The organism is Arthrobacter sp. P1_B11 (assembly GCF_056406715.1).
The window spans coordinates 1-55,932 of the sequence record NZ_JBFTZQ010000012.1 but is presented as its reverse complement, the minus strand read 5'-3'; the positions used below and the strand labels follow the sequence as shown (position 1 = coordinate 55,932).

At 65.6% G+C, this 55,932-nt stretch carries 54 protein-coding genes, 1 tRNA gene, 1 other RNA gene and 1 pseudogene (1 of these 57 only partly in view); 25 read left to right on the top strand and 32 right to left on the bottom strand.

Annotated elements, in window-relative coordinates; all coding sequences use genetic code 11:
- Positions 1-494, bottom strand: the 5' portion of a protein-coding gene (locus AC1D14_RS11985; RefSeq protein WP_230118734.1) for a LytR C-terminal domain-containing protein. Its footprint begins 181 nt before the window's first position; only the first 494 of its 675 coding nucleotides appear in the window; it begins with the start codon at positions 492-494; its stop codon lies off the left edge, out of view.
- Complete coding sequence (locus AC1D14_RS11980) at positions 487-786, bottom strand: type II toxin-antitoxin system VapB family antitoxin (protein WP_230118758.1); 300 nt, start codon at positions 784-786, stop codon at positions 487-489. The genes AC1D14_RS11985 and AC1D14_RS11980 overlap by 8 nt, the downstream gene beginning before the upstream one ends.
- A gap of 148 nt (positions 787-934) precedes the next feature.
- On the opposite strand from AC1D14_RS11980, the gene AC1D14_RS11975 reads away from it, so the two are divergent.
- On the top strand, positions 935-1,867 hold the full coding sequence (locus AC1D14_RS11975; RefSeq protein WP_230118733.1) for a Cof-type HAD-IIB family hydrolase: 933 nt from the start codon (positions 935-937) through the stop codon (positions 1,865-1,867).
- Between the two features lie 78 nt (positions 1,868-1,945).
- Positions 1,946-3,583 carry a stealth family protein gene (locus AC1D14_RS11970; protein ID WP_230118732.1) on the top strand — a complete coding sequence of 546 codons (1,638 nt, stop codon included), beginning with the start codon at positions 1,946-1,948 and terminating at the stop codon, positions 3,581-3,583.
- A gap of 79 nt (positions 3,584-3,662) precedes the next feature.
- Here the strand turns inward: AC1D14_RS11970 and AC1D14_RS11965 are convergent, their stop codons facing one another.
- The 3 genes from AC1D14_RS11965 to AC1D14_RS11955 form a co-directional block, all read right to left on the bottom strand.
- Positions 3,663-4,577, bottom strand: a complete 915-nt coding sequence (locus tag AC1D14_RS11965) for a phosphodiesterase (RefSeq protein ID WP_230118731.1) — start codon at positions 4,575-4,577, stop codon at positions 3,663-3,665.
- A gap of 173 nt (positions 4,578-4,750) precedes the next feature.
- Positions 4,751-5,140 (bottom strand): thioredoxin domain-containing protein, encoded by a 390-nt coding sequence (locus AC1D14_RS11960; RefSeq protein ID WP_230118730.1) that lies wholly within the window; start codon positions 5,138-5,140, stop codon positions 4,751-4,753.
- 51 nt (positions 5,141-5,191) lie between these two features.
- The gene (locus tag AC1D14_RS11955) at positions 5,192-6,694 is read right to left on the bottom strand and encodes a M23 family metallopeptidase (RefSeq protein ID WP_476875065.1); all 1,503 of its coding nucleotides are present in this window, start codon (positions 6,692-6,694) and stop codon (positions 5,192-5,194) included.
- Positions 6,695-6,853: 159 nt separating this feature from the next.
- Between AC1D14_RS11955 and AC1D14_RS11950 the strand changes: the two genes are divergently transcribed.
- The gene (locus AC1D14_RS11950) at positions 6,854-7,762 is read left to right on the top strand and encodes an oxygenase MpaB family protein (protein WP_476875064.1); all 909 of its coding nucleotides are present in this window, start codon (positions 6,854-6,856) and stop codon (positions 7,760-7,762) included.
- A 64-nt stretch (positions 7,763-7,826) separates the two neighbouring features.
- Here AC1D14_RS11950 and AC1D14_RS11945 read toward each other — a convergent pair.
- A tRNA-Ser gene (locus AC1D14_RS11945) sits at positions 7,827-7,914 on the bottom strand.
- A gap of 136 nt (positions 7,915-8,050) precedes the next feature.
- Between AC1D14_RS11945 and AC1D14_RS11940 the strand changes: the two genes are divergently transcribed.
- The 5 genes from AC1D14_RS11940 (at position 8,051) to AC1D14_RS11920 (ending at position 14,062) form a co-directional block, all read left to right on the top strand.
- Entirely contained in the window at positions 8,051-8,374 is a 324-nt protein-coding gene (locus AC1D14_RS11940) for a hypothetical protein (RefSeq protein WP_476875063.1), read from the top strand.
- Positions 8,375-8,434: 60 nt separating this feature from the next.
- Positions 8,435-8,531: signal recognition particle sRNA small type (gene ffs / locus AC1D14_RS11935), an RNA gene on the top strand.
- Positions 8,530-11,880, top strand: coding sequence for a DNA polymerase III subunit gamma and tau (locus AC1D14_RS11930; protein ID WP_476968559.1), 3,351 nt, complete (start codon positions 8,530-8,532; stop codon positions 11,878-11,880). The genes ffs and AC1D14_RS11930 overlap by 2 nt, the downstream gene beginning before the upstream one ends.
- 100 nt (positions 11,881-11,980) lie before the next feature.
- Positions 11,981-12,580: a recombination mediator RecR gene (gene recR, locus AC1D14_RS11925; protein ID WP_476875061.1), complete on the top strand. Its 600-nt coding sequence runs from the start codon at positions 11,981-11,983 to the stop codon at positions 12,578-12,580.
- A gap of 123 nt (positions 12,581-12,703) precedes the next feature.
- Positions 12,704-14,062 (top strand): aspartate kinase, encoded by a 1,359-nt coding sequence (locus AC1D14_RS11920; protein ID WP_476875060.1) that lies wholly within the window; start codon positions 12,704-12,706, stop codon positions 14,060-14,062.
- Positions 14,063-14,193: 131 nt separating this feature from the next.
- Here the strand turns inward: AC1D14_RS11920 and AC1D14_RS11915 are convergent, their stop codons facing one another.
- Positions 14,194-14,436, bottom strand: coding sequence for a hypothetical protein (locus AC1D14_RS11915; protein WP_476875059.1), 243 nt, complete (start codon positions 14,434-14,436; stop codon positions 14,194-14,196).
- 71 nt (positions 14,437-14,507) lie between these two features.
- Positions 14,508-14,702: a hypothetical protein gene (locus tag AC1D14_RS11910; protein ID WP_476875205.1), complete on the bottom strand. Its 195-nt coding sequence runs from the start codon at positions 14,700-14,702 to the stop codon at positions 14,508-14,510.
- A 114-nt stretch (positions 14,703-14,816) separates the two neighbouring features.
- Here AC1D14_RS11910 and AC1D14_RS11905 point away from each other — a divergent pair, with 114 nt between their 5' ends.
- On the top strand, positions 14,817-15,329 hold the full coding sequence (locus tag AC1D14_RS11905) for a MarR family winged helix-turn-helix transcriptional regulator (protein ID WP_230118721.1): 513 nt from the start codon (positions 14,817-14,819) through the stop codon (positions 15,327-15,329).
- A 153-nt stretch (positions 15,330-15,482) separates the two neighbouring features.
- On the opposite strand, the gene AC1D14_RS11900 is transcribed toward AC1D14_RS11905, so the two are convergent.
- Positions 15,483-17,909, bottom strand: a complete 2,427-nt coding sequence (locus AC1D14_RS11900) for a S8 family serine peptidase (RefSeq protein ID WP_230118720.1) — start codon at positions 17,907-17,909, stop codon at positions 15,483-15,485.
- A gap of 243 nt (positions 17,910-18,152) precedes the next feature.
- Here AC1D14_RS11900 and AC1D14_RS11895 point away from each other — a divergent pair, with 243 nt between their 5' ends.
- From AC1D14_RS11895 to AC1D14_RS11885, 3 genes are read left to right on the top strand one after another with little or no spacing between them, the layout of a single operon-like run.
- On the top strand, positions 18,153-18,818 hold the full coding sequence (locus AC1D14_RS11895; protein ID WP_230118719.1) for an SSI family serine proteinase inhibitor: 666 nt from the start codon (positions 18,153-18,155) through the stop codon (positions 18,816-18,818).
- Positions 18,819-18,852: 34 nt separating this feature from the next.
- A complete protein-coding gene (locus tag AC1D14_RS11890) occupies positions 18,853-19,824 on the top strand; it encodes a 3-methyladenine DNA glycosylase (protein WP_230118757.1) in 972 nt (323 codons plus the stop codon).
- The gene (locus AC1D14_RS11885) at positions 19,821-20,195 is read left to right on the top strand and encodes a serine protease inhibitor (RefSeq protein WP_230118718.1); all 375 of its coding nucleotides are present in this window, start codon (positions 19,821-19,823) and stop codon (positions 20,193-20,195) included. The genes AC1D14_RS11890 and AC1D14_RS11885 overlap by 4 nt, the downstream gene beginning before the upstream one ends.
- Before the next feature lie 132 nt (positions 20,196-20,327).
- On the opposite strand, the gene AC1D14_RS11880 is transcribed toward AC1D14_RS11885, so the two are convergent.
- On the bottom strand, positions 20,328-23,483 hold the full coding sequence (locus tag AC1D14_RS11880) for a S8 family serine peptidase (protein WP_476968558.1): 3,156 nt from the start codon (positions 23,481-23,483) through the stop codon (positions 20,328-20,330).
- Between the two features lie 280 nt (positions 23,484-23,763).
- Complete coding sequence (locus tag AC1D14_RS11875) at positions 23,764-23,949, bottom strand: hypothetical protein (RefSeq protein WP_230118716.1); 186 nt, start codon at positions 23,947-23,949, stop codon at positions 23,764-23,766.
- 239 nt (positions 23,950-24,188) lie between these two features.
- On the opposite strand from AC1D14_RS11875, the gene purS reads away from it, so the two are divergent.
- From purS to purL, 3 genes are read left to right on the top strand one after another with little or no spacing between them, the layout of a single operon-like run.
- Positions 24,189-24,440 carry a phosphoribosylformylglycinamidine synthase subunit PurS gene (purS, locus tag AC1D14_RS11870; protein WP_056631212.1) on the top strand — a complete coding sequence of 84 codons (252 nt, stop codon included), beginning with the start codon at positions 24,189-24,191 and terminating at the stop codon, positions 24,438-24,440.
- Position 24,441: 1 nt separating this feature from the next.
- Positions 24,442-25,215 carry a phosphoribosylformylglycinamidine synthase subunit PurQ gene (gene purQ, locus AC1D14_RS11865; RefSeq protein ID WP_476968557.1) on the top strand — a complete coding sequence of 258 codons (774 nt, stop codon included), beginning with the start codon at positions 24,442-24,444 and terminating at the stop codon, positions 25,213-25,215.
- Positions 25,212-27,545: a phosphoribosylformylglycinamidine synthase subunit PurL gene (gene purL / locus AC1D14_RS11860; protein ID WP_230118714.1), complete on the top strand. Its 2,334-nt coding sequence runs from the start codon at positions 25,212-25,214 to the stop codon at positions 27,543-27,545. Before purQ ends, purL begins: the two co-directional genes overlap by 4 nt.
- 75 nt (positions 27,546-27,620) lie before the next feature.
- On the opposite strand, the gene AC1D14_RS11855 is transcribed toward purL, so the two are convergent.
- The 4 genes from AC1D14_RS11855 to AC1D14_RS11840 all read right to left on the bottom strand — a co-directional run bounded on the left by AC1D14_RS11855 (position 27,621) and on the right by AC1D14_RS11840 (position 29,691).
- Entirely contained in the window at positions 27,621-28,562 is a 942-nt protein-coding gene (locus AC1D14_RS11855; protein ID WP_230118713.1) for a hypothetical protein, read from the bottom strand.
- A 119-nt stretch (positions 28,563-28,681) separates the two neighbouring features.
- Positions 28,682-28,975 (bottom strand): DUF503 domain-containing protein, encoded by a 294-nt coding sequence (locus AC1D14_RS11850; RefSeq protein WP_230118712.1) that lies wholly within the window; start codon positions 28,973-28,975, stop codon positions 28,682-28,684.
- 75 nt (positions 28,976-29,050) lie between these two features.
- Positions 29,051-29,368: a putative quinol monooxygenase gene (locus AC1D14_RS11845; RefSeq protein ID WP_230118711.1), complete on the bottom strand. Its 318-nt coding sequence runs from the start codon at positions 29,366-29,368 to the stop codon at positions 29,051-29,053.
- Positions 29,369-29,418: 50 nt separating this feature from the next.
- Complete coding sequence (locus AC1D14_RS11840; RefSeq protein WP_476968556.1) at positions 29,419-29,691, bottom strand: hypothetical protein; 273 nt, start codon at positions 29,689-29,691, stop codon at positions 29,419-29,421.
- Between AC1D14_RS11840 and AC1D14_RS11835 the strand changes: the two genes are divergently transcribed.
- Positions 29,690-29,815 (top strand): hypothetical protein, encoded by a 126-nt coding sequence (locus tag AC1D14_RS11835; protein ID WP_476968555.1) that lies wholly within the window; start codon positions 29,690-29,692, stop codon positions 29,813-29,815. The genes AC1D14_RS11840 and AC1D14_RS11835 overlap by 2 nt on opposite strands.
- 269 nt (positions 29,816-30,084) lie before the next feature.
- On the opposite strand, the gene AC1D14_RS11830 is transcribed toward AC1D14_RS11835, so the two are convergent.
- Both AC1D14_RS11830 and AC1D14_RS11825 read right to left on the bottom strand, forming a co-directional pair.
- Complete coding sequence (locus tag AC1D14_RS11830; protein ID WP_230118709.1) at positions 30,085-30,633, bottom strand: DUF1990 family protein; 549 nt, start codon at positions 30,631-30,633, stop codon at positions 30,085-30,087.
- Complete coding sequence (locus tag AC1D14_RS11825) at positions 30,630-31,109, bottom strand: MmcQ/YjbR family DNA-binding protein (protein WP_476881494.1); 480 nt, start codon at positions 31,107-31,109, stop codon at positions 30,630-30,632. Before AC1D14_RS11825 ends, AC1D14_RS11830 begins: the two co-directional genes overlap by 4 nt.
- A 45-nt stretch (positions 31,110-31,154) precedes the next feature.
- On the opposite strand from AC1D14_RS11825, the gene AC1D14_RS11820 reads away from it, so the two are divergent.
- Complete coding sequence (locus tag AC1D14_RS11820; protein WP_230118708.1) at positions 31,155-32,183, top strand: isopenicillin N synthase family dioxygenase; 1,029 nt, start codon at positions 31,155-31,157, stop codon at positions 32,181-32,183.
- 19 nt (positions 32,184-32,202) lie between these two features.
- Here AC1D14_RS11820 and AC1D14_RS11815 read toward each other — a convergent pair whose 3' ends face one another.
- Positions 32,203-32,628, bottom strand: a complete 426-nt coding sequence (locus AC1D14_RS11815; protein WP_230118707.1) for a CoA-binding protein — start codon at positions 32,626-32,628, stop codon at positions 32,203-32,205.
- Positions 32,629-32,902: 274 nt separating this feature from the next.
- Here AC1D14_RS11815 and acs point away from each other — a divergent pair, with 274 nt between their 5' ends.
- From acs to AC1D14_RS11795, 4 genes are read left to right on the top strand one after another with little or no spacing between them, the layout of a single operon-like run.
- A complete protein-coding gene (acs, locus tag AC1D14_RS11810) occupies positions 32,903-35,128 on the top strand; it encodes an acetate--CoA ligase (RefSeq protein ID WP_476968554.1) in 2,226 nt (741 codons plus the stop codon).
- 10 nt (positions 35,129-35,138) lie between these two features.
- A complete protein-coding gene (gene sfnG / locus AC1D14_RS11805; protein ID WP_476968553.1) occupies positions 35,139-36,332 on the top strand; it encodes a dimethylsulfone monooxygenase SfnG in 1,194 nt (397 codons plus the stop codon).
- Complete coding sequence (locus AC1D14_RS11800; protein ID WP_230118704.1) at positions 36,332-37,693, top strand: O-acetylhomoserine aminocarboxypropyltransferase/cysteine synthase family protein; 1,362 nt, start codon at positions 36,332-36,334, stop codon at positions 37,691-37,693. Before sfnG ends, AC1D14_RS11800 begins: the two co-directional genes overlap by 1 nt.
- The gene (locus tag AC1D14_RS11795; RefSeq protein WP_230118703.1) at positions 37,693-38,187 is read left to right on the top strand and encodes a CoA-binding protein; all 495 of its coding nucleotides are present in this window, start codon (positions 37,693-37,695) and stop codon (positions 38,185-38,187) included. Before AC1D14_RS11800 ends, AC1D14_RS11795 begins: the two co-directional genes overlap by 1 nt.
- Positions 38,188-38,391: 204 nt before the next feature.
- On the opposite strand, the gene AC1D14_RS11790 is transcribed toward AC1D14_RS11795, so the two are convergent.
- From AC1D14_RS11790 to AC1D14_RS11775, 4 genes are all read right to left on the bottom strand, one after another.
- Positions 38,392-39,093, bottom strand: coding sequence for a hypothetical protein (locus AC1D14_RS11790; RefSeq protein ID WP_476968552.1), 702 nt, complete (start codon positions 39,091-39,093; stop codon positions 38,392-38,394).
- Positions 39,090-39,638 (bottom strand): RNA polymerase sigma factor, encoded by a 549-nt coding sequence (locus AC1D14_RS11785; protein ID WP_230118701.1) that lies wholly within the window; start codon positions 39,636-39,638, stop codon positions 39,090-39,092. The genes AC1D14_RS11790 and AC1D14_RS11785 overlap by 4 nt, the downstream gene beginning before the upstream one ends.
- Before the next feature lie 87 nt (positions 39,639-39,725).
- Positions 39,726-40,274, bottom strand: a complete 549-nt coding sequence (locus tag AC1D14_RS11780) for a hypothetical protein (RefSeq protein WP_230118700.1) — start codon at positions 40,272-40,274, stop codon at positions 39,726-39,728.
- A gap of 212 nt (positions 40,275-40,486) precedes the next feature.
- A complete protein-coding gene (locus AC1D14_RS11775; protein ID WP_230118699.1) occupies positions 40,487-41,776 on the bottom strand; it encodes an adenylosuccinate synthase in 1,290 nt (429 codons plus the stop codon).
- 478 nt (positions 41,777-42,254) lie between these two features.
- On the opposite strand from AC1D14_RS11775, the pseudogene AC1D14_RS11770 reads away from it, so the two are divergent.
- The 3 genes and pseudogenes from AC1D14_RS11770 to AC1D14_RS11760 all read left to right on the top strand — a co-directional run bounded on the left by AC1D14_RS11770 (position 42,255) and on the right by AC1D14_RS11760 (position 45,394).
- Positions 42,255-43,239: pseudogene (locus AC1D14_RS11770) on the top strand (cobalamin-independent methionine synthase II family protein).
- A gap of 212 nt (positions 43,240-43,451) precedes the next feature.
- Complete coding sequence (locus AC1D14_RS11765) at positions 43,452-44,087, top strand: uracil-DNA glycosylase family protein (protein ID WP_230118698.1); 636 nt, start codon at positions 43,452-43,454, stop codon at positions 44,085-44,087.
- A 311-nt stretch (positions 44,088-44,398) separates the two neighbouring features.
- Positions 44,399-45,394, top strand: coding sequence for a patatin-like phospholipase family protein (locus AC1D14_RS11760; protein ID WP_230118697.1), 996 nt, complete (start codon positions 44,399-44,401; stop codon positions 45,392-45,394).
- A gap of 130 nt (positions 45,395-45,524) precedes the next feature.
- On the opposite strand, the gene AC1D14_RS11755 is transcribed toward AC1D14_RS11760, so the two are convergent.
- The 3 genes from AC1D14_RS11755 to AC1D14_RS11745 all read right to left on the bottom strand — a co-directional run bounded on the left by AC1D14_RS11755 (position 45,525) and on the right by AC1D14_RS11745 (position 47,845).
- A complete protein-coding gene (locus AC1D14_RS11755; protein ID WP_230118696.1) occupies positions 45,525-45,947 on the bottom strand; it encodes a DUF3151 domain-containing protein in 423 nt (140 codons plus the stop codon).
- Positions 45,948-45,949: 2 nt separating this feature from the next.
- A complete protein-coding gene (gene fbaA / locus AC1D14_RS11750; protein ID WP_230118695.1) occupies positions 45,950-46,969 on the bottom strand; it encodes a class II fructose-bisphosphate aldolase in 1,020 nt (339 codons plus the stop codon).
- Between the two features lie 192 nt (positions 46,970-47,161).
- Positions 47,162-47,845 carry a TrmH family RNA methyltransferase gene (locus AC1D14_RS11745; RefSeq protein ID WP_476968551.1) on the bottom strand — a complete coding sequence of 228 codons (684 nt, stop codon included), beginning with the start codon at positions 47,843-47,845 and terminating at the stop codon, positions 47,162-47,164.
- A 52-nt stretch (positions 47,846-47,897) separates the two neighbouring features.
- On the opposite strand from AC1D14_RS11745, the gene AC1D14_RS11740 reads away from it, so the two are divergent.
- Complete coding sequence (locus tag AC1D14_RS11740) at positions 47,898-48,728, top strand: HAD-IIA family hydrolase (RefSeq protein ID WP_230118694.1); 831 nt, start codon at positions 47,898-47,900, stop codon at positions 48,726-48,728.
- 7 nt (positions 48,729-48,735) lie between these two features.
- Here the strand turns inward: AC1D14_RS11740 and AC1D14_RS11735 are convergent, their stop codons facing one another.
- The 7 genes from AC1D14_RS11735 to AC1D14_RS11705 form a co-directional block, all read right to left on the bottom strand.
- Complete coding sequence (locus tag AC1D14_RS11735) at positions 48,736-49,776, bottom strand: alpha/beta fold hydrolase (RefSeq protein WP_476968550.1); 1,041 nt, start codon at positions 49,774-49,776, stop codon at positions 48,736-48,738.
- Positions 49,777-49,834: 58 nt separating this feature from the next.
- Entirely contained in the window at positions 49,835-50,245 is a 411-nt protein-coding gene (locus AC1D14_RS11730; protein WP_476968549.1) for a hypothetical protein, read from the bottom strand.
- Positions 50,246-50,335: 90 nt separating this feature from the next.
- On the bottom strand, positions 50,336-51,118 hold the full coding sequence (locus tag AC1D14_RS11725) for a GAF and ANTAR domain-containing protein (RefSeq protein ID WP_230118691.1): 783 nt from the start codon (positions 51,116-51,118) through the stop codon (positions 50,336-50,338).
- A gap of 85 nt (positions 51,119-51,203) precedes the next feature.
- Positions 51,204-51,785, bottom strand: a complete 582-nt coding sequence (gene pyrE, locus AC1D14_RS11720) for an orotate phosphoribosyltransferase (protein ID WP_230118690.1) — start codon at positions 51,783-51,785, stop codon at positions 51,204-51,206.
- Between the two features lie 78 nt (positions 51,786-51,863).
- Entirely contained in the window at positions 51,864-53,111 is a 1,248-nt protein-coding gene (locus AC1D14_RS11715; protein ID WP_230118689.1) for an FAD-dependent oxidoreductase, read from the bottom strand.
- 237 nt (positions 53,112-53,348) lie between these two features.
- Positions 53,349-55,622 (bottom strand): gluconokinase, GntK/IdnK-type, encoded by a 2,274-nt coding sequence (locus tag AC1D14_RS11710; RefSeq protein ID WP_476968563.1) that lies wholly within the window; start codon positions 55,620-55,622, stop codon positions 53,349-53,351.
- A 70-nt stretch (positions 55,623-55,692) separates the two neighbouring features.
- The coding region (locus AC1D14_RS11705) for an enolase C-terminal domain-like protein (protein ID WP_476968548.1) at positions 55,693-55,932 on the bottom strand (240 nt) is incomplete at its 5' end.

The window sequence follows — 55,932 nt, the reverse complement described above, 5'->3', positions numbered from 1 at the left end:
TAGTCGGACCCCGGGACGTTCCGCTGGACGGTGAAGGCCGCAGCCTGGCCGGCGGCACCGGACACCACGGCGGCCACGCCCCGGTAACCTGTTTCGGTGTTACCCACCTTGCCGACGCCGAACTTGCGGACCTTGAACTCGTTGGCGGCCGACTTGGCGAGGCCGGCCCGGCTCGTGGCGTTGAAGACGTTGACTTTGACCTTGGCGTTAGGGGTGTAGTCAAACGTTGCGGCGGGGCAGGCCGAAGCCTTCGCCCCGCTTTCCTCGGTTCCAGGAATTTTGATTTGGCCGTTCATGATGCCCAGGGCTGCCAGGATCGCCCCAACGATCAGCGCAAGAAGCAAGATAAGCACCACGCCGTGCAGGATCCGGCGCCGCAGCCTGCCGGGGTGGTCGAGGGTGTCGTCCTGCTCCACGAACGTGGCCCGCAGCTCCGGACCCGTGATGACGCGGTGTCCATGCAGGACCGTGACGTCCTTGCGTTTTCTAGCCATCGATCACCAGCACACGGGCGTGAATGGCGGTGCGCTGGTGCAGTGCCGTCCGGACAGCCCGGTGCAGGCCGTCCTCCAGGTAGAGCGTGCCCTGGTACTGCACAACGTGCGGAAAGAGGTCGCCAAAGAAGGTGGAGTCCTCGGCCAGCAGGGCCTCGAGATCCAGAGTCCGCTTGGTGGTTACAAGTTCATCCAGCCGCACGGGCCGCGGCGGGAGCAATGCCCAGTCCTTGGGCGTGCTGAAACCATGGTCGGGGTACGGGCGTCCCTCGCCCACAGCTTTGAATATCACCATGCAAGCCTAAGCACCTTGCCTGTCCAAGGGAATGTGGAACCGGCCCGCATCGGAGGTTGTAGCCAAACAGTAACCATGTGTCACATCCGGCCCGGATTTGCCTGCCTCGGCGCCCCGGGCAGGCGGTGGCTGTCAGAATGGAGCCATGACTGCACCTCCCGCGAATGCCGCCGCTGCCACCTTAGGCGCCCACACGCCGTCGACTCCTCCCCTTGCCCTCCTCCTGGACGTCGACGGCCCCGTGGCCAGCCCCGTGACCAGGAACGTCAAGCCGGAAATCATCGCGGACCTCGTGGCACTGGCCGCCGCCGGGATCCCCATCATCTTCAACACCGGGCGCTCGGACGCCTTCATCCGCGAGCAGGTCATGGAACCCATGATCGCGGCGGGGATGCCGGCAGGAACGCTGATCCATGCCATCTGTGAAAAGGGCGCCGTCTGGTTCAGTTACACGGCTGCCGGCCCCGGCCCTGTCCATGTGGACCACGAACTGGCTGTCCCCGCCGCCTACGGTGACGATATTCGCCGGATGGTGGCGGAGGACTATTCCTCGCACATGTTCTTTGATGAGACCAAGCGCGCCATGGTGTCCGTGGAACAGCACATCGAGGTGCCCAACAGCGAATACCTGGCCGAGCAGCACCTGTTCGACGAGGAAGCCATGGAACTGATGGCGCGCCACGGCCTCGGTGTCGTGCGGCTGGACCACCACGCACCGAACTCCGACGACGAAGTCGACTACCGGGTGGACCCCACCATCATTTCCACGGACATCGAGTCCGTCCGGCTCGGCAAGGACCTCGGCGCGAGCCGGGCCGTGGAGCTCCTCGCGGCGCAGGGCGTCACGCCCCAGGCCTGGCGGACCGTGGGTGATTCCCGGACGGACTACGCCATGGCAGACTGGCTGCACCACAACGACCACCCGGTCAAGCATGTGGACGTCCGGCCCGCGGACGGAGTGCCGGTCAAGCCCTACGACATCCTCACCGCCACCGACCTGGGCCTGGATGCGACGGTCATCCACGACGACGCCGGAGCGGCTTTCCTTCGCAGCTGGCGTGAGGCGCTGGCGGGCTGAGCCCGCTCCCGCCGCTCGGCCGCACGCGCCACTCTGGGCGGCGGCACTGTTCTCCTGCAGTTTTTTGGCAGGACTATCATGCAAGTAAGAGCCCATCCCCTAGCAGCACGGAGAATCCCCATTACAGACGTAACGGTTCAGGACGACATCTATTACGGCGGACAGACTTCCGAGGATGTCCCGGTGCTTGCGGAAGTAACGTCGCCGGCCGCTGTTGCGCGCCTCAAGCACCGCCCTGACGTGGTCCGTCGCTCTGGCCGGTATGCACTGATCAACCAGAACCGCACGCCCTACCAGGCCATGGTGGAGGACCTGCTCTTCCTGCGGACGGTGCTGGCAGGCGCCAGCCTGGATTACCTGCTGGTCCGGGGCAACAACGACCGCCCTGTGATCGCCCTGGACTGGAAGAACCGCAAGAAGCTGCGGGCCGCCCTGGTTGAGGCGTGCCGCAACGAGCCGTTCTACTCCATGACCGTGGACGCCAAGAAGAAGACCTCCGTGCTCGTGGCGGACGGTGAACTTTCCACCAACCGTCAGGCGAGGATCTTCCGCTTGTACAGGCCCCGGGTGGAGCCGAACGGCGGTTTCGAGTTCGGCGCCTCCGCAGGCGTGCAGGTGGAGCTCTGGAGCTTCGAGGGCGACCAGCTCATCCTGCCGATCGAGAACTCGCTGACGCGCCGCACCATGCTGACGCAGGACGCCGTGCGGGGAACCGTTGAACGCTATGGCCACACCTGGCCCACCATCGAGAACATGTTCGCTGATCACGCGAGCGACATCAGCTTCGACATCGACCTGGTTTTCTCGTGGGTAGACGGCAGTTCTCCGGAGTACATCGCAGCCCGCAGGGCGCGGCAGACCGGCGCTGTCCTCGGTGAGGGTGACGACCACGAAGCGCGGTACCGGCAGATCAACGAGCTGAAGTACGCACTCCGGTCCGTCTACATGTTCGCGCCGTGGATCCGCCGCATCTTCATAGCTACGGACTCCCCCGCGCCCGAATGGCTGGCGGACCACCCGTCCGTGACGATTGTCCGGAGCGAAGAGTTCTTCGCCGATCCGTCCGTGCTCCCTACTCACAATTCCCAGGCCGTGGAATGCCAGCTGCACCACATCGAGGGTCTTTCAGAGCATTTCCTGTACTCCAACGACGACATGTTCTTCGGGCGTCCTGTGGGGCCGGACATGTTCTTCACCCCGGGCGGGATCACCAAGTTCATCGAGGCCGAGACCCGGATCGGGCTCGGGGACAACGCAGCCGAGCGCAGCGGCTTCGAGAATGCCGCCAGGGTGAACCGGAAGCTGTTGTGGAACCGCTTTGGCCGGATCACCACGCGCCACCTGGAGCACTCCGCCGCGCCCCTCAGGCGCAGCGTGGTGGCCCAGATGGAGCAGGAGTTCCCTAATGAATTCGCCAAGACTGCGGCCAGCACCTTCCGCGCGGCGGACAACATCTCCGTGACCAATTCCTTCTACCACTACTACGCGCTGCTCACCGGCCGTGCTGTCACCCAGACAGCGGCCAAGGTCAGGTACGTGGACACGACCCTCCGGGCGGGGTTGAACTATCTGCCCAAGCTGCTGGCTAAGCGCAACATGGACTTCTTCTGCCTCAATGACGGCAGCTTCCCAGAGGTTCCGGCCGAGGAGCGGGCCGAGCTCGTCACCGACTTCCTGGAGAAGTTTTACCCCATCAAGGCACCCTGGGAGAAGTAAGGGCTGGGACAAGTAAGGGCCTGCCGCGGCGATTGCGTCGCCGCGGCAGACCTGCCGCCTCGATGTCAGGCCCCTGGGGCTAGGACTTTGCGGTCAGGACCGGGCGCTTGGCATGCTCGGGGATGCGGACTCCGGCGGCCACGAGGCGCCGCTCGGATTCTTCGGGGCTGACGTATTCCCCCACCGTGGGCGCCGCGCCCAGCGGCACCACCGAATGGACGATGGTGTGCTCGTACACGTGCACCAGGTTAAAGGCCTGCCCGCCGTCACGGCCGCGGGTGCCTCCCACAGGGACGTTCAAGTCCTGGGTGTAACACGTGGCCGAGGCCACCGACACCGGGATACCGGCGAAGGTTGCAGTGGTGGAATAGTGAAGGTGCCCTGCCAGAATGGTCCGCACGTCCGAGTTGCGGACCACGGCAGCCAGGGCGGCCTGGTCGCGAAGCTCCACGAGCACGGACAGGTCAAGCACCGAGGGCACCGGCGGATGATGCAGCGCCAGGATGGTGCCGTCCGGGGCCGGGGTTTCCAGCTGCGCGGCCAGCCAGTCCAGCTGGTCGCCGCTGAGCTCGCCGTGGTGGAATCCCGGCACGGAAGTGTCCATGGTGATGACTCGCAGGCCGTTGACGTAATAGCTGTGGTCCACGGGGTCATCATTCCCCGGCTGGTCCAGCAGACCGGCCCGGAAATTGGCGCGGTTGTCGTGGTTACCCATTGCCCAGATGACCTTGGCGCCCAGATCCCCGCACGCCGGTTCAACGATCGCGCGGAGTTTGGCGTAAGCCTCGGGGTCTCCCTTGTCCGCCAGGTCGCCGGTGAAAATGACGGCTTCCGGACGAGCGCCTGATGCCTGGACCTCGTCGAATAGCTGAATTAGGCGCGCTTCGCTGTCAACTGCGCCGTAAAGGGGGTCCGGACCTCCCAACAGGTGGGGGTCACTCAGGTGGAGTAGAAAATGACGTGGCCTGGGGTGCTCGGCCTCGATGAGCTCCATTGCTGCCTTCGCGGTAGTTAGGAAGCGGGCGCCTCCAGTGTTCCCTCTCAGTACGCTCCATCCAACCAGATAAAAAGCAAACTTTGGGGAAACTGAAGTTGGCATGTTGAAAAATTACGATGCCTGCCGCTTCTTGGCTAACGCTCCTCGCTTTCGTTTCATATTGGCGGTCATCATGCGATGGCCGCTTTCTTGGGTTTGCCGGAGGTCCGGTCACGCCGGATCAACGGCGGGGGCGAGCCGCCCCACATCTCCACCTTCACAGCTTGGTTCATGCGGAACTTCCAGGGGTTCCACCGCGCCGTGCAAGGCAGAATGCTCTTCTTGGATTTGGTCAACTCGCTGTTCGCGGGGTGCTGTTCCTGGCCATCGAGATCTGTCCAGGCGGTCAGCGGGACTGTGACACCGAAGCCAACAGGCACTGTGTTCCCTGTAAAGCGTCCAAAATCAATGACGGTTCCGTCATTGAGTGTCGGCGGAATCGTGGGGAGGGAAGTTACATGGTGCTCTCTGGCCGGTCGCATGGTTGATATTAATGACAACGGTAATTGCAGCCGCTGCATTCCTTCGACCTCCTTACCGGCTGGAGCCGGACGGCGAACCCTGCCGCGCGATTACGGCGCGGCGGTGGGATCCGCCGTCACGGCAGCTTCAGTTCCTGCGGGCGCATCCGCAGGGGCTTCTTTTGTGACAACACTTGGATCAGCCGCGGAATCGACTGCTGCTGACGGCGTCGGGGCCGGCGGCTCCGTCGGCGTCGGAGTTGGCGGCTCGGTCGGCGTTGGAGCCGGCGTAGGCGCTGGTTCCGTCAGGGGTGTGGGCACTGACTCTGCGGGAGGCAGCGGATCCGCGGGAGGCGCCGGATCAGCCGGAGGTGTTTCCGGGGCCGGGTCTACAGGCGGGACCGGAGTCGGTTGCGGTGCCGGTTCAGGCGTCGGTGGGAGCGCCGGTTCCGGCGTCGGGATTGGCACCGGGGTGGGGGTTGGAGTCGGGGTTGGCGGTGGCACAGGCGTTGGGGTTGGAGTCGGCGTTGGTTTTGGTGTCGGCTTGGGCGTCACCGCGGGGGCGGCCGGCCTGGTGACAACATCCGGTTTGGGCGTCACACGGGGGCTCGGCGTTGCGACAACTTCTTGCGATGACGAACTGGTGAGCAGGGAAGGCCGCGAAGACCTCGCGACGGCACTCGGCTTCGGGTCGCTGCCCACCGCCGAAACAGCCGGTGAGGTGCCGCCGTCGTCCGTGCTTCCGTCAAGGAAGGGAATCGTCCAGCCTGCCATGCTCGGCGCGTCGGGGTCGAAGCTGGCCATAACGCCAGGCTTCAGGGACGCGACCTGCCGGATGGGCAGGAAGGTCCACTTCATCGGATCCTCGTGCTGCCCGTCCTTGATGACTTCGAAGTGCAGGTGGCATCCGGTGGAGGATCCGGTGGTACCGACCTCGGCAATCACCTCACCGACGCGGACGTGATCGCCCTTCTCCACGGCGATGCCCCGCAGGTGGTTGTACGTTGTGATCAGGCCATTTCCATGGTCGATCTCAACCCTGTTGCCGCCGCCCCACGGGTGCCAACCGGCCGCCCGGACCACGCCGGAGTCGGCAGCATAGACCCGGGTTCCACAGGCGGCGGCGAAGTCCTGGCCCCAGTGGAATTCTCCGGCCTCCCCGGTCAGGGGATTGTGACGCAGCCCGAACGGTGAGCTCGGAACCAGGTCTTCGAGCGGAGCCATGAGGAAGCCCTTGCCGGGACGCTTCAGAACCGTCGACGCGACTCCGGGTGTCTGCGGTTTGGCGCCGGTTTTTGCCGACGCACCACGGGCAGAACTGCCCCCGGGTGTCCGGCCGGAAGGTATTTTTGCAGCGGAGTCGGCGGCTGCCCCGTCCACTTCATGCCCGTCGGGGACGCTGTCCGGGTCAAGCAGCGCCGGGCCTACTGTGCCCGAGGGAGGCGTCAGTGCGATGGTGGCCGCAGCAGGCTGCGGGACCGGACCGGACGGTCCCTGGAATCCGAAGGCGAAGACGGAGAACCCCACGACCACCGCAGCGGAAAGGCTCCGCAAGGCAATCCGGCCCGGGCCGTTTACCCTCGGTGCGTGTCGGTATCCCCCATGAGCTGCCACAGAATTCTCCTGAAATTGGACCCGTCAAACTCCTGTCTCGACGAGCGCGTCCTCCATTGTGGCCACAGGCACGAGCAGGGGGAAACCCCCTAAAACGGGGGGTAAGCACCGGCCCAATATAGGTTTAGGGGGCCCAGGCCGGGTGCGCGAGAATAGAACATGCGCAACTTCCCCAGGGAATGGCAGGCAGAAGTTAAGCGGACCCTCACGGGAAGCCCTGACGCGCCGCCGGAATGGATGCAGCTGTTCGCCGAGGGCGACGACGCCGGCTATTTCCTGCCGGGATCCGCCGTCTGGGCTGTCCACAGGGGCATGCCCACCCTGGTCGCAGGAATCCGGGCACTGCTCATGCAGTCGCTTCATCCTGGCGTCCTCGCCGGGGTCCACGACCACTCCAGATTCCGCGAGGACGCCCTGGGCCGCCTCGCCCGGACAACCCGCTGGATCCACGCCGTCGCTTACGGGTCCACGGCCGATGCACAGGCTGCGACCAGCTCCGTGCTCCGTATTCACGAGTCAGTTCGCGGAACGTACGTGGACGGGACGGGCGCCGCCCGGGACTATTCGGCCAACGATCCTGAGCTGCTCACCTGGGTGCACGTCACCTTCGTCGATTCGTTTCTGGAGGCACACAAGAGGTGGGGCGGCCCCATTCCGGGCGGACCCGATGCCTACGTCCGTGAGTGGGCGCAGGCAGGCCGGCTGATGGGCATCAATTCTCCACCCCTCAGCGAGACCGAGCTGAAACGGGAGCTGGACGCGTGGTTTGCAACGGGCGCTTTGCGCGCGGACCAGAGGGTTGCCGAGACCGTGGCCTTCATTCGGAATCCGCCGTTGCACCCCTTCCTGAAGCCCGGATACCGGGTGCTTTTCCAAGGAGCGGTGCTCAGCCTGGAACCCCAATACCGCGAGATGCTGGGACTGCGGCAGGCGCGTCTTGGCCCGCTGCCCCTCCCGGTGAAGCTGGCTACCAGCGCGACTCTCGCCGTCGTGCGCCTGGCGCTGGGCCGGATGAGTCCGAGCGAGCGCGCCGCCCGGCAGCGGATCCGAAAGCTGGGAGCTCCGTAATTTGGGAGGGAAGCCCGAATACACGAAACCCCGGTTCCGACAATGTCAGAACCGGGGTTTACGATGGCGGAGAATGGGGGATTTGAACCCCCGAGGGCGTTAACCCAACACGCGTTCCAGGCGTGCGCCATAGGCCGCTAGGCGAATTCTCCAGTTGCTTCTGAATCAAAAGCAGATACTAGAATACCCGAACTTTCCGGCATCGCCCAATTGAGTGGATTAGGCCCTATTTTTCGCCGTGGTTGTTCGGCCGTGACGGGCCGGTACGCGGCTGGCAGGATGGGTGTCATGTCGCAGCTCCGCGCCCTTGTCGTGTATGTTCCCGAGTCACATGCCGAGGCCCTGATGGCCGCCGTCGGGGACGCGGGTGCCGGGCGGCTTGGCCACTATTCGCATTGCTCTTTCACGTCGCCGGGAACGGGGCGGTTCACGCCCCTGAGCGGCTCCCGGCCGTTTCTCGGCACGGAAGGTGTGCAGGAGATGGTGCCTGAACACCGGATCGAGTGCGTGGTGGATGATGCCGTGCTCGACGCCGTCGTACGTGCACTGCGGGCGGCCCACCCCTACGAGGAACCGGCGTTCATGACCTGGCCGGTGAACGGGCATCGGTAGCCGGCGTGGGGGCGCTCCCGGGCCGATTCGGGGCACGCCGAAACTTCGGGTAAACTGTCTGACGGCCCCTCATGTGGCGTCATCCTGTTGAACTCCCCCAGGACCGGAAGGTAGCAAGGGTAGACGGGCTCTGGCGGGTGCATGGGGGGTCTTTTATGTCAGTCCCGATTGGTAGGGTTTTCTCTGTGACTGTTACTACCGCCCTTTACCGTAGGTACCGCCCCGATTCGTTCGCGGACGTTATCGGGCAGGAACATGTCACGGAGCCGCTCATGACGGCCCTGCGCAAAAACCGCGTGAACCACGCCTACCTTTTCTCCGGACCGCGCGGCTGCGGCAAGACCACTTCGGCCCGCATCCTGGCCCGCTGCCTCAACTGCGCGGAAGGTCCCACAGACACCCCCTGCGGCGTGTGCCCCAGCTGCATTGAACTGGCCCGCGGCGGCTCAGGATCACTCGACGTGATCGAGATCGACGCCGCCAGCCACGGCGGTGTTGACGATGCCCGGGACCTCCGGGAGCGGGCTACCTACGCCCCCGTTCGGGATCGCTACAAGATCTTCATCATCGACGAAGCCCACATGGTCACCTCGGCAGGCTTCAACGCCCTGCTGAAAATCGTTGAAGAGCCGCCGGAACACATCAAATTCATCTTTGCCACCACCGAGCCGGACAAGGTCATCGGAACCATCCGGTCCCGCACGCACCACTATCCCTTCCGGCTGGTGCCGCCGGAACCGCTGATGGCGTACCTCGAGCTGCTCTGCAAGCAGGAAAACGTTCCCGTGGCGCCAGGCGTGCTGTCTCTGGTCATCCGCGCGGGCGCAGGCTCTGTCAGGGATTCGCTGTCGGTTCTTGACCAGCTCATGGCCGGAGCCGGACCCGACGGCCTGGACTACGAGCTCGCCGTCGCGCTCCTTGGCTACACCCACGCTTCGCTCTTGGACGATGTGGTTGAGGCCATTGCCGCCTCCGATTCCGCGACCGTTTTCCGGGCGGTGGACCGTGTCATTCAGACCGGGCATGATCCCCGCCGCTTCGTCGAAGACCTCCTGGAACGCTTCCGGGACCTCATCATCGTCCAGGCCATGCCGGAAAGCGCACAGTCCATCCTTCGGGGCACGCCGGCCGACCAGATCGCGCGGATGCAGAACCAGGCGCACAACTTGGGCGCCGCCGAACTGTCGCGGGCAGCCGACGTCACCAACACCGCCCTGACGGAGATGACCGGCGCCACCTCCCCGCGGCTGCACCTCGAGCTGCTTTGCGCCCGCATCCTGCTGCCCAGTTCGGAACAGACCGAACGCGGCATTGCGGCGCGGATCGACCGCGTGGAGCGCAGACTCAATTACGCAGGTAACGACGTCGGCGCTCCGGCGGCCACTGCTCCCCCGGCCACTGCTCCCGCGCCCGCTGCTCCCCCGGCACCGGCCGCTGCTCCCCAACCGGCCGCTGTTCCCCCGGCACCGGCCGCTGCTCCCCAACCGGCCRCTGTTCCCGCGCCCGCTACGACGCCGGCCCCTTCGACCGCCGGGACTGCCACTCAAGCGCCAGGCAGCCACCCACCGGCTGTCCCGCAGGTCGGCACGCCGGCAGAGCGGGAGACCATCGCTGCACCCCGGATCAGCACCAGCGACTGGCCGGTGGAAGAACCGCAGCCAGGCGTCCGCAGGCCGTCCTCCGATTCGGCTGCCGGCACCGGACGCGAGCCCGTTCTGCACGCCCAGCCAAAAGAACCCGCTCAACCCGCGCAGGCTGCCCCGCCCTCCTCCGGCGTCGCGCCTGCGCACGCTGCGGAGTCACGCCCGGAAGCGGCGCCCTCAGCACCTGCTGCAACTCCGGCCACTGCCCCTCGCGCAGCAGCTTCAGCGCCTGCGGGTGCAGCCGCCGACGTCGAAGTGCTGCGGCGTGCATGGCCGGAGATCCTGCAGACGCTCACGAAAATCAAGCGCAGCACCTGGGCGCTTGTGGAGCCCAACGCCCAGGTTGGCCAGTTCGACGGTCAGGTGCTGACGCTGGTCTTCACGACGCCCGGGCTGGCGGGAGCCTTCGGGCGCGCCGACCATTCCGAGAACCTGCGGCAGGCCATCCACAAGACCATCGGCATCGACTGCCAGATCACTGCGACGGCAGGCGGATCCAATAGCGCAGCGAGCTCTGACCCAAACCCAAAAGGGCCTACTAGCCGGGACATCCCGGCTACCACCGCGGATGCGGACTGGGGGCTGACCCCGGCCATGCCTCAATCCGCGCGGGAACCGGAGCGGCAGGTGCAAGCGCCGGCAGCGGCATCGGCCGTTTCGCCCGGTGCGGCTTCCGCGGTGGTTCCGTCGTCGGCTTCAACCCCACCAGCCTCGCCTGCTGGCGGGTCAGGCTGGACGCCGCCCCCTGGTCCGGCACCCGCTCCAACCGCCCCGGATCACGGCACCGGCAGTCAGCCTTCGCCCGCTCCTGCGGCCACCGCTTCGCTGCAGCCCGCCGACGCCGGCCAACCGGACGACGCCGTGTCATCAGACGCCGTGTCATCAGATGGCCTGCCATCAGGCGACGCTGGCCAGCAATCCGGTGCCGGACTTGGCGGCTCCTACTCCTACCCTGACGACGACTGGGGTCCGCCCCTCGACGAGGACGCCCCGCCCCTGGACGAAGAACCGCCCATGGACTGGGAGCCTTCGCCCCAACGTCAGCAGCACAATGCTCCGTCGTCGCAGGATCTGCCGCGCCAGGCTGCCGACGCGGTATCGGCACCGACTGGGCACCCGGCACCAGCTGAACGCGCCGAACAAAAGGACGGACCCGGCCAAACTGACCGCCAGTCAGTGCCCGATAACTCCGGCGACCCCTGGACGCGTGCCGTGGAACAGGCCCCCGGCGTGTGGCTCATTGGCTCCGAAAGCAATGTGGGCAAGTATTCGGGCGAAACCGCGGATGGAAGTGGGCAAACGCCGCCAGCAACAACTGCACCGCGCTATGAACCGGCAACGGCTCAGGTGCCCCCGGCGGAACCGGTCCAGGCGGAACCGGTCCTGGCAGGCGCTTCGGTGTCCACGCCGGCTGCGGTCGACGCCCACGTTCCGACACAGGCTCAATCCACCGAGCCTGAAGCAGGCACGCCAGCGTTCGCTCCTGCCTATGCCATGGCGTCCGCTCCGGTTCCGGCAGCCCACGCCACTGCATTCGCGCCAAGCGCGGCGCCCGCTTCACAGCCCCGCCCTGAGGCAGTCCCGGCTGCGTCGCCCGAGGCGGCACCTGTACTTCCCGCCAGCGGAAAGCTCAGCCTCTACCAGAGGCTGTCGAACAGCCCAGAAGCCGAAGCAGGGCGGGCGAAGGCACCGGCCCGCAAGGCCGACTCCGTGGCGTCCTACGTACAGGACATCCCCAGCGCGGACGACGAAACCATCGAGGAGTCCGGCGTGTTTGGCAGGGCCGCGGTTGAGCGTATTCTGGGCGGAAAGCTGATTGAGGAACGGTCACTGGACGGAAGTCCGCTGGTGCCCCGTTATTAGAACGGACTGCCCGCCCGCTCCGTCCGCTGTCCGTCGCCGGTCGCGCCGTGCCGGCGGCACGGGTTAGCGGCCATCTTCCAACCAAGTAATCGAGGACGTTGTGTACGAGGGTGCAGTTCAAGAGCTGATCGACGAGCTCGGACGCCTGCCCGGCGTCGGGCCAAAGTCGGCCCAGCGGCTGGCCTTCCACATTCTGGAGGCCGATCCCCAGGACATGAAGCGCCTCGCGGATGCCATCACCACGGTCAAGGAACGTGTTAAGTTCTGCACGGCCTGCGGCAACGTGACCGAGCAGGAGCTCTGTAACATCTGCCGGGACCCGCGCCGGGACCCCTCCGTCATCTGTGTAGTGGAAGAATCCAAGGATGTCCTGGCGGTGGAGCGTACCCGCTCTTTCCGGGGCAGATACCATGTGCTGGGCGGCGCGATAAACCCCATCGCCGGTATCGGTCCCGACCAGCTGCGGATCCGCGAACTCCTGACCCGCCTCAACGACGGCGCCATCCAGGAAATCATTATTGCCACCGACCCCAACCTCGAGGGGGAAGCAACGGCCACGTATCTTGCCCGGATGCTCAAGTCGATCGGCATCGCAGTGACACGGCTGGCTTCCGGCCTCCCGGTAGGCGGCGACCTCGAGTACGCCGACGAAGTGACACTCGGCCGGGCCTTCGAGGGCCGCCGCGACGCCCTCAGCTGACCGTCCGGGGTCACAATTCAACGCCCGCCGGGGGCGGCGATAAACTGGTCACATCAGTTACGCCGCCGCGCCGCAAGGCCGCCTGGCCTCCAGAACTCCGATTGATCCAGTGAAGGTGCACGCATGAGTATGCCCAGTACCGATGTGAAGACCGAGCCGCAGCCGCAGGAGCACGCCGTTAAGCCGGCCGCCACCGCCCAGCTCATCGTGCAGAAGTTCGGCGGCTCCTCGGTGGCCGACGCGGAGGGCGTCAAGCGGGTTGCCAAGCGCGTTGTCGACGCGCAGAAAGCCGGCAACGAGGTCGTTGTGGTGGTTTCTGCGATGGGCGACACCACGGACGAACTGCTGGATCTCGCTGCGCAGGTCACCGATTCCGCTCCGGCCCGGGAGATGGACATGCTGCTCTCCGCCGGCGAACGCATTTCCATGGCGCTGCTGGCAATGGCCATCAACAAGTTCGGCGCCTCCGCCCAGTCTTTCACCGGTTCCCAGGCCGGCATGATCACCGACGGCATCCACGGCAAGGCCCGGATCATCGATGTCGATCCGCACCGCATCCGGACGGCCCTCGACAAGGGCCATATTGCCATCGTTGCCGGCTTCCAGGGCATGAGCCGCACCACCAACGAGATCACTACCCTGGGCCGCGGCGGCTCGGACACCACCGCCGTTGCCCTTGCGGCCGCCCTGGACGCCGATGTCTGCGAGATCTACACGGACGTGGACGGAATCTACACCGCCGATCCGCGCGTGGTGCCATCCGCCCAGAAAATCGACCGCATCTCCAGCGAGGAAATGCTGGAACTGGCCGCGTCGGGAGCCAAGATCCTCCACCTGCGGTGCGTCGAGTACGCCCGCCGGTTCGGTGTGCCGCTGCACGTCCGTTCCTCATTCAGCCAGCACGAAGGCACCTGGGTCCTGCCGGGCGCCGACGACAAAATCAAGACTCAAGAGGGAGTTGCCTTGGAGCAGCCAATCATCTCCGGTGTTGCACACGACCGGTCCGAAGCCAAGGTCACCGTCGTGGGTGTTCCGGACATCCCCGGCAAGGCAGCCGCGATTTTCCAGGTGATCGCGGACGCGCACTCGAACATCGACATGATTGTCCAGAACGTGTCCACGCACGGGACCGGCCGCACGGACATTTCCTTTACGCTGCCCATCGTGGAAGGTGCAGACGCCCTCGCGGCCCTCCGGGCGGCCGAGCCGGAGATCGGCTTCGAAAGCATTGAGTACAACGAGCAGATCGGCAAGCTTTCGCTGATCGGCGCGGGCATGCGCTCCCACCCGGGCGTTTCGGCCACGTTCTTCAAGGCCCTGTCCGACGCCGGCATCAACATCAACATGATCTCCACGTCAGAAATCCGCATCTCTGTGGTGACGCACGCCGATCTGCTGGACGACGCCGTCCGGGCCATCCACAAGGCGTTCGACCTGGACAGCGAAGACGAGGCAACGGTCTACGGCGGCACAGGCCGCTAACCAAAGGCTTCAGGCACAAGAAAACGACTGCCGGTCTGGCTCAGCCAGGCCGGCAGTCGCGTTGGTCATGCGCCGTGGAGCGCGCCATGTTCAATGCGTCGTGTTCACTGCGCAAGTTTCAGGATTTCCCCCTACTGGAGATCGCTCTTGCGCACTGCGTAGTGATGGCCTTCGGAATCGGTCTCGACCTCAAACTGCGCCAGATCGTCTTCCGAGGCGTGCTCGAAGTCGTCATGCATGTGAACCACCGGCGCTGAGGAATCGCCTTGGGTGGCAGGGCCGAATACGAACCGGAGCCTGTCGGTCAGGTCCATAAAGCCAGCGAGTACATGTGCCACAAGTCCCACCTCCTTCCCTGAACGAAGGTCGAGCATCTGCTCTTCGTAACTGCCAGTGCCCTCATTTTACGCCGGGACTGCCGAAAAGGCCCCGGCCTCTTCAGCGCCTAGCGGAGGGACTTATCGTCCGGATTGCGCGGCACGACGTAGGTGCTGCCGTCCGGGCGGTGGACCGTTTCCCACTGCTGGGTTTCGGCCTCGCGCTGGGCGAGCAGCCTGCGGTTCTCCTCGGTCATGTCGTGCACCAGGGAACTCCGGTTCGCGGGGCCGAATATCGCCTTCAGCTTGCCGGTTGCCCGCATGAACCGTTGTGAAGCATTCTCTTTTGCCACGGTATCCACTTCTCCATTTCGAAGGCTGCTGCCAGAATCAACGATACACTAATTATTAGTGCACTAACTATTGAAGGAACGCTCATGACAGGGAACCGGAATGCCCCGGCAACGTACCCGGCCGCCGACGAAGCGGTCCACGACGCCGCTGCCGAATCCGTGGAGGACGATCTTCTGCTGGAACGCCAGTTGTGCTTCGCGCTGACGGTCGCCTCACGCGGCGTCGTCGGCGCCTACAAGCCGGTCCTGGAGAGGCTGGGCCTAACCCACCCCCAGTACCTGGTCATGCTGTGCCTGTGGGAATCCAGCCCCCGCTCAGTCCGTGACATCAGCGAGGCACTTGCCCAGGAGCCCGCCACCATCTCCCCCCTCCTCCGTCGTCTGGAATCGGCCGGTTTCATCTCGAGGCGCCGCGTCGAGGGAAACGAACGGACCCTGGCCGTGGCGCTGACCCCCGCCGGAGCAGCACTGCGTCAACAGGCAACCTCGGTTCCCGGCACCATGATGGCCAAGCTGGGCCTCACGCGGGAACAGGTGGAGACGCTGCACCGCGCGATGATGGACCTCATCGCCGCAACCGGCGCCGCCCGGAGCTGAGCTCCGGATTAGGCCGGGCAACGGGATGACCCGCAAGAACGGGACAGCGCACGACGCCGGCACTCACCCCGTGAGGTGAGTGCCGGCGTCGTCCTTGTTAAGTGCCCGCCAGCCAAGTGTCCGGCAGCTGGACAGCGGCTACGGTGACAGCGGCTACGGGGCCACCGGCCGCACCGCCACCGGAGACCGCACGCTGTTATCGGACGATGTCCACGTCAGGGATCCGGTGGCATACGCATTCAGCGGGGCACCGGCGGTGGCGAAGGTGATGGTGAAGGTGGCGCTCTCCCCTTCTTTCAGGGTCACCTCTGCGGGGCTCACGGTTGCCTTGATGCCCGGAACGTCGACTGCGGCACTGTAGGTTCCCCCCTTCACCGCCGTGACCGTGCGCTTGACCGTCTGACTGCCGGCAAGGGCGCCGAGGGCAACCGACGGCACGTTGACGTCCTTTGCGGCCACGGGTGCTACGCCCAAGTCGATGCCCTGACCCTGGAGGAAGCCCATCCAGTCGGCGATCCCGGCGTCGTAAACCAGGCCCGGCGAGGCGAACTTTGACGGATCCACCTCGCCCGCGCCCTGGGCGAAGACGTCGTGAACCTCAGCACCGTCGGCGTTGACCAGGTCGTATGCGGTGGTCATGATGGCGGACTTCACGGCCGCCGGGGACCACTGCGGGTTTTTGCCGAGCAGAAGCGCACCGGATCCTGCGATGTGCGGCGCAGCCATGGAGGTGCCGGACAGGAACCCGAAGTTCTCGCCCTTGAAGCCGATCGGCGACACGGCGGCCAGGACGGCCACACCGGGCGCCGCGACATCCGGCTTCAGCAGGTCGCCGTCGGACGCCAGCGTTGGACCGCGGGAGGAGAACTCAGCGATCTGCGGTACCGGCGGAAGTGCAGCACCTGTCGTGTCGGTGGCCTTGAGGCTGGCGGTCATTCCCGGATTAGCCGCGACCACGTCCTTGATCTTGGGGTCAGCAACGTGCACGGTCGGAACGCTGTGCAGGTCCGTATCCAGCGAGCCCGGCGTCACGTTGACCAGCACCATGCCAACGCCGCCAGCGCGCTTGACCTCATCGCTCTTGGCGGTGCGCGGGAAAATGCCGCGGTCGCAGACCACGATCTTCCCTGCGGCCTTGGCCGGATCCAGTGCGTTCGGGGCACACAGGGCAGCGTCGGCATCAGTGGCGGCGGCCGCTTTTACGGCCAATGCCAGGGCAATCGGCTTCGCTGCCACTTCCTCGCTCATCACACTCGCTCCGGCGAACTTGGCACCGTTGGACAATTCGGCCGTTCCGCGGAGCGAGCTGTCGAACGTGGAGGCGGCGACGCTTGTCAGCCACGGGCCGGCATGGTTCACCGTGCTGGCGATCGGGCCGGAGTTGCCCGCCGAGGCCGCCACGAACACCCCTGCTGCGGCGGCATTGAGGAAGGCGAGTGAAACGGCGTCGACCGTTGAATTGTTGTTGCCGGAGATGGAGTAGTTCAGCACATCCACGCCGTCAAGGACGGCGTCCTGGATGGCATTGAGAATGTCAGATTCGAGGCATCCTGTGGTGTCCGGGGTCGAGCCTTCCCAGCACACCTTGTACACCGCGATCTTCGCCGCCGGCGCAACACCCGAGCTCGTCCCGAAGTCACGTCCACCGGCAGTCTGGGTGACATCGCTGTTTCCGGCGGCGGTGCTGCCTGTGTGCGAGCCGTGGCCGTTTACGTCAATCGGGGAGAACAGCTCAAGCGGAGACCGCAGTTCGGGCGGAACGGCCGCTTTGTAGGCCTTGTCGTAGAACCGGGCGCCGAGCACCTTGCTGTTGCACTCGGTTCCGTCGAATCCGTCACCGCTCACGCAGTCGCCCACGAACGTCCCGCCATTGGCCTTGCGCATGGCGATGACATTGCCCTGCAGATGGTACGGTTCGCCGACGTTGGGAGTTCCGGAGAGCGGCTCGACCGGATCGCCGGTGAAGAACGGGTTGTCCGGGGAGTATCCGGTGTCCAGCATGCCCACTACGACGCCCTTGCCCGCATCCGCCTCGCCACCGAACTGGTCCTGCCATACGCCGTCCCCGCCTGGAAGGCCGAGAAAATCGGTGCTGGAGTAATCCGGCTTGCGCAGGGCATCGGGGACGACGGCCAGCACGCTGGTGTCACCGGCGAGCCCTTTGGCCTGGTCAGCCGAAAGAACGGCGCTGAAGCCGTTGACAGCCAGGGTGAAGCTCTCATCAATCCTCACGCCCTTGGCTGCTGCCGCCTGCCGCTGCTTTGACCGGAGGTGCGCATCGTATTTGCGCGAGTTGGGCCCGGAGGGGTTCAGCTTCTTGCCCTTCGGAACGGCCGTGCCGGGTATCCCGGCCACACCGCCCGAATAGGTGGCCAAGGGCTTGTCCTTGAGCATCACGATGTAGCGGCCGTCGTCAAACGCCGATGTCCGGGAGCCGGCAATTGCCTGGCCCGAGGACGGTCCGGGTGCGGCGGACGTCGGCGCGGTGAGGCCCTGGCCAACAACCATGGCGAGGCCGACGGCAAGGACTGCCGGCAGCCGTTTGCTGAATCTGTGGCGGGAAATTCTTTGCGTGGTCATGGGGAGATGCCTTCCTTTGTTCAGGACCTGTAGACCTTCGGTCCCACGAACTGGACGCTCTGCCCCCCATGGGCGTCATCACTCTTTGGTTGTTGCCGCGCACCCGTCAATGTCAGAAAGATACCGCGGACGCCGCCAAGAATCGATACCCTTCCGTTAGCAATTGCCGGATACCGTTACCGGGCCGTTCCGGACCGCTGCAGACGCCGACGGTAGAATGGGAAAAACTTGAGGAGACCTGGCATGCGCAAGCAATTTATTTCTGTGCTGCTCGCCCTCGGAGCGATGGGCGGACTGGCTGCCTGCACCCCGGACACCGGAACCGGCCAGCCTTCGGCGACCACCGGAACCACCAGCGAATCCCCGGGCACTGGCACGCCTGGTTCGCAATCCCCGGGCGCGACGCCAGGCACCACCGCCCCCGGCACCACCACACCGGGCACGACCGCTCCCGGCACGGCCTCTCCGGGTACGACGGCTCCTGGCACCACGCCGCCCGACGCCGTGACCACAGTCCCCGCCCCGGCGCCGCCTGCCGCCGCTCCGCTGCCCTCCGGACCAGGGACCGGCGACGCCGAACTCGCCATCACGGTAAGGCCCTCGAAAGAGGGAACTGCCGTCAACTACACGCTGGTGTGCAAGGACGGTGCTCCCATGTCCGAAAGCCAGCATCCCAAGGCGGCCGCCGCCTGCGCGGCGTTGAAGAAGAACGCGGCCATCCTAAACCAGCCTGCGCCCCGCAAAGACGTCTCCTGCACCCAGCAGTACGGTGGCCCTCAGGTAGCCACGGTCTCGGGTGTCGTCGGCGGCACTCCGGTGGAGGTCACCTTCACTTTGCGGAACGGCTGCGAAATCGGGGCCTGGAACGCCGCCCGGGACATCCTTGGTACTGCCAGTGGAGCAGTTTAGGTCCGTGCCCGGCGTGACGCTTCCGAGGCGGGATATTCAGCTTCAGGTGCTTCCCGCCGTTGACTGGCTGGAGATTGAGGCCGCGCATGCCAGGCGTGTGCGGCGCTACGCCGACCCCTACCTTGCCCGCCGTTCCGCCGGCCGCAAGCACCCGGTGGAAGACTTCCTGTTCACCTATTACACACAGAAGCCCGGCCAGCTGATGCGCTGGCATCCGGGAGCCGGCGTTGTCCTCTCCGGAGCGGAGGCGGCCCCGCGGAGGGACTGGAAGTATTACCGCGGGCTCGACGACGGCGAACTCTCCTTGTGCGGCCTGCCGCCCGGCAGCACCGCTGTCACGCTGGACCGCGACGCCTTTCTGGCCCGGCGCCGCGAAGCCCTGGTCTTTGCCCAGGTCATCCTGGCAGGCACGGCCGCCCGCCCGGCGCAGTTCGGCTGCTTCGGCCTGCACGAGTGGGCCATGGTCTACCGCCAGGACAAGTTTGAGCTCCGGCACGAGTACCTGAAGCTGCGGCTGGGCGAAGCCGGCACGGACAAGGTGGTAGAAGAAAACAGGATCCGCTGTTCACATTTTGATGCGTTCCGTTTCTACACCCCTGACGCCCTTCCGCTGAACGAACTGTCGCCGAGCAGGGAGAACCAGCTGTCCACGGAGCAGCCCGGCTGCCTCCACGCGAACATGGACCTGTACAAGTGGGCCTACAAGCTCTCACCCGCGTTGCCGGGCGAGCTGGTGATGGACTGCTTCGAACTGTCCTGGCGGGTACGGGCCATGGACATGCAGGCCTCCCCCTACGACCTCGCCGAGTGGGGATATCCCCCGATCAGGATTGAGACGGCGGAGGGTAAGGCCAGCTATGTGGAGCACCAGCGCGCGTTCTCTGCTGAGGCCCAGATCCTGCGCGGCAGGTTGCTGGAGGCACTCAAGCCCCTGTTTGACTCTCTGGGCCCGGAAAGTCTGTCGGAGAGATCCCCGCACGGCTCCCAGTTGAAGGAAGAAAAGTGAACAGCAGCGCTGAGCACCCGGACCTCGACCTCGACCTCACCGTCACCCTGAGCGAGGCGCCCGGCGGCCCGGACCACGTATTCACTCTTGTCCGCCGCGCCGGCGGCCGCCCCGAGACAACGCTGCCTGACCCCGCGGGGGCGATAGCCGCCGTCGAACGCTTCGGGGAGGGGATATTCTTCCCAGTGCCCGGTCCGCCCAAACTCTGTACGCAGCAGTACGGCGGTCCGCAGGTGGCTGTGGTCACCGGAACTTTCGGCGAACGCCAGGTGCATGCGCGCTTTTCCCTGACGGACGGCTGCGAAATCGCCCGCTGGCGCGCGCTTTCCCCGCTGCTGGGCGGTGTATCCGGGTCGACGGGCGCCATCTGAGGCCTAACTGGGCCGGCGGTGGGCACCGGCTTGGGCGGACGGTGCCGGTTAATCGGCAGTGGCCGGCGGTCTGCACCGCCGGCCACTGCTGTCAGGATTCCCCCAGACGGGGAACCAGGTTCCGGGACCTTCCTAGATGGAGTTATCCGGAGCCTTGGTCAGGTCCTCGTTGTGGACCTTCCCTCTTTCCTTCTTCTTCTTCGGATCCTCCGAAGCCGGCGGAACCGCGGTGGTCGCGCCGGGCGTCACCACTACGCTCACGAAGGTCGGTGCGCTGGCGCCGGCGAACGTGACCCGGCCAATGTACGAACCGGGAGCCAGGCTGTTCCAGGCCAGAGCGAGTTTGCCGGACGCGCCGTTGGCAAGGCGAACAGGGTCAGGAGTCACGGTCGCATTGCCCACGTTTGCGCCCAGTACCGCTGCGTCCACGGAAGCCTTGGTGGGCTGGCCCTTGGGGCTGTCGTAGAGATTCACGAACATTGTGTAGGTGCCCGCCGCTGGATTCGGAATGGACACCGATTCGCTGGACGAGGCCGTAGCAACAACGATCGCCTGGTTGTCGGGGGTGATGACAACCATGTCGAAGTCTGCGCTTTCATCCGCGGAGAACACGGACAGCTTGGCCAGCGGTGCACCGGCCGGAACGTCGACGGTCTTGACGAAGTTCGAGGCATCGGCCGCGTACTTGAACGGCCCGGGGACCAGCTCGATGGCGGAGGAATCCGCCTTGGACAGGCCGTCCAGCGTCACGTTGGTGGGCGAGCTTGAACCGGACACGATGCTGATGTTTCCGGAGCCGTTGCCTCCCTGCGACGTGAAGGCGACGTCCTTCGGGGCCACGACTGACTGGGGACGTACCGCAATCGGCGAGGCCACAGTCTTGTTCGACCCCTGCCAAGTGAGCGAGCCCGTGGCGAAGTACCCCAGTTTGGCGCTCTGGTTCTCGAAGGAAACCTTGAACGTGCGCTTTTCACCGGGTGCGTTGAACGACAGGATGGACGGGGTGACCGTCACCTTGACACCAGGCACGCTGGCCTTGGCGCGGTATACGCCCGGCGTCAGCGCCGTCACCGTGCGGGTGACCTCGATCCTGCCCGCCAGGTTTCCGAGCGAGAACGACGGGACGTTCATGTCGCGCGGCTTGGTGGCGCCGAGGCCCGGGATGCCCAGGTCAACACCGGTTCCCTGGATGAACCGCAGGTAATCGTCGCCGTCGGCGTCGTAGACCAGGCCCGGATCCAGCACGCGGGCCGGATCCACCTGCCCGGCGCCGGTGGCCAGGACATCGGTGTTCTTTTTGCCGTCCGCGAGCTTGACGTCACTGGCCGTTGTCATCATGGCCGATTTCACGGCCGCCGGTGACCAGTTCGGGTTCTTGCCCAGGATGAGGGCGCCGAAACCGGCAACGTGCGGGGAGGCCATGGAAGTTCCGGACATGAATCCGAACTTGTCCCCGCCGGCACCGATCGGCGATACACCGGCCAGGATGGCAACACCCGGGGCTGCGACGTCGGGCTTCAGGAGATCGGAGTCCGTGGCAAGCAGCGGACCGCGGGACGAAAAGCCGGCGATCTGCGGCTGCGCTTCAGCAGGCAGCCCGGTGGTGTCCTTGTTGACGAGGGAGACCGTGATGGCCGGGTTCGCCGCCACCTTGGCCTTGATCTCTTCCGTCGCGGGAGGGTTCACGTGGACCGTCGGGACAGAGTGCTTGTCCGCGTCGAGGGACGACGCGGAGACGTTGACCAGGATCATGCCCACGCCGCCGCCGCGCGCCACTTCGGCGCTCTTGGCAACGCGGTCGTAGGTGCCTCGGTCACAGACCACGACTTTGCCGGATATCTTTGCCGGATCCAGCGATCCGGGGCCGCACAGCCGTGGCGTGGCGTCGGTCCCCGAGGCGGCGTTTGCGGCGAGGACCACACCGGCACCGGCTACTTCGCGGTTCATGATGCTGGCGCCGCGGTACTTGCTGCCGTCGGAGAACTCAACGGTGCCCTGCAGTTCCTGGGAGAAGCTGCTGGCGGCAACCGTGGTGACCCACGGTTCGCCGTGGTTCACCGTGCTGGCATCGGGGCCCGAGTTGCCTGCCGACGCGGCCACGAAGATGCCGGCGGAGGCTGCAGACAGGAAGGCCATGGAGACCGGGTCGGTGGTGGTGGACGTGGTGCCCGAGATCGAGTAGTTCAGCACGTCAACGCCGTCCATCACGGCCTGGTTGATGGCATCGATGGAGGATGAGGTGTAGCAGCCACCGGTGGCGGGGTCGTTGTCCTCCCAGCAGATCTTATAGACCGAGAGCTTGGCCGCCGGCGCGATGCCGCTGGTCAGGCCAAAGCTGCGGCCATCCACAAACGACTCCACGTTGGCGTTTCCGGCAGCGGTGCTGGCCGTGTGGGTTCCGTGGCTGCCGACGTCGACCGGGGAAATCAGTTCTTCCGGTGCGCGGTCCGCCTTGTCCACGGTGTCCTCGAACGCTTCCGAGAAGTAGCGTGCGCTCAGGACCTTAGAGTTGCAGGCTTTGCCGTCGAACCCTTCGCCTTTCTGGCACTCACCCTCAAACGTGCTGCCGTCGGACTTCAGCATGGCGATCTTGCCGCCGGCGGTGCGGTAAGGAACGCCGACCTTCGCCTCGCCGGTGAGGGGCTTTACCTCTTCTCCGGCAAAGAAGGCGCTGGACGGTGTGTATCCGGAATCGATGACTCCGACCACAACGCCCTTGCCCGCTCCGGCCTGACCGCCAAACTGGGTGTTCCAAGTGCCTCGGGGTCCACTGAGCTTGAGGAAGTCGGTGGTGGAGTAGTCCGGCGCCCGCTGGGTGTCCGGGGCGACTGCGAGTACGTCCGCGCTCTTGGCGAGGTTCACGGCCTGGTCGGCAGTGAGTGTGGCACTGAACCCGTTCAGTGCGGCAGTGTACTTGTGCCGGATCTGCACATGTTCCTTAGTGGCGAGCGCTGTCTGCTTCGCCTCCAGGTGTGCCTGGTACTTCCGCACTTCGGCCCGGCTGGCGTCGAGTTTGCGGCCTGACTTCGGTTTAGTGGCCGGAAGTCCTGCCGTGCCGCCATCGTAGGTGGCTGCGGGCTTTTCGGCCAGGACCACGATGTAGCGCCCCGCCTGGTAATCGTTCGGATTAATGTTCTTTTGCTGCGCAGCCGCCGCCGGACCCTGTGGCGGGCCGGCGATGGCGGGCGAAGCGGCGACGGATGAAAGGAGCAAAGGCAAGCCGACACAAAGTGCCGCTGCTTTCCGGGCCCCCCGGCTTCGGAAGAAGCTTTTTCCTGCTGATTTCACGAGTGATTTGAACCTTTCATAAGGAACCGTCCCGGCTGCGTTGCCGGGCTCATGCGGCCAGGCCGCGTGGGGTTGACAGGTCTTGTCGATCCCAGCGATGGTCAGCCGAACCCCACAGTACCTACTGATAGGTAGTTATGACATAGAACACAAACCACAATTTAGTTTTGTCACTCCAAATTTCGTTGTACGAATCAGCGGCGGTTTAAACGCCGGTGGCGGGCACCCTAAAGGGCACCCGCCTGCGGAACGTCGGAAGCTCTGCTACTCCAACGGAACGCTACTGCCGAGGCGTGCGGACCACGTCGCTGATCCACTCGCGTGTTTTCTCATCCACCGGGCCCGCGACTCTATTCTGCTTGGCAGCCCGGTCTGCCCTGATCTTCTGGAGAACCATCCTCCCAAGCCCCGCGAAAACAGCGGCGGCAACCACGGGCAGCAGTACGGATTTCGGTTTCTCGGCCATGCCGCAATCCTACTGAGGGCAGGGACGGCGGGCCAGAGCCGCCGTCGTACTTCTCCGACTCCTGCGCCGCCGGCCCCGAATACGGCGTGCGGCGCTGCGGCCGGTAGAATGGGCAAGCAAGCTCGCGGAGCGCCCGTCCATGTCGTGCCATTTGTACCCGAAGCGGCCACAGACGAACGGCGTGAGACGGCACCACTCCGCTGCGCCCTTACCCAATGCTCACGCACAGGAGTTACCGGATGCCCCGGATCGTTGTCGACGTCATGCCCAAGCCCGAGATTCTGGACCCGCAGGGGAAGGCCATCGTGGGTGCACTCCCCCGTCTGGGCTTCACCAGCTTTAGCTCTGTCCGCCAGGGCAAGCGTTTCGAACTGACCGTCGACGGCGAGGTGACCGACGCAATCCTGGCCCAGGCCCGTGAGGCCGCCGAGACCTTGCTGTCCAACCCGGTGATCGAGGACGTCGTCAACGTCGAGGTCGTCGAGGCCTGAGATGACTGAACTTCCCCTGATTGGTGAGGCGGTCGCCGTGGCGGCCAACCCGAGCCTCGCCGGCGCCAAGATCGGCGTGGTCACCTTCCCCGGAACCCTTGACGACCGCGACGCCGCCCGTGCGGTCCGCCTGGCCGGCGCCACTCCCGTGGCGCTCTGGCACGCGGACACCACGCTGGGCGACGTTGACGCCGTCGTAATTCCCGGCGGATTCTCCTACGGCGATTACCTCCGTGCCGGCGCCATCGCGCGCTTCGCGCCGCTGATGTCCAAGATCATTGACGCCGCCACCTCGGACGCCAAGCTGCCGGTCCTTGGCATCTGCAACGGCTTCCAGATCCTCACCGAATCGCACCTGCTGCCCGGCTCGATGATCAAGAACGACCACCTGAAGTTCATGTGCCGCGACCAGGTCCTCCGTGTGGAGAACAACAGCACCGTGTGGACCGGCGACTACGCCGCCGGCCAGGAAATCACCGTGCCGCTGAAGAACCAGGACGGGCAGTACATCGCCGACGAAAAGACCCTGGACGCCCTCGAAGCTGAAGGCCGCGTGGTGTTCCGCTACGTCGGTTTCAACCCGAACGGATCCCGCCGCGACATCGCCGGCATCTCCAACGCCGCCGGCAACGTCGTAGGCCTCATGCCGCACCCCGAGCATGCAGTGGAGGTCGGCTACGGTCCCGAATCACTGGACGGCATCGGCGGCTCAGACACCGATGGCCTCGGTTTCTTCACCTCTGTACTGAACAAAATCGTGGGAGACAACAAATGACGGAGACCCACTCGGTCGCGCAGCCTGTCGAGACCGCCAGGAAGTTCAACATCGACACGGTCGAGAACGCAGGCAAAACGCCGGACACCGAACTCCCCTGGGCCGAACTGGGCCTGAAGCAGAACGAGTTCGATGAGGTTGTGAAGGTCCTGGGCCGCCGCCCGACCGGCGCAGAGCTCGCCATGTACTCCGTGATGTGGAGCGAGCACTGCTCGTACAAGTCCTCGAAGAACCACCTGCGCCAGTTCGGCGACAAGGTGACCGACGAGATGAAAAAGGACATGCTGGTGGGCATCGGCGAAAACGCCGGCGTCACCAACCTGGGCGACGGCTGGGCCGTGACGTTCAAGATCGAGTCGCACAACTCGCCGTCGTTCGTTGAGCCCTACCAGGGCGCCGCAACCGGCATCGGCGGCATTGTCCGCGACATCATCTCCATGGGCGCCCGCCCGGTGGCCGTGATGGATCCGCTGCGTTTCGGCGCCATCGACCACCCGGACACGGCCCGCGTCATGCACGGCGCGGTTGCCGGTATCGGCGGCTACGGCAATTCCCTGGGCCTGCCCAACATCGGCGGCGAAATGGTCTTCGATTCCGTGTACCAGGGCAACCCGCTGGTCAACGCGCTGGCTGTCGGCGTCATGCGCCACGAAGACATCCGCCTCGCCAACGCCTCCGGCAAGGGCAACAAGGTGGTCCTGTTCGGTGCCCGCACCGGCGGCGACGGCATCGGCGGCGCCTCCGTGCTGGCCTCGGAGTCCTTCGACGACACCAAGCCGTCCAAGCGCCCCGCGGTCCAGGTGGGCGACCCCTTCGCGGAGAAGGTCCTGATCGAGTGCTGCCTGGAGCTGTTCAAGGGTTCGCTGGTTGAGGGTATCCAGGACCTCGGCGCCGCCGGCATTTCCTGCGCCACGTCCGAGCTCGCCTCCAACGGCGACGGCGGCATGGAGGTTGAGCTGACCTCCGTCCTGCTGCGCGACCCCACCCTGACCCCGGGCGAAATCCTGATGTCGGAGTCGCAGGAACGCATGATGGCCGTGGTTACGCCCGAGAACATCGCCGCCTTCGAAGCAGTCATGGACAAGTGGGCCGTGGAATACTCCTGGCTGGGCGAGGTGACCGACACCGGCCGCCTGATCATCACGTGGGAAGGCGAGATCATCGTCGACGTCGACCCGCGCACCGTGGCCCACGACGGTCCGGTCTACGACCGCCCGTACGCCCGCCCTGAATGGCAGGACGCCCTCCAGGCCGATGCCTTCACTGGATCAGTGCAGGACGCCGGCCGTCCCGCCGCCCCCGCGCAGCTGGCAGCAGCCGTCACCGAGCTCGTTGCCTCGCCGAATATGTGCGACAAGTCCTGGATCACCAACCAGTACGACCGCTACGTCGGCGGCAATACCGCCCTGGCGTTCCCGGATGACGCCGGCGTGGTCCGTGTGGACGAGGAAACCGGCCTGGGCGTGGCCCTGGCCACCGACGCCAACGGCCGCTACACCTACCTCGACCCGTACCACGGCGCACAACTGGCACTGGCAGAGGCGTACCGCAACGTGGCCACCTCCGGCGCCGTGCCGATGGCCGTCAGCGACTGCCTGAACTTCGGCTCCCCCGAGGACCCGGATGTCATGTGGCAGCTCGCCGAGGCCATCCGCGGCCTGTCGGATGCCTGCATGGAGCTGGGCATCCCGGTCACCGGCGGCAATGTCTCGCTGTACAACCAGACCGGCACCACGCCCATCCACCCCTCCCCCGTGGTGGCAGTGCTGGGCAAGCTGGACGACGTCGCCCGCCGCACGCCGTCGGGCTGGCGCGAGGACGGCCAGGCCATTTACCTGCTGGGCACCACGGCGGCAGAACTGGATGGTTCGGAGTGGTCCAACCTGCGCGGCCACCTTGGCGGACTTCCGCCCAAGGTTGACCTCGCCGCCGAACGCGCGCTGGGTGAAATCCTGATCAACGCGTCCCGCGACGGCATGGTGGATTCGGCTCACGACCTCTCCGAAGGCGGCCTCGCGGCAGCCCTCGTGGAGTCCTCGCTGCGCTACGGCGTGGGTGCCCGGATCGCTCTGCAGGACGTTCTGGACCGTGATGGCGTGGACCTGTTCACGGCGCTGTTCTCCGAGACCCAGGGCCGCGCCCTCGTGGGCGTCCCGCGCTCCGAGGAAGTCCGCTTCACGGACATGTGCACCGCCCGCGGCTTTGCCCACACCCGCATCGGCGTGGTGGACGCAGCGAGCGGCCAGCTGGAGATCAACGGCGTGGACGCCATGTCGCTCGATGCCCTCCGCGAAGCCCACGAGGCCACCCTGCCGAAGTACTTCGGCTAAGGACTGACCCTCCATCGATTGCTCCGTAACTGCCCTTTTGTTCGCTCAGAACGGCAGTTACGGAGCAATCGTTCGTTAACGCCCAGGCCGCCAGCCGGCCCGGACCAAGGCCGTCCGCACTTTTGCCACCGCAGCCTTGGCGTCATTGACCATGTGACGCTTGGAGATCCGGACCTCCGTCCATCCCAAGGCTTCGTATCTCTCGGAGCGGGCGATATCCCGGACAATCTGCCCTTCCTCGCCATGGTGCTCACCCTCGTATTCGATGCCGATCCTGTATCTTCGATACGAGAGATCCGGCTGATGGTGCCTGGTTCCGTCGTCCTCGATGATGGGCACGTTCAGTTCCGGCTCGGGTAGCCCGGCCCTTTTCATGGCCAACCGCAGCAGGGACTCCTGCGGGGAGTCGCAGCCTACCCGGATGAGCTTGATGGCTTCCTTGGCTTTGCGAATGCCGCGCTTTCCCTTGTGGCGGTCGATCATCCGCTGGAGGTCTTCCAGGCTGCACAGCGGCATGTCCCTGCCCTCCAGCTCGGCACGCGGAACACGGACGCAGCTGTCACCGGCCACCACGAGTTCGTCAACGCTTAGCATTTCGGCCAGGTCCAGCCATGTTCGCTCCGGAGTGGTGATGGGGATCCCGTCCAGCACGGTGACCTCGTCCTCGTAGAGCTTCATGCGGTGGACGATCACATGGGGACGGTTGAGATGGGCGGCGCCCTCCGGTCGGATCACGTGGTACATCTGCGGTGCCTCCTTCTGCCGGCGACGCGGCAGCGACGAGAGCTCCGCGGCTGTGAGGTGGGATGCGGCGCATCTCTCGTTGACCTCGACGAATGGCCGCACCCTGACGCTTAAGGGGAGCTCCGCCGTCGGGCCCTTCGATCGAATGCCTCTTCCCAAAGCCGTCAGCGACCGGTGGCGCAACCGCTTAGGGGTGACGCCAGCGCGGCCGGCCTCGGCAACAGTGAAGGGGCGTCCTTCTAACTCCTTGGGGAGCCGGCGTGCGGTTTTCATGGATTCATCAGATCAGAACCCCTTGACCGCTGCAGAAGATATCCACACCACCCATCGAGTGCTCCGTAACGGCCCTTATGGACGCTCAAAAGGGCCGTTACGGAGCAATCGATGGAGGTTCAGTCTTCGCTGTGGAGTTCGCGCTGGCGGGCGCTGAGAAGTTCGAGTTCCGGGCGGGCCGCCACAAAGCGTTCGACGGCGGTGAGCACCTCGACGAGGTGAGCACGGTCAGCAGCCACGAGCCCCGCCCCGAGCCGCGCGCGCCGGTACTGGTCCTGGTTCCCCACCTCGGCCACGGACACGTCGTAGCGCCGTTTCAGTTCCGCGAGCAGGGGCCTGACCACGGAGCGTTTCTCCTTAAGGCTGTGAATGTCGCCCAGGAGGATGTCGAATTCAATCCATCCGATCCACATGCGGTTAATGCTATCGAGTGCTCCATAACTGCCGTTTTCAAGGCTCAAAAGGGCACCTATGGAGCACTCGACGGGTCAGATGGTGAGCTCGCCCATCCGGTCCCAGCCGTCGCCGTCGAGCTGCCGGCTGATGATGTGGGGCGTTTCCGCAAGGGCCTGCGGCATATCCGCCATGGCCTTCTTGAAGTGCTCGCTGTTCACGTGGTCCCCGGCGGCATCGTCCTTGAACGCTTCCACCAGTACGAACTCGTTGGGGTCATCCACGCTTCGGGACCAGTCAAACCAGAGGTTGCCCGTTTCCTGCCGCGTGGCCTCGGTGAAATCTGCCACGAGATCCAGCCACTTGTCGGACCAGTCGGGCTTGACCTTGAATTTGACGACGATGAAGATCACGGGCGCTTGCCTTTCGTTCCTGGGTGCAAAGACTTCATTCTCGCACTGCCTTAGTGTGCGGCCAGAGCCTGTTCGCACTCTTCGATTGCCTCACGCGCGTACTGCTGCTGCGCCGGGGTCCCTACGCGCTCCGCCCACTGCTCGGCCAGCTGGAACTCCACCAGGGCCTCGGTGAGCCGGCCCGCCCCGTGCAGCGTCCGGCCCAGGTTGTTGTGCAGCGCCACCATCCAGCGTTTCGTGCGGGGCTCGTGGGCGGTGGAGGCGTATTCCAGCGCACTCCGGGTCCAGGGTTCCGCATGGGCGGAGTCTCCAGGGTTCCGCATGGGCGGAGTCGGCGATGGCGAGCATGTGGAGGGCGTCCACGGCCAGGAACTCTTCGCCCAGATGATCGCCCAGCTCCGCGGCCTGCTCGAACAACGGCACCGCCATCGCGGCCTGGCCGCTTGAGTTCAGGATGCGCCCCCGCTCAATCAGGATTCGAATACCGACGGTGGGCTCCTCTTCACCGTCGATCGAGTCGAGCAGCCCGTCCGCCTCCTCGAAGCGGCCCTGCAGGCCGATGGCCCGGCCCAGCTGCGTGGCGAGCTCCGCCCTTTCGTAGACGTCATAGTCTTGATCGTCCATCGCGTCCCGGAAACGCCGTTCGGACAGTTCGGGATTCTCGAAATCCCACAGTCGGTCAAGGGTGGTTTGGTCCAGCATGTACCGTCTCCTGATCAGCTTTCACCTGCGGCAAGTTGGCGTGCAGCTTCAATGTATCGGGAAGTGACGTGCCGCTGCGCCGCCCGGGCCACGATGCCGCCCGCCGCGTAGAACCAGTTCGAATGCCTGCTGAAGGCCGTGATCTTGAAAAGCACTGTGCCCCGGTCATCAATGGACACCTCGAACGCCTCTTCGCCCCGCTCGGGGTGTCCCGGCAGGGTGCCGTAGGCGAAGCCGGCGGACTGCGGTCCCCCGCCGGGGACCGGCCGGTGGACCCACACCACCTCGCAGGGGGCGTTGATCCGGAAAGGTCCGACGCCGAATCCGCTCACCACGCGTGCGCCGGGAACCACGAGGTCGGACTCGGTGCGGACCCGAAGCCCCGACCGGCGCTGCAGCTCCCATGTGAGGATGCCCTGGGCAACCCGGCCGTAGGTTGCCAGGCCCTCGCCAAGGTACGTCTGCGTCACCAGGCACGGGAAACCCTCTGGCGGCGGGCCATCTTCCGTGGAGCCGATGCCCGGATAGTTGAGTTCACCCTGCGCCAACCGCTTTTCAGTCATATCCCTGCCGTTTCCTGTTCTGGTTGCCCCTCGTGTCCGGGCTGGGGCCCTCCCGCTGCTTCTCCGGCAGGACCTGGGGCACTGACCAGCCGGGCCCAGCCCAGCTGTTCCTGCTGTTTGCGGCTCAGCGAAGCCACCACGAGATCGTAGGAGTCCTCCACCATGTCGCGGACCATGGAGTCCGGCAGCGAGCCATCAAGCCGCACGCCGTTCCAGTGTCTCTTGTTCATGTGCCAGGCGCCGGTTATTTCTGAATGGGCGGCCCGCAGCTGCTCGGCCAGCGCGGGCTCGCATTTGAGGCTCACTGACCAGTCCTCAGGATCCATGGCGGAAGCCGCAAACATCTTGGCCTCGTGCCGGGCCCCGCCGGCTACGGCCGACCGGACTTTGAAGACCGACGTTTCAGGGCCGAACGGAAAGTCCTCGAAGGCCCCGGGAAACGACAGGCAGATTTTCCTCAGTTCGGCAGCATCCATGCTGCGAGCCTACAAAGGCTTCCCCGGCGGTGCTAGTCTGCGAGCATGTCACCTGATCGGGAGGCCATACCTGTTCTGGACTTGGGCGCCGCACGTCAGGCCGATGGGTCATTTAGTCCGGAATTCATTGAGCAGCTGCGCGATGCCACGCACCGGGTGGGCTTCTTCCAACTCACTGGTTACGGGGCCGCGCCGGGCCAGGCAGAGGAACTGCTGGCCGCCATCAAGCGCTTCTTTGATCTTCCCCTTGAGGAGCGGATGAAGCTGGACAACCGGCTCTCCCCGCATTTCCGGGGCTATACCCGTATGGGCACGGAGGTCACCCAGGGAAGGGCGGACGCACGGGAGCAGATCGATTACTCTCCGGACCGTGAACCGGTCCCCGATTATCCCGACGAGCAGCCGTACTGGCTCCTCCAGGGCCACAACATGTGGCCTGATGAATCGCTGCCCGAGCTGGCGCCCGTTGCAATGGCATGGGCAGGGCTCATGTCCAAGGTGGGAAACGAACTCCTGCGCGCCATCGCAGTCTCCCTTCAACTTCCTGAGGACCACTTTGACGAACCGTTCCGGGAGACCCCGGCCTGGATGGGCAAGCTGGTCCACTACGTCGGCGGAGTGGTGGAAGGGGCCGGCGATCAGGGAGTCGGCTCGCACGCGGACTACGGTTTTGTCACCCTCCTGCTTCAGGACGCGGTAGGCGGCCTGGAAGTGCTCCCGCCGGGGGCCAGCGAGTGGTCTTCCGTGGAACCCATTCCTGGAGCGCTCGTGGTGAACCTTGGCGAGATGCTGGAAGTGGCAACCGGGGGCTACCTCGCCGCCACCATCCACCGGGTTCAGGCGCCGCCGCCGGGTGTGGACCGTTACTCCGTGCCCTTCTTCTGGTCGCCTCGGCTCGATGCGGTGATCGAACCGGTCCCCCTCCCGGAGGAGCTGAAGGCGCAGGCCCGCGGCATCTCGGACGACCCGTCCAACCCGATGCTCGCCTCCTTTGGCATGAACATGCTCAAAGGCCGGATGCGCGCCCATCCGGACGTGACCGAGCGTCACTACCCGGACCTGATGAAGCGCTGAGGACAGCGCGAATGCCGGCTCAGAGCCCGAAGTGCCAGCCCTCGCGGGCGGGGCAGGAGTTGACCACGACGTCCAGTCCGGCGGCCTTGGCGCGCTCCACGGCGTCGTCGTCGAAAACACCCAACTGCAGCCAGACTGCCTTGGCGCCCACCGCGATTGCCTGATCAATCACCGGGCCCACCTTGTGTGAGTTCACAAAGCACTCCACGACGTCGATCGGGTGCTTCTCCGGCGGGATCTCAGTCAGGGAGCGGTAGCCCTTCTCCCCATGGACGTCGTCTCCGGGGAGATTAATGGGGATAATCTCCATTCCCATGCGGTCGCGGACATAAAGGGCAACGTCATAGGCCGACCGCCATTCGTTGGTGGTGAGGCCGACAATGGCCCATCTCCCTTTGGTTCGCATGAGGCGCTCGATGACTGCTCGATCGTTAACGTGGGCCATGCATCAAGCCTACGCCTGCGGCGTTCACGCACAATTTCCGAACAAATGAACGAAGGTGGCACCATCCAAAGCGCCGAGAAGAATATTACGTCGCAAAACGGGGCAAATTTTGTAGAATCCCGCGGCTCCGTTTTAGTGGATAGCGACCATCCCGAGCGGCCTAGAGACCTGGATCGATGAAGCCGCAGCAACCCGGTGACGTGGGACGACCATTCCCGCCGATCTGTTCCCCGGAACAACAGGGTGCTACTGCCAGGTCCGATGGAGTACCCAAATGACCCCCGAGATTTCTTCTGCTCTGCCTTCGTTTGCCCGGATTTCCCCTGCGGAGACCCGGGCGGCCGAAGATCCACAAACCACTTCGAACGCGACGGCGATCGAAGCAGGGCTGCGTGACGCGCCCGGCTCCCTTCGCGGCTCTTCGGGATGGTCCTCGACCGAGCCCACGGAAGGCGCAGTGCACGGCGTCCCCACTGGCGGGCCGGCGCGTCACAGCAGCACCACCCCGGGTTCTGTTCCGTACAGCGGCCTGGACACCGATCTGGACACTGTTGCCTTCTGGGAGCAGCAGGCCCTCCGCCTCGACTGGACCACACCCGGTCAAGGCGGGCACGGCGGCAAGCCGTGGCACACCGCCCACCGGAGGGTTCCCGCCAGTCTTGAGGCCGGCACCGGCCCGGACATCACCTGGTTCGAGGGCGGCCGGCTCAATGTGGCCCACAACTGCGTGGACCGCCACGTCGCGGCGGGACGCGGCGACAGGGTTGCCCTCTACTTCGAGGGCGAGCCCGGTGACCGTCGCACCGTCACCTACGCCGACCTCCAGCGTGAGGTGTCCAAGGCCGCGAATGCCCTCCTGGACCTGGGCATCGCCAAGGGCGACCGCGTGGTCATCTACCTCCCTGTCATTCCGGAAACCGTCATCATCACGCTCGCTGTGGCCCGCATCGGCGCCATCCATTCCCTCGTTTTCGGCGGTTTCTCTGCTGAAGCCCTCAAGTTTCGGGTGGAGGACACCGGCGCCAAGCTCCTGGTCACCACGGACGGCCAGTTCCGCCGCGGCGTGGCAGTACCGGTCAAGGACAACGCGGATGTCGCCGTCTCCGGCGACAACGCCATCGAGCGCGTCCTGGTGGTCAACAGGACCACCCCCGCGGACCGCCTGGCAACCGTCCCTATGACTGAAGGCCGCGACGTGTGGTGGCATGACGCCGTAGGGACTGCCTCCGAGGTCCACGAGGCCGAAGCGTTCGACGCCGAGACCCCGCTCTTCATCATGTACACCTCCGGGACCACCGGAAAGCCCAAGGGACTGGTGCACACCTCGGGCGGCTACCTGACCCAGGCATCGTGGAGCTTCGAGCACCTCTTCAGCAACCCCGACCCCGCCCTCCGGGACCAGGACGTGCACTGGTGCACCGCCGACCTCGCCTGGGTCACCGCGCACACCTACGAGATCTATGGCCCGCTCTCAAACGGTGCCACGCAGGTGATTTTCGAGGGCACGCCCAACACGCCGCACCCCGGCCGGCACTTCGAGATCATCGAACGCTACGGCGTCACGCAGTACTACACCGCGCCCACCCTGGTCCGCTCGCTCATGGGCTGGTTCCCGGACGGCGTGCCGGACACCTACGATCTTTCCTCCATCCGGATGCTCGGCACCGTGGGCGAAGCGGTCAACCCGGAGGCCTGGCGCTGGCTGCGCCGGAATGTCGGTGCCGGCACAGCCCCCGTGGTGGACACCTGGTGGCAGTCCGAAACCGGTGCCGCCATCCTCTCCCCGGCGCCGACGGACACCGGGTTCAAGCCGGGCTGCGCGGCCCGCCCGCTGCCGGGCGTCAGCACGCGCATCGTGGACGACGCCGGCAATACCGTGCCGCCGGGCGTCCAGGGTTTCATTGTGGTTGACACCCCCGGACCCGCGATTGCGCGCACTGTGTGGGGCAATCCCCAGCGCTACTTCGATTCGTACTGGCGCAAGTACGCTGCCCAGGGCTGGTTCCTTGCCGGCGACGGCGCCAAATACGATGACGACGGCGACATCTGGATCCTCGGGCGCGTGGATGACACTCTCAACGTCTCCGGGCACCTGCTGTCCACCATCGAGATCGAGTCGGCCCTCGTGTCCCACCCGGACGTCGTGGAGGCGGGCGTGTGTCCGGTCGCGGATCCCAAGACCGGCCACGCCGTCGTCGCCTTTGTGGTGCTGAAGGGCGGGGTTTCCGCGGTTTCGACGAGCTCAATCAACGACGACCTCCGCAATCACGTCGCGAAGGAGATCGGGCCGATCGCCAAGCCACGCGACGTCGTCGTGGTTTCCGATGTCCCCAAAACGCGCAGCGGCAAGATCATGCGGCGCCTGCTCACGCAGCTTTTCGAGGGCACCGCCCTCGGCGACACCACCTCCCTCCAGAACGAGCCGGCCATCGCCGGCATCCAGGCCGTGCTGCGCCGCCGCACGGCCGTCCCCTCAGCACCCGTCACCGGCCAGAAGTAAAGGAATAACAATGAACGACATCAGCAACGTAGCCCGTCTTTCCGAGCCCCTGAAGTTCGCCTACTGGGTGCCCAACGTGTCCGGCGGCCTGGTCGTCTCCACGATCGAACAGCGCACCGGCTGGGACTTCGACTACAACAAGAAGCTGGCGCGGATCGCCGAGAACTCCGGCTTCGAATACGCGCTGACGCAGACCCGCTACGCCGCCTCATACGGCGCGGACAAGCAGCACGAGGCCACATCCTTCAGCCTGGCGCTGCTGGCGGCCACGGAGCGGCTCAAGGTCATTTCCGCCGTCCACCCCGGCATGTGGCACCCCGGCGTCCTTGCGAAGTACATCATCACTGCCGACCACATCTCCAACGGCCGCGCCGCCGTGAACATCGTCTCCGGCTGGCTCAAGAATGAGTTCACCAACTTCGGCCTCGAGTGGCTGGAACACGACGAGCGCTACGTGCGCACCGAGGAGTTCATCAAGGTTCTGCGCGGCCTGTGGACCGAGACGGAGTACAGCCAGTCCGGCAAGTACTACAACATCACCGACTTCACCCTGAACCCGGCACCGGTGGACGTTCCCGGCCGCGCGCACCCGGAGATCTTCTTCGGCGGCAACTCCACCGCGGCCCAGGCCACGGCCGGCCGCGTGGCCGACTGGTACTTCTCCAACGGCAAGGACCTGGAAGGCTTCAAGGAAAACATCGCAGGCGTGGTGGCCTCCGCAGGAGAAAGCGGGCGCGGCACCGAAGGCGCCATCGCGGCGCCGCGTTTCGGCCTCAACGGCTTCGTGATCGCCCGCGATTCGGAGCAGGAAGCCCGCGACACGCTCCGCGAGATCGTGGAGAAAGCACACAAACCTGCAGTCCAGGGTTTCCGCGACGCCGTTCAGGAGGCCGGAGCGTCCACCAAGGACGGCAAGGGCATGTGGGCCGATTCCACGTTCGAGGACCTGGTCCAGTACAACGACGGCTTCAAGACCCAGCTGATCGGCACCCCGGAGCAGATCGCCGAGCGGATCGTGGAGTTCAAGAAAATCGGCGTGAACCTGTTCCTCACCGGCTACCTGCACTTCCAGGAAGAGATCGCTGCGTTTGGCCAGGATGTCCTGCCGATCGTCCGCGAACTCGAGGCGGACCTGGCCCGCAAGAACGGCACCGAACTGGACCTGTCCCAGACCCCGGTTGCCTCTGTGCCGGTGGCTGTCTGATGGCAGACCGCAAGTTCGGCTTCCGCACCCGCGCGCTGCACGCCGGCGGCACGCCCGACGCCGAGCACGGCGCCCGTGCCGTGCCCATCTACCAGACCACGTCTTTCGTGTTCAAGGACACCCAGGACGCGGCTAACCTGTTTGCCCTGCAGAAGTACGGCAACATCTACTCCCGCATCGGCAACCCCACCGTGGCCGCGTTCGAGGAGCGCATTGCGTCCCTTGAGGGCGGCATCGGTGCGGTGGCCACGGCTTCCGGGATGGCTGCAGAGTTCATCACCTTCGCCGCGCTCACCCAGGCCGGCGACCACATCGTGGCCGCCTCCCAGCTGTACGGCGGCACCGTCACGCAGCTGGACGTGACCCTTCGCCGCTTCGGCGTCGACACTACCTTCGTTCCCGGCACCGACGCCGCAGACTACGCCGCGGCTGTCCGGGAGAACACGAAGGCGATATTCGTCGAGGTGGTGGCCAACCCGTCGTCGGAGGTGCAGGACCTTGCGGCCCTGGCGAGGGTGGCGCACGGCGCCGGCATTCCCCTCGTCGTCGACGCCACCTTGAGCACGCCGTACCTCGTGCGGCCGATCGAACACGGAGCGGACATCGTGATCCATTCCGCCACCAAGTTCCTCGGCGGCCACGGCACCACGCTGGGCGGCGTGATCGTGGAGAGCGGCAGGTTCAACTGGGGCAACGGCAAGTTCCCCACCATGACCGAGCCGGTGGCCTCCTATGGCAACGTCTCCTGGTGGGGGAACTTCGGCGAGTACGGCTTCCTCACCAAGCTCCGTTGCGAACAGCTGCGGGACATCGGCCCCGCACTCTCACCGCAGTCCGCGTTCCAGCTGCTGCAGGGCGTCGAAACCCTTCCCCAGCGCCTGGACGAGCACCTGAAGAACGCCCAGGCCGTGGCGGAATGGCTCGAGGCCGACGAGCGCGTGGCCTACGTGAACTTCTCCGGGCTGCCGTCCCACCCACACTACGAGCGGGCGCGGAAGTACCTGCCCCTGGGTCCCGGATCGGTGTTCTCCTTCGGCGTCAAGGGCGGCCGCGCGGCCGGGCAGAAGTTCATCGAGTCCCTCCAGTTGGCGTCGCATCTGGCCAACGTTGGCGACTCCCGCACCCTGGTCATCCACCCCGGTTCAACCACCCACCAGCAGCTGAGCCCGGCCCAGCTCGAGTCTGCCGGAGTTCCGGAAGACCTGGTCCGCATCTCGGTCGGCCTCGAGGACATTGACGACATCCTGTGGGACCTGGACCAGGCCCTGACCGAAGCATCGGAGGTGGAAGCCTCGGATGCATCCGCCCGCGGCTTAGCGTCCCTGGCGGCGGCGGAAGCCTGCACGATCGGAGCGAACTGATGAGCACGGAAGCCCGCACATGGGAAGGCCCCTCAGCACCGGAACGCCTGAACCTGCTCCGGCAGGCAAAGAGCATTGCCATCGTGGGCGCGTCGGACAAGCCGTCGCGTGCGAGCTATTTCGTGGCCACGTACCTGCAGTCATCCACCCGGTACAAGGTGTATTTCGTGAACCCGGTGGTAAAGGAGATCCTGGGGCAGCCCACGTATGCGTCGCTGGCCGACCTGCCGGAGAGCCCGGACATCGTTGATGTGTTCCGCAAGCACGATGACCTGCCGGGCGTCCTGGACGAGGCCATCGCGGCTGGAGCCAAAACCCTCTGGCTGCAACTGGGCTCGTGGCATGAAGACGTTGCCAAAGAAGCCGAGGCGGCCGGACTCGACGTCGTCATGGACCGCTGCGTCAAGATTGAGCACGCCCGATTCCATGGCGGACTTCACCTGGCCGGCTTCGACACCGGGGTCATCTCATCCAGGCGGCAAGTGCTGGCTTAGGCCTATACCGGCAGCAGGAAAAAGTGCCGGGCTGGAACCTGATGGGGGACAACTTCCAGCCCGGCGCTTTCATATGGGTAATCGCCGCGACGACTCGCGAGGTTACGCCGATTCGAAAAAAGTTCGAGAAAGTTTTTTTGGTGGCGGCCTCAGGCGCCCTGAAAACCTCAGGCGCCCTGAAAAGGACTCACAACTTCCAGGGGTTCACTGGTTTCCTGGGGAGGGAGCCGGAACGGCACCCGGCAGGGTCGGTACCGCCGGTTTCGGTTTGGACGGAAGCTGCGGCCGTATGCCGCCGCCCGGAACAACGGGGAGCTGCGTCGGCCGGGCGGGTACCGCAGCAGCTTTGTCGGGCTTCCCGCCAGGAGCCGCACCTGGCAGCACTGAGGGGGCCGGGGTCTCGGGGCTCCGAGGTGCGGCGGGCGCCCGCGACTGTGAGGCAACCGCCGGCGACGATGCTGCCGGCGAAGACGGAGCTGCGGTCGGTGAGGTTGGCGAAACAGCCGTAGGCGTCGGCAGGTCTGCGGGCGAAGGACCCCCAAGGTCGGTCCCTGGAGCGGTGGCCTCGTCAGCCGGCTGGAGGAACTGCACCACGGTGTGGCCAACGCTTCGGCGGAAGTCCTCGCCGGAGGCAGCCACGGCGCCGGCGCCAAGGCCCATCGCGCCGACCACCGCGGCGCTGACCACTACTCCCATCCTGCGCTTCCTGCCCTGGCGGCGGAGTTCCAGACTGGACACGCCCGGCCTGAGCAGGGCGGCGAGATCCGCGCGCGGTGCCGGAGCGACGTCTTGGGCGAGCCCGCGCAGTTCGTCAAGCGTCCTGCAAAGGTCTTCGTCCTCTTCGAGCCCGGAATCACGGAGAATCGCCTGGATCTCCCCGTCCCTGCCTGTCGGCGTGACACTCATGATGGCGCGTGGTCCTTTTCCTTGACGAGTTCGCGCAAGGCAAGGAGCCCGCGCCGCTGAAGCTGTTTGATGGCGCCCGGAGTTTTGTTCATGATGCCGGCCACCTGTTCGATGGAGAGGTCCGCAACGATCCGCAGGATCAGGACTTCCCGGTGCTCGTCATTGAGCATGGAGAGGGTGGAGGTGATGCCACCCAGCCTGCCCAGCACGTCGTCCTCGGCAGAGTTCGAATACCGTTCGTCCTGCAGCGGGTCATATTCGGTCAAGTGGGGTGCCCTGGCGGACCGGCGGTGGTAATCCACGAGCCGGGCGTGGGCAACTGAGAAGATGAAGGTCCGCAGCCCCGTGCGTCCGCCCTTGACGCCTGTCAGCTTTGGCAGGATATCCACGAAGACGTCCTGCGTGAGCGCTTCGGCGTCATCCACGCCACGTGCCCGGAAATATCCGAGCACAGCGGGCGAAATAGTAGTGTAGACGGCGCTGAAGCCGGAAGGGTCGCCAGTAAGGGCGGCTGACAATTCGTCATCGGTCAGCTGAGCTGCCAAGGAGCTGTCCTTCCCTTACTGCTGGTGTGCGGCGGTAGTAAGCCTAGCCGCCGCACACCGTGAGCCCCTAGTCGGGGAAGTCGCTGTTTACTTGCCGGCCTTGGGCACGTCAGCGGATGCATCTGCGTCGGCGCGGACATCGGCGCCGCCGGAAACGGACGGCGTGGCCGGCTTGGCCACGTGGTCTGCAACGTCCGGAACAGCCGGGGTGGCGGGAACAGCCGGGGTGGCGGGAACACCGGCGCCGCCAGGAACAGCTGGCGTGGCGGGGATTGCGGTGACCGCGTCAGCACCGGCAGTGTTGCCGGCGCGTGAGGCGTGTGCCTTGGCCGCCGCGGAGTCCTTGTCCGCTTCCACGCTGGCATCAGCGGCGTCCGAAGCCTCGCCAGCAGCCTTGGCCTTGGCGTCCGGAGCGGCCGGGACGGCGGGCACGGCCGGCGCCTCGGGCGTGGCCGGAACGGCGGGCGTAGCGGGAACGGCAGGCGTGGCCGGAACGGCGGGCGTAGCGGGGGTCACCTCTGCATGCTGTGAGCCCGATACCTGGGCCGCGTTGGCCAGTCCGATGCTGGAGAAGCCTCCGACAACGATGATGGCGGCGCCGACAGCAATCTTGGTGGTCTTGCTAACACTCTTCATAAGAAAAAAAGTCCTTTGGTTGGTTGAAGGCCGGGCCGGGGGCCGATGGGGGGAAGGCCACCGGCCCGGCGCTTACACATACGTAATCGCAGCAAGGGGGGTCGCAGGTTACGCGCAACCGGAAATTCCTTAGATATCCGGGAGGGTACGACGGCGGCGGGCCACCTGACAAAGGTGACCCGCCGCCGTCGAACGTCCCTGGAGTGGAGTCGTCAGTCGTTGATGAGGTCGTTGACCACGATGGTCTGGTCGCGGTCCGGGCCCACGCCGATCGCGGAGAATCGGGTGCCGGACAGCTTCTCCAGCGCCAGCACGTAGTTCCGGGCGTTCTCCGGCAGGTCCGCGAGGGTACGGGCGCCGGTGATGTCCTCGGTCCAGCCTTCGAAGTACTCGAAGATGGGCTTGGCGTGGTGGAACTCGGTCTGGGTCATGGGCATTTCGTCATGCCGGACACCATCGACGTCGTATGCGACGCAGACCGGGATCTGCTCGATGCCCGTGAGCACGTCCAGCTTGGTGACGAAGTAGTCCGTGAACCCGTTGACGCGGGAGGCGTGCCGTGCCAGGACGGCGTCGTACCAGCCGCAGCGGCGCGGACGGCCGGTGTTCACGCCGAACTCGCCGCCGGTTTTCTGCAGGTACATGCCCATCTCGTCGAACAGTTCCGTGGGGAACGGACCCGCTCCAACGCGCGTGGTGTACGCCTTGATGATTCCGATGGACCGGGAGATGCGCGTGGGCCCGATGCCGGAGCCCACCGAGGCGCCGCCGGCGGTCGGGTTGGAGGAGGTGACGAACGGGTAGGTGCCGTGGTCCACATCGAGGAACGTGGCCTGGCCGCCCTCCATAAGCACCACCTTGCCCTCGTCCAAGGCGGTGTTCAGCACCAGCGTGCTGTCGATGACCAGCGGGCGCAGCCGTTCCGCGAAGGAGAGGAAGTAGTTGACGATCTCGTCCACGAGGATGCCGCGGCGGTTGTAGACCTTGACCAGCAGTTCGTTCTTCTGGCGCAGCGAGCCTTCTACCTTCTGGCGAAGGATGGACTCGTCGAAGACATCCTGGACGCGGATGCCGAGGCGGGCCACCTTGTCCATGTAGGCCGGGCCGATGCCGCGGCCGGTGGTGCCGATGGCGCGGCTGCCCAGGAAACGCTCGGTGACTTTGTCCAGCACCTGGTGGTACGGCGCTACGAGGTGGGCGTTGGCCGAGACGCGCAGCTTGGAGGTGTCCGCGCCGCGGGCCTCGAGGCCGTCGATCTCCTGGAACAGGGCTTCAAGATTCACCACGCAGCCGTTGCCAATAATCGGAACCGCGTTCGGGCTCAGGATGCCGGCAGGAAGGAGCTTGAGCTCATACTTCTCACCGCCCACGACGACGGTGTGCCCGGCGTTGTTGCCGCCGTTCGGCTTGACGACGTAGTCGACGCGGCCGCCGAGCAGGTCGGTGGCCTTACCTTTGCCTTCGTCGCCCCATTGGGCTCCGACGATCACGATTGCTGGCATGGGATCCTCCCCCATTCGTTCGGGCCACCCGCAGTTGGCCCACCAGGTGGGCCCGCCACAACGCAGCGCCGTTCATGAGAATGCCCCGAATTCATCGCCCGCACGCACGGCGTTGGCCAATGAGCGAAGACGCAAGAGTTCCGGGGCTCTTACCACCCAAGTTTAGCCGATGGGCCGCTGAAGTCTCGCTTTGGCCGATGAGCCGCGGCGGCGCTGTCTCGTCTATTTTCCTGTGAACTCCACGGCCGTCTCAGCCAGCATCATGAGCCGCCGCTGCCTGCCTGCCTTACCGCGACATATATGGCCAACGATTTGCCAGCGCTCGCCCCGTGGAATTAAGCGAGAGTGACCATCCCGAGCGGCCGAGAGACCTGGATCACTGACGCCGCAGCAACCTCGCCCGAAGGCAGGTCCCCTACGACAGGGCCGGCCCTCAGTAAAGGTGCTACCGCCAGGACCGATGGAAAGGAATTCCGCGATGTCCCTTAATGCCGACCACATCCGCGTCACCCGCGCCGGCTCGCTGCCCCGGACGCCTGAGCTCATTGCCGCCAACGAGGCCAAGGAAGCAGACGGAATCACGCCGGAATTCCTGGACCTGCTGGAAACATCGGTGGTGGAGGTGGTCCAGCGCCAACAACGATCCGTCCTCGGGAATCCTTGCGCACCGCAAGAGCGTTTCCCAGCCCAAGATCGCCGGCCCCCTGAGCTACACGGGGCAGGCGCTGGTGGCCTCGGACATCGCCAACCTCAAGACGGGCCTCGCCGCTGCCGGCCTCACGGACGGTTTCGTTGCCTCGCTGTCCCCGGGCTCCTGCGCCCGGGTGGCCAACGAGTACTACAAAACTGATGAGGAGCTCCTCTACGCGTGCGCTGACGCCATGCGGGAGGAATACAAGGCCATCATTGATGCCGGCCTGACGGTGCAGCTGGATGACCCGTCGCTGGCCGAAAGCTGGGACCAAATCAACCCCGAGCCCAGCCTTGAGGACTACCTCAAGTTCATCCAGCTCCGCGTCGAGGCCACCAACTGGGCCCTCCGCGACCTGCCCGAGGAACAGATCCAGCTGCACGTCTGCTGGGGCTCATGGCACGGACCGCACACCACCGACATTCCATTCGCCGACATCATCAACTCCGTTCTGCAGATTAACGCCGGCGGATACTCCTTCGAGGCGGCCAACGTCCGGCATGAGCACGAATGGCGCGTCTGGGAAGACACCAAGCTCCCCGAGGGCAAAGTGATCATCCCCGGCGTCGTCTCGCATGCCACCAACGTGGTGGAGCACCCGGACCTGGTGGCCGACCGGATCGAGCGATTTGCCCGTCTGGTGGGACGCGAAAACGTCATCGCCTCCACCGGCTGCGGGCTGGGCGGCCGCGTCCATCCCCAGATCGCCGTTGCAAAGCTGGAGGCTCTCGGGGAGGGCGCACGCCGCCCCACGAAGCGTCTCTGGCAGTGATTTAGCCCTCTTTAAACATCCCGCGGGCCCTGCCCTGCGGGCCTTTCGGTCACCGGGACGCCAGAAGGCGGGGTCCGCATTTCGTGCGGCTTGCTAAACTGATAAGGATCGACCAGGAATCGATCCACACCACATTTCAAACCACCCCGGACTTGACGCGCCCGCTTCCGGGGAGGCAGCGTGACCGATCCCCGCAGGAGACACAGCAATACATGACAGCCATGGCTACTGAATCTTTCCGTGAACAACTTCTGAGCCGCCGTTACGAACCCAACGTCGCAGCCGTAAATGAGCTGTGCGACTCCCTGCAGAACACCAAGCCAGGCACCCAGGTGCCCTACGTCGACCCCATGCACGACGTCGACGAATGCCGCATCATCAGCCTCTACTCCAACATCGGCACCTCCTCGCCCTCGGGCTTCATCACGCCCGGCGACGACGACGCCGCCGCCCGCATGCTCGGCGTGCAGTGGAAGCTCGGGCTCCGGCCCGAGTACGTCATGCCGTGGAATGTGCACCCGTGGCATGTCCCTGGCGAGCCGAACGGCAAGTTCACCCCGGACCAGATTTCGGCCGGACTCAAGCCGCTGTTGAAGTTCCTGGCGTTCGTGCCCCGGGCGTCCGTGATCGTGGCTCACGGCACGGAGGCCAACCGGCTGGCCGGCCTGCTGCTCAAGACCGAGGTGCCCCTGCTCTGGCGCCGCGGCCTGAAGACCTACAAGGTCCGTTCGCTCAGCGGCCGTGCCTTCGCCGGCACGCCTGCCCGCCAGCAGCAGTATCTCGACGAGATGCACGTTGTCTACGCGGACGCGATGGCCCGCACCGGCCTGGCGAAGGCCGCCAGCTAGCGCCTTACGCTTCAAAGTACGACGGCGGGCGGTCACCTTTCAGGGGAAAGGCGACCGCCCGCCGTCGTGCTTAAAAGGGGCCCGTCACAGATGAGGGTGTGGCGTTCGAATGCCAAACGACAACCGGCATAATGCCGGTTGCCCACCGCGTCGCCGCCGTGATAGCTTTCCGGTAATCGTGATCAATCGGCAGGAGGTGAGACCCATGTACGCAGTATCGCAATGGGCACTCCCATGCAGTCCGCGATCGCGCGACTGAAGTAGTCGCAGCTGGGAGCGCCCGCCAGGCAATTTCGCGAAAGACGACTCCCATGAACACAACACCTTCTTCAAGACTGCACTTCACCTCGACGACGGCCTCCGACCGGCCGAGGTCCGACCAGGATCAGCCGCAGGACGACGCCACAAAGCAGGTGCGCGCCGCGGGCGAGCGGGCATTGGTCCTCGGTGGCGGCGGATCGACAGGCAACGCGTGGCTGATCGGCGCCATCGCCGGCTTGTTCGATGCCGGGCTGGATGTGACCGAGGCCGACCTGGTCATCGGGACGTCGGCCGGATCGACGGCCGCGGCACAGATAGCTGGCGCGACCCCGGCCGAACTGTTTGCCGCCATCCTTGCCGCGGCGCCCCAGCAACGAACCGGTCCGGTCGGATCCGACCGAGGACGCGTTCCGGTCAGGCCGGCGGCGGACCACATGGAGCGAACGGGGAAGATCATCGCCGCCGCTGAGGATGCGGCTGACATGCGCCGCAGAATGGGCGCGGCGGCACTCGACATGGATGCGGCGTCGGACGGTTCCGGGCAAACGCGGTGGCGCGCTACCGTCGCCGCTCGGCTTCCCAGTCAGCTCTGGCCGCAGCGGAGAATGTTCATCACGGCGGTCGATGCCCATTCCGGTGACCCGGTCGTGTTCGACGGCAACAGCGGGGTCGACCTGGTGGACGCCGTGGCCGCCAGCTGTGCCAGTGGTTTCGCCTACAGCATCGGCGGCAGCCGATACATCGACGGCGGCTACCGATCCAACGCCGACAATGCCGATCTGGCAGCCGGATACGCACGGGTGCTGGTGCTGTCACCATTCGGCGGCAGATCACGGACTCCGGCGGACTGGGGCCTGCATCTCGCAACACAGGTCGACGAACTACGCGCACGCGGCAGCAGAGTCGAAACGATCTTCCCGGATAGTAACTCCGAGCACATGTTCGGCGCCAGTGCGATGGATCTGTCGCTGCGTCCGCCCGCTGCGCGGGCTGGTTACAACCAAGGCAGAGCCCTTGCCGGGCAGCTCACTGAGTTCTGGCGCTGACGCCCTCGAAATCAGTCGACTCGGTAGGCGTGATGAGAACTGCTAACGCCTCGGATGCCGACAACGCGGGGTCACCAGGCCCCAATCCATCAAAGTGGATTGGGGCGTAAGTGACCCCGCGTTGCTTTGGCTACCTGGCTTCGATCGCTGCCTTGGCTGCCGGGTCCGAGTCGTTGAGGAACTTCTCGATCCGCTCCGGCTCCTCGGCCTCGTTGATGGCGGCAGAAGCCCGCCCCAGCGAGTACAGTGCGCGCAGGAAGCCGCGGTTCGGCTCGTGTTCCCACGGGATGGGCCCGACGCCGCGCCAGCCGTTGCGGCGGAGCGAGTCCAGGCCGCGGTGGTAACCCACGCGGGCGTAAGCGTAGGAGTCGATGGTGCGGCCGTCGGCCCAGGCTTCCTCGGCCAGCACGGCCCAGAGCAGCGACGACGTCGGGTGCTTTTCCACCAGATCCAGTGCTTCCTGGCCCGCGTCCAGCTGTGCGTTGACCTCGGTCTCGGCAGGCAGGAGCGTGGGCTCAGGACCCATCAGGTTCTTGCGGAATTCGTCGGACATAGTTAGAAGGTCTTGCCGGTGGAGCCGAGCTGCTGGGCAGCTTCCACAACGCGGGCAGCCAGTCCAGCTTCGGCGGAGGCGCCCCAGACGCGGGGGTCGTACAGCTTCTTGTTGCCGACCTCGCCATCGACCTTCAGCACGCCGTCGTAGTTGCGGAGCATGTGGTCCACTACGGGGCGGGTGTAGGCGTACTGGGTATCGGTGTCGATGTTCATCTTGATCACACCGTAGGAAACGGCGTCGGCGATTTCCTGGTCGGAGGAGCCAGAGCCGCCGTGGAACACGAGGTCGAACGGGTTGTCCTTGCCGATTTTGGCGCCGACCTGGGCTTGGATGTCCTTGAGGATCTCCGGGCGCAGCTTCACGCCGCCGGGCTTGTACACGCCGTGCACGTTGCCGAAGGTCAGGGCGGTGATGTAGCGGCCGTTTTCGCCGGAGCCGAGGGCCTCGATGGTGGCCAGGGCGTCCTCAACGGTGGTGTACAGCTTCTCATTGATCTCGTGCTCGACGCCGTCTTCCTCGCCGCCCACGGTGCCGATTTCAACTTCGAGGATGATCTTGGCGGCGGAAGCCCGCGCCAGCAGATCGCGGCCGATGCGCAGGTTCTCGTCGAGGGTTTCGGCGGAGCCGTCCCACATGTGCGAGTTGAAGATGGGGTCCTTGCCGGCCTTGACGGCTTCCTCGGACGCTGCCAGCAGCGGCAGGACAAAGCCGTCCAGCTTGTCCTTGGGGCAGTGGTCGGTGTGGAGGGCGATGTTGACGTTGTAGTTCTTGGCAACCTCGCGGGCGAACGCGGCGAAGCCCAGCGAACCGGCCACCATGTCCTTGGTGGAGGCGCCGGACCAGTACGCGGCACCGCCGGTGGAAACCTGGACGATGCCGTCGGACTCAGCCTCGGCGAAACCGCGGAGGGCAGCGTTCAGGGTCTGGGAGGAGGTGACGTTGACCGCCGGGAATGCGAAGCCGCCCTTTTTTGCGCGGTCGATCATGTCGGCGTAGATCTCTGGGGTTGCAATGGGCATGCTGACTCCTAAAGTGAATTTCGTCTGCGGGTTGTGTTGACCCTGGAGTGAACCTCGTCGGCTAGGAACCATCCTAGCCATTTCTGCGCACCGGCCGTGTTTCGGGTCACGCGGCCGGGTAACACTTGGCTCGATTCGCACGCCAGATGGCGCTTGCCGGCAGTCCGCCGGACACTCATGCGAACCGCCATCTCAGCGCAACTGGAAGCCCTGGCCGAACACGTGCCGGCGCACCCACGCGTGCATGGCAATCGCCGCCGCGGACCCGGCGTTGATGGAGCGGGTGGAGCCGAACTGCTCGATGGACAGTGTGGCCTCCGCGGCCTCGTGCACTTCAGGGGTCAGGCCGGGGCCCTCCTGGCCAAAGACGAGCACGCATTTGCGGGGCAGTTCGTAGGTTTCCAGCGGCACCGAATCCGGGAAGATGTCGATCCCGATGATCGCCAGCCCCTCCCCCCGGGCCCACGCCACGAAATCCTCCACGGTGGGGTGGTGGCGGACGTGCTGGTAGCGGTCGGTGACCATGGCCCCGCGGCGGTTCCACCGGCGTCGTCCGATGATGTGGACCTCTTTGGCGAGGAAGGCGTTGGCGGTGCGCACCACAGTGCCGATGTTGAAGTCGTGCTGCCAGTTTTCGATGGCGATGTGGAACTCGTGCCGCTTGGAATCCAGATCCGCCACGATGGCCTCGTGCTTCCAGTAACGGTACTTGTCCACGACGTTGCGGCGGTCGCCGTCCGCCAACAGGTCAGGGTCCCAGTGGTCACCTTCGGGCCACACGCCTTCCCAGGGCCCGACGCCGACCTCCGCCTTTGGTTCCGGCGTTTCCTCTGAAGCTGGTTGCGGTTCTGGCGGGGTTCCGGGCGTTAGAGTCACTCCTCAACACTAGACTGGGCTCCGGAAGCAATCATCACCGGCGGAGGTAGTCATGGCAGAATCGGACCAGGTCAAGGAATCGGCCGCGGTGTATCGCAGCGGGCAGGAAATCGAGTGTTGGCTCACCGACATGGACGGGGTCCTCGTCCACGAAAACCAGCCAGTTCCCGGGGCCGCCGAACTCATCCAGCGCTGGGTGGACACCTCCAAGCGCTTCCTGGTGCTGACCAACAACTCCATCTTCACGCCCCGTGACCTGGCGGCGAGGCTGCGGGCCTCGGGCCTGGAAATCCCGGAAGAGAACATCTGGACCTCGGCCCTGGCCACCGCCCAGTTCCTGAAGGACCAGGTGCAGGGCTCCGATTCCGGCAATCGCGCCTACACGATTGGCGAAGCAGGACTCACGACGGCGCTGCACGAGGCAGGCTTCATCCTCACCGACCAGAACCCGGACTTCGTGGTGCTCGGCGAAACCCGGACGTATTCCTTCGAGGCCATCACCATGGCGATCCGCCTGATCCTGGCCGGGGCCCGCTTCATCGCCACGAACCCGGATGCCACGGGTCCGTCCAAGGACGGCCCCATGCCGGCCACCGGAGCCATCGCGGCCCTGATCACCAAGGCCACCGGCCGCGAACCGTACATTGTGGGCAAGCCGAATCCCATGATGTTCCGTTCGGCCATGAACCAGATCGATGCCCACTCGGAAACCACCGCCATGATCGGTGACCGGATGGACACGGACATCATCGCCGGGATGGAAGCGGGGCTGCACACCGTGCTGGTGCTCAGCGGAATCACGCACAAGGACGACATCGCAGCCTACCCGTTCCGGCCCAACCAGATCCTGAACTCGGTGGCTGACCTCAAGAGCCAGATCTGACGTCTGGCTAAAACGGCGTCATCTTCCCGCCGCCTCCGGGCAGCGGGAAGATGCTGTCCTGCAGCTCCGCCAGGATGGGCCGGTAGACGAACGGGTTCCAGCCAGGGCTGGCGTGTGCGGGAAGCGCCCCTGCAGTCTGCAGATCGGCCGACACCATGTTGGCTGCGAACGTCCGCGCCCAGGACTGACGTGCAGTCTGATAGTTGACGGTCTGGTCCTGGGGATTCCCGATGTAGGCCATGCGGGCACCTCCGATCCTGTCGGCAAACCGGGTGGCGTCGAAGTGGTAGATATAGGCGGATTCGGTCTGGATCAGCACGCTCGACGGGGCGATCGGGGACAGCTGCTCCAGGGTCTGGTCCAGGATCTGCCGCCAGGTACGCTCGTTCTTGTGCACCACGCGCTCGCCCAGTTCGTAGCCGCCACGCAGCACCGACGGCACCCGGAATCCGCTCTCGTAAAGGAACACGACGCCGTCGAACCAACTTTGGTCCAGAACGTCGAATTTGCTGTACGGGCTGGAGTCCAGCAGGATGAAGGCCACCTCCACGCCGTGGAGCTCAAGGAGCCGGGCCGCCACGTGCGTGGCCACCATGCCGCCGAAGCTGTGGCCGTAGAAGTAGAGCTTGGTCAGGTTCCGGGCGCGGACATGCTCGATCACGGCGATGACCAGTTGATCGATGTCCAGCCCGAGGTTCGAGTAGCCAACCGCTGCCAGCTGGCCGCGTTGCCGTAGGGTTCCGCGCAGCGAGTTCAGGATCCACTGCGCCTCTTCCCAGCTGGTCTTGTAGCCCGGGAACAGGATCCAGCTGGAGTTCGGGAAATAGCTTTGGGCGAAATCGTCCTCGACCACCAGGATCTTGTGGACCTGGCGTTCCGCCTGGATCCGCTGCGTCAGCAGCATGTCCGCGGCCAAGACCGAAGCCGCCCCCGCCCCGGAGAAGAAGCTACGCCGGGAGAACTGTTTCAGGTCGGAGGCATGCCGGAGCAGCCGGGTAGCCTCTCCACCCGGCCGCGGCTCCGGACCTGCGGATACTTCATACGGCACTCATCTACCCTAGGCACAGTTCCACTGGCTAGGGCAACGTTGTGGCGCCGCGGTCCGGTCAGCTGCCTGCGGCCTGCTTCGCCGTTGCCTTGCAGAGCTCGCGCCGGTTGAGTTCCTCAACAATGGCGTCGTATCGCGCGAGGAGTTCGTTCCCGGCATGACCGGAGGGATCGTCCAGCAGTTCGAAGACGGAGTCGCTGGCGGCGAGCAGCTCCTCGGAAGAATAGCTGGACAGCGGGCGGACGGCTGCGGCCTCCAGCGTTTCAGCCAGCTCTTCCGGATACATAAGGGCGGTGAAGTCCGGACGGGACTCGGCCACCGACTGCGAGGTCACACCCATCCGGCGAACGCGCCGGATTTCGTGGAGGAGATCAGGACGGGAATCCTGCGTGAGGCTCCCCCGGACGTCGATCCGGACAGTGTCCGAGGAATCGTCGATCTTAGCGAGGGAATTAGGCTGGTTGTCCATAGGTACTCCAAAAAAGGGTGTCTATGGCCGACGGCTCAACCTCGGCCAGACTATCCCTCCGCGGGACCGCAGCACAAGCGCCGGGGCGGATCAGCCGGCCTGGCTTTGGCCCGGTCCGCGCGTATTCCCCTGGCCCGGCTCTTCGAAGTGCGTGCGGGCGCCTGCCCCGCCCACGGAATCCACCAGGGACTTGGCGATGTCCCGCAGCTTGACGTTGCTATTGCTCGACGCGTCCCTGAGGATGCGGACGGCGGCCTCCTGGCTGCATCGGTTCTGCGCCATGACGATACCCACGGCGATATCGATGATAGTCCGCGATTCCAGCGTGGCACGGAGGTTGGTGGCGCTGTCCGTATGCAGCGAAAACCTGACGGCGAGGCGCAGTGCCTGTGAAATCTCGCGCGTGTATCCCCTGGCCCGGGCTGCCGCTTTTTCGTCGAACTTGCGCGGGACGTCCGAGTAGAGGTTCAGCGCGGCCTTGGCGTCACCTTGCAGGTTGAACGGCAGCGACAGGACGGAACGCAGCCCGTGTGAGGCGACGGCATTAGCGTAGTCCGGGCCCCAGCGGTCCTCGTCGAAGAGGTCAGGGACGTGCACCTCCCGCTCTTCCTCAGCGGCCGTCAGGCACGGTCCCTGGGACAGCGAGTACTGGATCTCGTCCACTTCACGGGCTGAATCGCTGCTCCAGCCGATGGTGGCCGCCTTGCGGTCGCGCAGGAGCGTTATCCCGCACAGGGCATCGTCACCGTCTCCTGCCACCTGGTGCGCGGAGTACCGGGCAAGCTCGTTAAGGAAGGCCTCAAAGTCGGCACTCTCCAGAATAAGATTCTGGATCTGCTCAACACTGCTCAGGGCTTGATCGGTCGTGCGCATGGCGGGGTACTCCAGATGGGGAAACTGATGCGGGGTACGCAAATACTAAGTTACCCGGCAACTGCCGTCCACTAGCAGCACCCGTTCAGCTGAGCCCGAGCTCGTCCTTGCCGAACGCGAACAGGTAAGGAACGCCCGTCTCGGCTTCGATCTTTTCCTTGGCTCCCGTGTCACGGTCCACGATCACGGCAACGGCCACCACATTGCCGCCGGCCTTCCGGACACCTTCGACCGCGGTCAGCGCGGAGCCGCCGGTGGTGGATGTGTCCTCCAGTACCAGGACCTTGCGGCCCTCAACGGACGGTCCCTCTACCTGACGGCCCATGCCGTAGGACTTCTGTGCCTTGCGGACCACGAACGCGTCGACCGTGCGGCCGGCGTCGCTGGCGGCGTGCATGAGCGCGGTACCCACGGGGTCAGCGCCCATCGTCAGTCCACCCGCGCATTCAAAGTCGATGCCGGCGTCGTCGACCAGGGACAGCATGACCTGCCCCACGAGCTTTGAGGCCTCATGGTGGAGCGTGATGCGGCGCAGGTCGATGTAATAGTCGGCCTCGGCGCCGCTGGACAGGATGACCTTGCCGCGGACCACGGCGAGTTCCTTGATGAGTTCAAGCAGGCGGGCGCGGGCAGCAGGGGCGGAGAGAGAGTCCGTCGTGGCAGTCATGGGTTCCAGTTTAGTGGCTCGCCAGTTTGTGACGGTGCCCCTCCGGCGCACCCTGAACCCGCAGCTGCCCGCGCCGCGCTACGCCATTGCCCGGGGCTCCTGCCGCCGGGCAAACCCGGGCGCGTGCTCTGGCCTGGGCCCGAACGCGATGAGGCGCGGCATGACCCTCCGGGCAGCCGGAACGTGCCGGGCGATAAACAGCACGAACGCCGGGGCACCGGACCTCCTGCCGGTGAACAACGGAACAAACACGGCACGGTGCATCATCCGCTGGACCGTCTGGACCACCACAGTAGGCATCTGCCGGCGCCGCTGCACCGCGTGGAGCTCTTTGAGGCTCACCTGACCGCGCACGAGGGCAGGCGCAAGGTGGGCCGCCGCGGCCACGGCATCCTGGATGGCCAAATTGATGCCCACCCCGCCGGCCGGAGACATCGCGTGCGCGGCGTCTCCGATGCAGAGCATGCCGTCCACGTACCAGCGCCGGAGCCTGTTGAGCCGCACGTCGAGCCAGTGGAGGTCATCGAGCGAGCCGATGGCGTCCAGCCGGTCCGCCAAGTCGGGCCTGAGGGCGCCGACGCGTTCCCTGAACCGGTCCACGCCCTCGCTGCGGATGCGGGCGTCCGCGCCTTTAGGGCCGAGATAGCCCATCTGGTAGTAATCGTCGCGGAACAGCGCAATCATGGCCTCCCTGCCCTTGAATGCGGGAACGATCCCGGCCACTTCCCCCTGTTCCGACGGGTAGCGCGGAAGCTTGAACCACCAGGTGTCGAACGGCACCGGAAATTCCCGTGGTTTCAGGCCCGCGGCCTGGCGCAACACGGAATGGCGGCCGTCGGTCGCGACCACGAGGTCCGCCCGGATGGCACCCTCGACGCCGGCGCTGGTGCGGTAGCGGACGCCGGTGACGCGGCCGCCGTCGAACATCAGCGATGTAGCGGTGTGCTCCATGCGGAGCGTGAAGGTGGGCTCCTCCGCCGCGGCACGGGCCAGGAAATTCAGGAAGTCCCACTGCGGCATCATGGCGATGTAGTTGTACGGCGGCCGCAGCGACGAGAAATCACCCAGCGTCACCAGGCCGACGCCCGGAACGGGGAAGGCGACGTTGCGAAGGCGGCTCTGCGGAAGCTCGCGGAATTCGCTGCCCAGGCCCAGTTCGTCAATGAGGCGAATGGTGGATGCGTGCACGGTGTCGCCGCGGAAATCGCGCAGGAAGTCGCCGTGTTTTTCCAGGACCGTGACCTGCACACCGGCCCTCGCAAGCAGGAGCCCCAGCATCATGCCCGCCGGCCCTCCGCCGACCACGACGCATCCCGTTGTCTCCATGAGCCAACGCTACGCCGCAACGGGTAGCTGCCGCACGGGTATTCACTACGCGATTTTGGCCCGCCCGGCCGGCCCGCTGCGCACGTGGTTCCCGCAGCGCACGTGGTTCCCGCTGCGCACGTGTTTTTCGCTGCGAAATGAGTCCCGGGACGCAAGAACGGACCGGCGCTGCTGGGATCCCCTCAGCGCCGGTCCGTTTCCGCATCACCAGGCCGGAAACCTAGCGAAAATCCGGCCCTAAAGCCTCGTGTCGAATGAATCGCAGAAGACGTTGTCGTTAAACGTACCCTGGAATACGGACTTTCCCTGGATCTTTTCGATGGTCGCCCGAATGGCCTCGGGCGTTCCGGCGTGGGCGTGGATGGCGGTCTTGACCATGGGCACGTCAATCAGGTGGTTGGGCTGGTTGAGCGAGACGAACACGGTGGGGACCTCGGTGACGTACCACGGGATTTCCGCGGCCATCGGGGTGGACCATTTGATCCGGATGGCTGCCTCCTGCGCGAACCCCTTCACATTGGCGAACACAAAGGCGGCGTCGTACTTGTCCGCGTAGTCGCCGGTGGCCTCCTCGGAGATAACCGACATGAAGTTCACGCCGGTCTCTCCCGCCGTCTCGCGCTGGGCCGCCGTCTTGAACAGATGCACCTCGAAGCCGGCGCTTTCCAGCTCGGCCTTGACGGTGTCCAGGTAAGCCAGCGGGTCAGCGCGGGTGAAATCCGCGCCACCGGAGATGCCGTACAGCCGGATCCGTTTGTGCGTTTCCGGGGTGATGGGCAGGCTGTTGGCGGTGTCCTTGACCAAGGTGACCGTCTTGTCCGCGATCTCGGCCGCGATGGCCCGGTGGGCGTCGCTGCCGATCACAGCCAGTGCTTCCGCCGGCGGGACAAGCCCGGCGGAGGCCTTCAGGTGCAGCCCCAGGCTGGCTTTGAGGGCCAGGATCCGGCGCAGCGCGTCATGCAGGCGCTGCTCGGTGATGACGCCGGACTTGTAGCCGTCCAGCATGTATTGGAAGTCCTCCGCGGGGTTGCGGAGGAAGAGGAACATGTCGCAGCCGGCCGCGATGGTGGCGGGGACAAGGTCCCTGCGCTTCATCGCCTGGGTGAGGCCAATCATCTGTGAGGCGTCAGTGAGGATTAGCCCGTTGAATCCCAGCTCGCCGCGCAGCAGGTCCTGGAGAAGCTCCGGAGCCAGCGTGGCGGGCAGAATGTCCTTGTCTGCCGTGCCCGGTCGGAAACGCCGCGTGAGTTCCGGCGCGCCGATGTGTCCCACCATGATGGACTGCACGCCGTGCCCGATCATTTCGCGGTACACGTGCCCGTAGCTCCGGTTCCACTCCTCGTAGCCGAGGGTGTTGTAGGACGTGACGACGTGCTGGTCGCGTTCGTCCATGCCGTCGCCGGGGAAGTGCTTCATGGCGCAGACAGTGGGTGACTCGCTGATGCCGTCGAAGTACTCCTTGGCGCGCTCCACCACGATGTCCGGGGTGTTGCCGAAGGCCCGGGTGGAGATGACCGTGTTCCGCCAGTTGTAGTGGATGTCCACGATCGGCGCGAACGCCCAGTTGCAGCCCAGCGCCGCGGTTTCGACGCCGGCCACCTGACCCATTTGCCGCGCGATGGACTTGTCCGGATGCGAGCCGGCCTGCAGGTGCGTGGACACGAAGGTGCCGTCGTCGCAGCTGCCGGCACCGCCCATTTCCGGGTTGGACGCCACCAGCAGGGGCACCTTGGTCTTGGACTGGGCGTAGCGGATGTGTTCCTGCACGGCCGCCGAGGGGCCGGGCCGGTAGCGCATGCCGCCCACATGGTAGTTGTCCAGGACCCCGTCAAGGTACTCCGGGGAGTAGTCGTTGTTGTGGTTGATGAACAGCTGGCCGATTTTTTCCTCGAGGCTCATCCCGGCGATCGTGGAATCCACCCACGCCACGGCGTCGTCGTCGAGGTTGAACGGCGCCGCCTGAAGGTCGACGTCGAACTGCCGGGGCGCGGTGCCGGCGGCACCGGCGGCGTTGGGCGCCGGAGTCCCGGAACCGGCGACGGCGGCAATACCGGCCAGCGCCTCGGCCACCACCTGGTCCACCGGGGCGGCGATGTCGACGACGGTTCCGGCTTCGTCCGTTTCGAGCGGTTCCAGGGTTGCGAGCTGGGATTCCAGCAGCGCGGGCGGCATGAAGTGCCCGGACCGCCCTTCAGTCCGTTCCCTAAGAACCTCTTTGGTGCCGTGCAGGTGCAGGAACACCGTATCCGGCGCCTGTTCCCGGATGGCGTCCCGGTAGCTGCGCCGCAACGCGGAGCAGGCAAGCACGAGTCCGCCCGGGCCGGCGTCGGCGAGTTCCCTGCCCACCGTGGCGAGCCAGGGCCAGCGGTCCTCGTCCGTCAGTGGAGTTCCGGCTGCCATTTTGGCGACGTTCTCCACGGGATGGAGGGAATCGCCGTCGAGGAAGGGCACGCCCAGTTCGCGGGCCACGAGGTCACCGATGGTGGTCTTGCCGCAGCCGGAGACCCCCATGACGATGACCTGGGGACGGGCGGGAGCCTCGGCGGGGGCGGCTGACTGAGACTGTGTCACGAGTGGTGCCTCACCAGTCATGGACGGTGCCGTCGACCAGGCGGTTGTAGGGCAGGTAGGCCTGCTGGTACGGGTAGGTGGCCGCGGCTTCCTCGTTGAATTCGACGCCGATGCCGGGCTTGTCGCCCGGGTGCAGGTACCCGTCGGTGAACGTCATGGACTGCTCGAACACGGTGTTGGTGGCGTCCGAGTGCTGCATGTACTCCTGGATGCCGTAGTTGTGGATGGCAAGGCCCACGTGCAGCTGCGC

Coding starts and splice junctions, on each gene's coding strand:
- AC1D14_RS11975 (WP_230118733.1), top strand. CDS start 935: ATGACTGCACCTCCCGCGAATGCCGCCGCTGCCACCTTAGGCGCCCAC.
- AC1D14_RS11970 (WP_230118732.1), top strand. CDS start 1,946: ATGCAAGTAAGAGCCCATCCCCTAGCAGCACGGAGAATCCCCATTACA.
- AC1D14_RS11965 (WP_230118731.1), bottom strand. CDS start 4,577: ATGGAGCTCATCGAGGCCGAGCACCCCAGGCCACGTCATTTTCTACTC.
- AC1D14_RS11960 (WP_230118730.1), bottom strand. CDS start 5,140: ATGCAGCGGCTGCAATTACCGTTGTCATTAATATCAACCATGCGACCG.
- AC1D14_RS11950 (WP_476875064.1), top strand. CDS start 6,854: ATGCGCAACTTCCCCAGGGAATGGCAGGCAGAAGTTAAGCGGACCCTC.
- AC1D14_RS11940 (WP_476875063.1), top strand. CDS start 8,051: ATGTCGCAGCTCCGCGCCCTTGTCGTGTATGTTCCCGAGTCACATGCC.
- AC1D14_RS11920 (WP_476875060.1), top strand. CDS start 12,704: ATGAGTATGCCCAGTACCGATGTGAAGACCGAGCCGCAGCCGCAGGAG.
- AC1D14_RS11915 (WP_476875059.1), bottom strand. CDS start 14,436: ATGCTCGACCTTCGTTCAGGGAAGGAGGTGGGACTTGTGGCACATGTA.
- AC1D14_RS11910 (WP_476875205.1), bottom strand. CDS start 14,702: ATGCGGGCAACCGGCAAGCTGAAGGCGATATTCGGCCCCGCGAACCGG.
- AC1D14_RS11905 (WP_230118721.1), top strand. CDS start 14,817: ATGACAGGGAACCGGAATGCCCCGGCAACGTACCCGGCCGCCGACGAA.
- AC1D14_RS11900 (WP_230118720.1), bottom strand. CDS start 17,909: ATGACCACGCAAAGAATTTCCCGCCACAGATTCAGCAAACGGCTGCCG.
- AC1D14_RS11895 (WP_230118719.1), top strand. CDS start 18,153: ATGCGCAAGCAATTTATTTCTGTGCTGCTCGCCCTCGGAGCGATGGGC.
- AC1D14_RS11875 (WP_230118716.1), bottom strand. CDS start 23,949: ATGGCCGAGAAACCGAAATCCGTACTGCTGCCCGTGGTTGCCGCCGCT.
- purS (WP_056631212.1), top strand. CDS start 24,189: ATGCCCCGGATCGTTGTCGACGTCATGCCCAAGCCCGAGATTCTGGAC.
- purQ (WP_476968557.1), top strand. CDS start 24,442: ATGACTGAACTTCCCCTGATTGGTGAGGCGGTCGCCGTGGCGGCCAAC.
- purL (WP_230118714.1), top strand. CDS start 25,212: ATGACGGAGACCCACTCGGTCGCGCAGCCTGTCGAGACCGCCAGGAAG.
- AC1D14_RS11855 (WP_230118713.1), bottom strand. CDS start 28,562: ATGAAAACCGCACGCCGGCTCCCCAAGGAGTTAGAAGGACGCCCCTTC.
- AC1D14_RS11850 (WP_230118712.1), bottom strand. CDS start 28,975: ATGTGGATCGGATGGATTGAATTCGACATCCTCCTGGGCGACATTCAC.
- AC1D14_RS11835 (WP_476968555.1), top strand. CDS start 29,690: ATGGGCGGAGTCGGCGATGGCGAGCATGTGGAGGGCGTCCACGGCCAG.
- AC1D14_RS11840 (WP_476968556.1), bottom strand. CDS start 29,691: ATGCGGAACCCTGGAGACTCCGCCCATGCGGAACCCTGGACCCGGAGT.
- AC1D14_RS11830 (WP_230118709.1), bottom strand. CDS start 30,633: ATGACTGAAAAGCGGTTGGCGCAGGGTGAACTCAACTATCCGGGCATC.
- AC1D14_RS11825 (WP_476881494.1), bottom strand. CDS start 31,109: ATGGATGCTGCCGAACTGAGGAAAATCTGCCTGTCGTTTCCCGGGGCC.
- AC1D14_RS11820 (WP_230118708.1), top strand. CDS start 31,155: ATGTCACCTGATCGGGAGGCCATACCTGTTCTGGACTTGGGCGCCGCA.
- AC1D14_RS11815 (WP_230118707.1), bottom strand. CDS start 32,628: ATGGCCCACGTTAACGATCGAGCAGTCATCGAGCGCCTCATGCGAACC.
- acs (WP_476968554.1), top strand. CDS start 32,903: ATGACCCCCGAGATTTCTTCTGCTCTGCCTTCGTTTGCCCGGATTTCC.
- sfnG (WP_476968553.1), top strand. CDS start 35,139: ATGAACGACATCAGCAACGTAGCCCGTCTTTCCGAGCCCCTGAAGTTC.
- AC1D14_RS11800 (WP_230118704.1), top strand. CDS start 36,332: ATGGCAGACCGCAAGTTCGGCTTCCGCACCCGCGCGCTGCACGCCGGC.
- AC1D14_RS11795 (WP_230118703.1), top strand. CDS start 37,693: ATGAGCACGGAAGCCCGCACATGGGAAGGCCCCTCAGCACCGGAACGC.
- AC1D14_RS11790 (WP_476968552.1), bottom strand. CDS start 39,093: ATGAGTGTCACGCCGACAGGCAGGGACGGGGAGATCCAGGCGATTCTC.
- AC1D14_RS11780 (WP_230118700.1), bottom strand. CDS start 40,274: ATGAAGAGTGTTAGCAAGACCACCAAGATTGCTGTCGGCGCCGCCATC.
- AC1D14_RS11775 (WP_230118699.1), bottom strand. CDS start 41,776: ATGCCAGCAATCGTGATCGTCGGAGCCCAATGGGGCGACGAAGGCAAA.
- AC1D14_RS11765 (WP_230118698.1), top strand. CDS start 43,452: ATGACAGCCATGGCTACTGAATCTTTCCGTGAACAACTTCTGAGCCGC.
- AC1D14_RS11760 (WP_230118697.1), top strand. CDS start 44,399: ATGAACACAACACCTTCTTCAAGACTGCACTTCACCTCGACGACGGCC.
- AC1D14_RS11755 (WP_230118696.1), bottom strand. CDS start 45,947: ATGTCCGACGAATTCCGCAAGAACCTGATGGGTCCTGAGCCCACGCTC.
- fbaA (WP_230118695.1), bottom strand. CDS start 46,969: ATGCCCATTGCAACCCCAGAGATCTACGCCGACATGATCGACCGCGCA.
- AC1D14_RS11740 (WP_230118694.1), top strand. CDS start 47,898: ATGGCAGAATCGGACCAGGTCAAGGAATCGGCCGCGGTGTATCGCAGC.
- AC1D14_RS11730 (WP_476968549.1), bottom strand. CDS start 50,245: ATGGACAACCAGCCTAATTCCCTCGCTAAGATCGACGATTCCTCGGAC.
- AC1D14_RS11725 (WP_230118691.1), bottom strand. CDS start 51,118: ATGCGCACGACCGATCAAGCCCTGAGCAGTGTTGAGCAGATCCAGAAT.
- pyrE (WP_230118690.1), bottom strand. CDS start 51,785: ATGACTGCCACGACGGACTCTCTCTCCGCCCCTGCTGCCCGCGCCCGC.
- AC1D14_RS11715 (WP_230118689.1), bottom strand. CDS start 53,111: ATGGAGACAACGGGATGCGTCGTGGTCGGCGGAGGGCCGGCGGGCATG.
- AC1D14_RS11710 (WP_476968563.1), bottom strand. CDS start 55,622: ATGGGGGTCTCCGGCTGCGGCAAGACCACCATCGGTGACCTCGTGGCC.